53 protein-coding genes (2 of these 53 only partly in view) are annotated in these 57,036 nt (G+C 66.4%); 11 read left to right on the top strand and 42 right to left on the bottom strand.

Annotated elements, in window-relative coordinates; all coding sequences use genetic code 11:
• The 17 genes from GS424_RS01890 to GS424_RS01810 form a co-directional block, all read right to left on the bottom strand.
• Window positions 1-196 carry the 5' portion of a helix-turn-helix domain-containing protein gene (locus tag GS424_RS01890; protein ID WP_160942004.1) on the bottom strand. 782 nt of this gene lie to the left of the window's left edge, so the window shows 196 of its 978 coding nt (coding positions 1-196); its start codon is at window positions 194-196; its stop codon lies off the left edge, out of view.
• Between the two features lie 3 nt (window positions 197-199).
• A complete protein-coding gene (locus GS424_RS01885) occupies window positions 200-1,681 on the bottom strand; it encodes an ABC transporter ATP-binding protein (RefSeq protein WP_160942005.1) in 1,482 nt (493 codons plus the stop codon).
• Window positions 1,681-2,409 (bottom strand): energy-coupling factor transporter transmembrane component T, encoded by a 729-nt coding sequence (locus GS424_RS01880; RefSeq protein ID WP_160942006.1) that lies wholly within the window; start codon window positions 2,407-2,409, stop codon window positions 1,681-1,683. The genes GS424_RS01885 and GS424_RS01880 overlap by 1 nt, the downstream gene beginning before the upstream one ends.
• Window positions 2,409-3,047 carry an MptD family putative ECF transporter S component gene (locus GS424_RS01875; RefSeq protein ID WP_009608046.1) on the bottom strand — a complete coding sequence of 213 codons (639 nt, stop codon included), beginning with the start codon at window positions 3,045-3,047 and terminating at the stop codon, window positions 2,409-2,411. Before GS424_RS01875 ends, GS424_RS01880 begins: the two co-directional genes overlap by 1 nt.
• Before the next feature lie 71 nt (window positions 3,048-3,118).
• Window positions 3,119-3,739, bottom strand: a complete 621-nt coding sequence (locus GS424_RS01870) for an NAD(P)H-dependent oxidoreductase (protein ID WP_160942007.1) — start codon at window positions 3,737-3,739, stop codon at window positions 3,119-3,121.
• Window positions 3,736-4,161, bottom strand: a complete 426-nt coding sequence (locus tag GS424_RS01865; RefSeq protein ID WP_009305907.1) for a 6-pyruvoyl trahydropterin synthase family protein — start codon at window positions 4,159-4,161, stop codon at window positions 3,736-3,738. Before GS424_RS01865 ends, GS424_RS01870 begins: the two co-directional genes overlap by 4 nt.
• A gap of 193 nt (window positions 4,162-4,354) precedes the next feature.
• Window positions 4,355-4,921 carry a DUF1062 domain-containing protein gene (locus GS424_RS01860; RefSeq protein ID WP_160942008.1) on the bottom strand — a complete coding sequence of 189 codons (567 nt, stop codon included), beginning with the start codon at window positions 4,919-4,921 and terminating at the stop codon, window positions 4,355-4,357.
• A gap of 301 nt (window positions 4,922-5,222) precedes the next feature.
• Complete coding sequence (locus GS424_RS01855) at window positions 5,223-5,594, bottom strand: metal-dependent transcriptional regulator (protein WP_009305903.1); 372 nt, start codon at window positions 5,592-5,594, stop codon at window positions 5,223-5,225.
• A 151-nt stretch (window positions 5,595-5,745) separates the two neighbouring features.
• Window positions 5,746-7,491 (bottom strand): ABC transporter ATP-binding protein, encoded by a 1,746-nt coding sequence (locus GS424_RS01850; RefSeq protein ID WP_160942009.1) that lies wholly within the window; start codon window positions 7,489-7,491, stop codon window positions 5,746-5,748.
• A gap of 1 nt (window position 7,492) precedes the next feature.
• On the bottom strand, window positions 7,493-9,352 hold the full coding sequence (locus GS424_RS01845; RefSeq protein WP_160942010.1) for an ABC transporter ATP-binding protein: 1,860 nt from the start codon (window positions 9,350-9,352) through the stop codon (window positions 7,493-7,495).
• Window positions 9,353-9,460: 108 nt separating this feature from the next.
• Window positions 9,461-10,936 carry an ABC transporter ATP-binding protein gene (locus GS424_RS01840; protein WP_160942011.1) on the bottom strand — a complete coding sequence of 492 codons (1,476 nt, stop codon included), beginning with the start codon at window positions 10,934-10,936 and terminating at the stop codon, window positions 9,461-9,463.
• Window positions 10,933-11,685: an energy-coupling factor transporter transmembrane component T gene (locus GS424_RS01835; protein ID WP_244977639.1), complete on the bottom strand. Its 753-nt coding sequence runs from the start codon at window positions 11,683-11,685 to the stop codon at window positions 10,933-10,935. The genes GS424_RS01840 and GS424_RS01835 overlap by 4 nt, the downstream gene beginning before the upstream one ends.
• Window positions 11,686-11,701: 16 nt before the next feature.
• A complete protein-coding gene (locus tag GS424_RS01830) occupies window positions 11,702-12,352 on the bottom strand; it encodes an MptD family putative ECF transporter S component (RefSeq protein ID WP_160942013.1) in 651 nt (216 codons plus the stop codon).
• 91 nt (window positions 12,353-12,443) lie between these two features.
• Entirely contained in the window at window positions 12,444-13,055 is a 612-nt protein-coding gene (locus GS424_RS01825) for a TetR/AcrR family transcriptional regulator (RefSeq protein WP_160942014.1), read from the bottom strand.
• A 161-nt stretch (window positions 13,056-13,216) separates the two neighbouring features.
• Window positions 13,217-14,689 (bottom strand): ABC transporter ATP-binding protein, encoded by a 1,473-nt coding sequence (locus GS424_RS01820; protein WP_160942015.1) that lies wholly within the window; start codon window positions 14,687-14,689, stop codon window positions 13,217-13,219.
• A complete protein-coding gene (locus tag GS424_RS01815) occupies window positions 14,689-15,414 on the bottom strand; it encodes an energy-coupling factor transporter transmembrane component T family protein (RefSeq protein WP_009305893.1) in 726 nt (241 codons plus the stop codon). Before GS424_RS01815 ends, GS424_RS01820 begins: the two co-directional genes overlap by 1 nt.
• A 7-nt stretch (window positions 15,415-15,421) precedes the next feature.
• Complete coding sequence (locus GS424_RS01810; protein ID WP_160942016.1) at window positions 15,422-16,069, bottom strand: MptD family putative ECF transporter S component; 648 nt, start codon at window positions 16,067-16,069, stop codon at window positions 15,422-15,424.
• Between the two features lie 203 nt (window positions 16,070-16,272).
• On the opposite strand from GS424_RS01810, the gene GS424_RS01805 reads away from it, so the two are divergent.
• From GS424_RS01805 to GS424_RS01795, 3 genes are all read left to right on the top strand, one after another.
• Window positions 16,273-17,247, top strand: coding sequence for a helix-turn-helix domain-containing protein (locus GS424_RS01805; protein WP_035584274.1), 975 nt, complete (start codon window positions 16,273-16,275; stop codon window positions 17,245-17,247).
• Between the two features lie 288 nt (window positions 17,248-17,535).
• Entirely contained in the window at window positions 17,536-18,240 is a 705-nt protein-coding gene (locus GS424_RS01800; protein ID WP_009305890.1) for a DUF3793 family protein, read from the top strand.
• Between the two features lie 128 nt (window positions 18,241-18,368).
• A complete protein-coding gene (locus tag GS424_RS01795; protein ID WP_009305889.1) occupies window positions 18,369-18,791 on the top strand; it encodes a flavodoxin in 423 nt (140 codons plus the stop codon).
• A 57-nt stretch (window positions 18,792-18,848) separates the two neighbouring features.
• Here the strand turns inward: GS424_RS01795 and GS424_RS01790 are convergent, their stop codons facing one another.
• Window positions 18,849-20,252, bottom strand: a complete 1,404-nt coding sequence (locus tag GS424_RS01790) for an MATE family efflux transporter (protein WP_160942017.1) — start codon at window positions 20,250-20,252, stop codon at window positions 18,849-18,851.
• A gap of 105 nt (window positions 20,253-20,357) precedes the next feature.
• Here GS424_RS01790 and GS424_RS01785 point away from each other — a divergent pair, with 105 nt between their 5' ends.
• The gene (locus tag GS424_RS01785; RefSeq protein ID WP_160942018.1) at window positions 20,358-21,368 is read left to right on the top strand and encodes a helix-turn-helix domain-containing protein; all 1,011 of its coding nucleotides are present in this window, start codon (window positions 20,358-20,360) and stop codon (window positions 21,366-21,368) included.
• 57 nt (window positions 21,369-21,425) lie between these two features.
• Here the strand turns inward: GS424_RS01785 and GS424_RS01780 are convergent, their stop codons facing one another.
• The 10 genes from GS424_RS01780 to GS424_RS01735 all read right to left on the bottom strand — a co-directional run bounded on the left by GS424_RS01780 (window position 21,426) and on the right by GS424_RS01735 (window position 32,300).
• Window positions 21,426-21,704 (bottom strand): molybdopterin-binding protein, encoded by a 279-nt coding sequence (locus GS424_RS01780; RefSeq protein WP_160942019.1) that lies wholly within the window; start codon window positions 21,702-21,704, stop codon window positions 21,426-21,428.
• Between the two features lie 9 nt (window positions 21,705-21,713).
• The gene (locus tag GS424_RS01775) at window positions 21,714-22,526 is read right to left on the bottom strand and encodes a molybdopterin-dependent oxidoreductase (RefSeq protein WP_015759909.1); all 813 of its coding nucleotides are present in this window, start codon (window positions 22,524-22,526) and stop codon (window positions 21,714-21,716) included.
• Window positions 22,527-22,537: 11 nt separating this feature from the next.
• Window positions 22,538-24,205 (bottom strand): molybdopterin-dependent oxidoreductase, encoded by a 1,668-nt coding sequence (locus GS424_RS01770; protein WP_160942020.1) that lies wholly within the window; start codon window positions 24,203-24,205, stop codon window positions 22,538-22,540.
• Between the two features lie 64 nt (window positions 24,206-24,269).
• On the bottom strand, window positions 24,270-25,778 hold the full coding sequence (locus GS424_RS01765) for a Fic family protein (protein WP_160942021.1): 1,509 nt from the start codon (window positions 25,776-25,778) through the stop codon (window positions 24,270-24,272).
• A gap of 326 nt (window positions 25,779-26,104) precedes the next feature.
• Complete coding sequence (locus GS424_RS01760; protein ID WP_114551758.1) at window positions 26,105-26,413, bottom strand: hypothetical protein; 309 nt, start codon at window positions 26,411-26,413, stop codon at window positions 26,105-26,107.
• Between the two features lie 102 nt (window positions 26,414-26,515).
• The gene (locus GS424_RS01755) at window positions 26,516-26,947 is read right to left on the bottom strand and encodes a hypothetical protein (protein ID WP_160942022.1); all 432 of its coding nucleotides are present in this window, start codon (window positions 26,945-26,947) and stop codon (window positions 26,516-26,518) included.
• Window positions 26,948-27,019: 72 nt separating this feature from the next.
• Window positions 27,020-28,300, bottom strand: a complete 1,281-nt coding sequence (locus tag GS424_RS01750) for an O-acetylhomoserine aminocarboxypropyltransferase/cysteine synthase family protein (RefSeq protein ID WP_160942023.1) — start codon at window positions 28,298-28,300, stop codon at window positions 27,020-27,022.
• A gap of 219 nt (window positions 28,301-28,519) precedes the next feature.
• Window positions 28,520-29,527: an ornithine carbamoyltransferase gene (gene argF, locus GS424_RS01745; RefSeq protein WP_160942024.1), complete on the bottom strand. Its 1,008-nt coding sequence runs from the start codon at window positions 29,525-29,527 to the stop codon at window positions 28,520-28,522.
• Window positions 29,528-29,552: 25 nt separating this feature from the next.
• On the bottom strand, window positions 29,553-30,800 hold the full coding sequence (locus GS424_RS01740) for an arginine deiminase (RefSeq protein ID WP_160942025.1): 1,248 nt from the start codon (window positions 30,798-30,800) through the stop codon (window positions 29,553-29,555).
• Between the two features lie 69 nt (window positions 30,801-30,869).
• Window positions 30,870-32,300: a YfcC family protein gene (locus tag GS424_RS01735; RefSeq protein WP_160942026.1), complete on the bottom strand. Its 1,431-nt coding sequence runs from the start codon at window positions 32,298-32,300 to the stop codon at window positions 30,870-30,872.
• A 247-nt stretch (window positions 32,301-32,547) separates the two neighbouring features.
• On the opposite strand from GS424_RS01735, the gene GS424_RS01730 reads away from it, so the two are divergent.
• The 5 genes from GS424_RS01730 to GS424_RS01710 all read left to right on the top strand — a co-directional run bounded on the left by GS424_RS01730 (window position 32,548) and on the right by GS424_RS01710 (window position 39,683).
• Window positions 32,548-33,804, top strand: a complete 1,257-nt coding sequence (locus GS424_RS01730; RefSeq protein ID WP_160942027.1) for an arginine deiminase — start codon at window positions 32,548-32,550, stop codon at window positions 33,802-33,804.
• Between the two features lie 14 nt (window positions 33,805-33,818).
• Complete coding sequence (locus tag GS424_RS01725; protein ID WP_160942028.1) at window positions 33,819-34,475, top strand: helix-turn-helix transcriptional regulator; 657 nt, start codon at window positions 33,819-33,821, stop codon at window positions 34,473-34,475.
• Window positions 34,476-34,651: 176 nt separating this feature from the next.
• The gene (locus GS424_RS01720) at window positions 34,652-38,350 is read left to right on the top strand and encodes a S8 family serine peptidase (protein WP_160942029.1); all 3,699 of its coding nucleotides are present in this window, start codon (window positions 34,652-34,654) and stop codon (window positions 38,348-38,350) included.
• 192 nt (window positions 38,351-38,542) lie between these two features.
• Complete coding sequence (metA, locus tag GS424_RS01715) at window positions 38,543-39,484, top strand: homoserine O-acetyltransferase MetA (RefSeq protein ID WP_114534034.1); 942 nt, start codon at window positions 38,543-38,545, stop codon at window positions 39,482-39,484.
• Window positions 39,477-39,683: a hypothetical protein gene (locus tag GS424_RS01710; protein ID WP_160942030.1), complete on the top strand. Its 207-nt coding sequence runs from the start codon at window positions 39,477-39,479 to the stop codon at window positions 39,681-39,683. Before metA ends, GS424_RS01710 begins: the two co-directional genes overlap by 8 nt.
• A 51-nt stretch (window positions 39,684-39,734) precedes the next feature.
• On the opposite strand, the gene GS424_RS01705 is transcribed toward GS424_RS01710, so the two are convergent.
• Genes GS424_RS01705 through GS424_RS01690 form a run of 4 tightly spaced genes read right to left on the bottom strand, consistent with a single transcriptional unit; the run spans window position 39,735 to window position 44,455 of the window.
• Window positions 39,735-41,144, bottom strand: coding sequence for a DUF4340 domain-containing protein (locus GS424_RS01705; RefSeq protein ID WP_160942031.1), 1,410 nt, complete (start codon window positions 41,142-41,144; stop codon window positions 39,735-39,737).
• A gap of 1 nt (window position 41,145) precedes the next feature.
• Window positions 41,146-42,639, bottom strand: a complete 1,494-nt coding sequence (locus tag GS424_RS01700; RefSeq protein ID WP_160942032.1) for a GldG family protein — start codon at window positions 42,637-42,639, stop codon at window positions 41,146-41,148.
• Window positions 42,639-43,502 carry an ABC-2 transporter permease gene (locus GS424_RS01695; protein WP_160942033.1) on the bottom strand — a complete coding sequence of 288 codons (864 nt, stop codon included), beginning with the start codon at window positions 43,500-43,502 and terminating at the stop codon, window positions 42,639-42,641. Before GS424_RS01695 ends, GS424_RS01700 begins: the two co-directional genes overlap by 1 nt.
• Window positions 43,496-44,455, bottom strand: a complete 960-nt coding sequence (locus tag GS424_RS01690; RefSeq protein ID WP_160942034.1) for an ABC transporter ATP-binding protein — start codon at window positions 44,453-44,455, stop codon at window positions 43,496-43,498. Before GS424_RS01690 ends, GS424_RS01695 begins: the two co-directional genes overlap by 7 nt.
• 256 nt (window positions 44,456-44,711) lie before the next feature.
• On the opposite strand from GS424_RS01690, the gene GS424_RS01685 reads away from it, so the two are divergent.
• Together GS424_RS01685 and GS424_RS01680 are read left to right on the top strand one after the other, a co-directional pair.
• Window positions 44,712-45,383 carry a response regulator transcription factor gene (locus GS424_RS01685; protein WP_160942035.1) on the top strand — a complete coding sequence of 224 codons (672 nt, stop codon included), beginning with the start codon at window positions 44,712-44,714 and terminating at the stop codon, window positions 45,381-45,383.
• Window positions 45,380-46,489 (top strand): HAMP domain-containing sensor histidine kinase, encoded by a 1,110-nt coding sequence (locus GS424_RS01680; protein ID WP_160942036.1) that lies wholly within the window; start codon window positions 45,380-45,382, stop codon window positions 46,487-46,489. The genes GS424_RS01685 and GS424_RS01680 overlap by 4 nt, the downstream gene beginning before the upstream one ends.
• A gap of 114 nt (window positions 46,490-46,603) precedes the next feature.
• On the opposite strand, the gene GS424_RS01675 is transcribed toward GS424_RS01680, so the two are convergent.
• From GS424_RS01675 to lysA, 10 genes are all read right to left on the bottom strand, one after another.
• The gene (locus tag GS424_RS01675) at window positions 46,604-47,272 is read right to left on the bottom strand and encodes an HAD family hydrolase (protein WP_114534006.1); all 669 of its coding nucleotides are present in this window, start codon (window positions 47,270-47,272) and stop codon (window positions 46,604-46,606) included.
• Between the two features lie 141 nt (window positions 47,273-47,413).
• Window positions 47,414-48,094, bottom strand: coding sequence for an orotate phosphoribosyltransferase (gene pyrE, locus GS424_RS01670; RefSeq protein WP_114534008.1), 681 nt, complete (start codon window positions 48,092-48,094; stop codon window positions 47,414-47,416).
• A 282-nt stretch (window positions 48,095-48,376) separates the two neighbouring features.
• Entirely contained in the window at window positions 48,377-50,179 is a 1,803-nt protein-coding gene (gene dnaK, locus GS424_RS01665; protein WP_160942037.1) for a molecular chaperone DnaK, read from the bottom strand.
• A 222-nt stretch (window positions 50,180-50,401) separates the two neighbouring features.
• Window positions 50,402-51,193, bottom strand: coding sequence for a J domain-containing protein (locus GS424_RS01660; RefSeq protein WP_160942038.1), 792 nt, complete (start codon window positions 51,191-51,193; stop codon window positions 50,402-50,404).
• Window positions 51,186-52,043: a DUF5685 family protein gene (locus tag GS424_RS01655; RefSeq protein WP_160942039.1), complete on the bottom strand. Its 858-nt coding sequence runs from the start codon at window positions 52,041-52,043 to the stop codon at window positions 51,186-51,188. Before GS424_RS01655 ends, GS424_RS01660 begins: the two co-directional genes overlap by 8 nt.
• Window positions 52,044-52,045: 2 nt before the next feature.
• Window positions 52,046-52,486, bottom strand: a complete 441-nt coding sequence (locus GS424_RS01650; RefSeq protein ID WP_160942040.1) for a MarR family winged helix-turn-helix transcriptional regulator — start codon at window positions 52,484-52,486, stop codon at window positions 52,046-52,048.
• Between the two features lie 10 nt (window positions 52,487-52,496).
• Window positions 52,497-52,913: a hypothetical protein gene (locus GS424_RS01645; RefSeq protein WP_114534018.1), complete on the bottom strand. Its 417-nt coding sequence runs from the start codon at window positions 52,911-52,913 to the stop codon at window positions 52,497-52,499.
• 255 nt (window positions 52,914-53,168) lie between these two features.
• On the bottom strand, window positions 53,169-55,271 hold the full coding sequence (locus tag GS424_RS01640) for an EAL domain-containing protein (RefSeq protein WP_160942041.1): 2,103 nt from the start codon (window positions 55,269-55,271) through the stop codon (window positions 53,169-53,171).
• A gap of 163 nt (window positions 55,272-55,434) precedes the next feature.
• The gene (locus GS424_RS01635) at window positions 55,435-56,718 is read right to left on the bottom strand and encodes a homoserine dehydrogenase (RefSeq protein ID WP_114534022.1); all 1,284 of its coding nucleotides are present in this window, start codon (window positions 56,716-56,718) and stop codon (window positions 55,435-55,437) included.
• A gap of 27 nt (window positions 56,719-56,745) precedes the next feature.
• Window positions 56,746-57,036, bottom strand: partial view of a diaminopimelate decarboxylase gene (gene lysA / locus GS424_RS01630; protein ID WP_160942042.1) — the 3' end only. The gene runs 1,065 nt beyond the window's last position; only the last 291 of its 1,356 coding nucleotides appear in the window; its start codon lies beyond the right edge, outside the window — the gene reads right to left on this strand; it ends in the stop codon at window positions 56,746-56,748.

Below are 57,036 nucleotides of genomic sequence, written 5' to 3'. Positions count from 1 at the left end.
CCACGAACCCCGAATCGTACGCGTCCAGCCGGAAGTCGTTGAACGAGAGTCCCACGCCGTCGAACACCTGGCAGAAGGCCATGGACCCCTCGCCCGTATCGTTCTTCACGCGGAGCACGGCCCCTCCTGGCCGCTCCTCCACGACGCCTTCGCCACCCGCCATCACGCACGACAGCACATCGCCCGCCTCGCCCATCGATCAGCCCGCCTCCAATTCGTACGCGAAATCGCAGCTGCGGCTGAGGAATTCGCAGTCGTGCGTGACCACGACGATGCAGATGTTCCGTTCAGCCAGCCCTTTCACCAACCGGCTTACCTCAACCATATGCCCGAAGTCAAGCCCGCTCGTCGGCTCGTCCAACAGCAGCACCTCCCGCCCGGCGAGCAAGGCGCAGGCCACGGCCAGCCGCTGCTTCTGGCCGCCGGACAGCGCCATGGGGTGGCACGCCTCCAGATGCTCCAGGTCGAGGGCCGCCAGCACTTCGTCCACGCGAGCCGCGTCGACGCCGCCCGCCGACAGCTCGCACTCCCCGCGCACGCTGTCGCTGAACAGCTGATGGTTCACGTCCTGCATGACGAGCGAGCACCGGCGGCGGCGCGCGCGGGCATCGAGCGGTGCGCCGTCGAAGCGCAGCTCCCCCTCCGTCGCGCGCTCGAGGCCCGCCATCGCGCGCACGAGCGTCGACTTCCCCACGCCGTTCGCGCCCGTCACGCCCACCACCGCGCCGCGCGGGACGTCGAAGCTGACCGGGGCGAACACGCGCCGCTTCTTGCGCAGGCTGGCGAAACCGCGCAGCGACAGCCCGCGCTCGAGCGCACCCGTCGCGCACGCGGGGGCCGCCGGGCACGTCACGGCCATCGCGACGGCGGGGTCGACGGCGCGCAGGCCCAGGCGGGCGCGCTCCTCCTCCGACAGCGCGCGCAAGTCCTCGGGCGAGAACTCGCGCGCGACGCGGCCCCCTTCGATGAGCACCGCGCGATCGATGAGGTCGGCCACGAAGTACAGCCGGTGCTCGGCGACGATCACCGTCTTGCCGCGCGCGAGGATGGCGGCGATCTGGTCGTGCAGCACGCGGATCGCGCGCGCGTCGAGGTTCGCGGTGGGCTCGTCCAGCACGTACACGTCGGGGTCCATCACGTCCACCGAGGCGAACACGAGGCTCTGCTTCTCGCCGCCCGACATCTTCGTCACGCCGCGGTCGAGCAGGTGCTCGACGTGCAGCGCCCCCACCGTCGCCCGGATGCGCTCCTCGATCGCGTCGGCGTCGACCCCCGCCGCCTCCAGGCCGAACGCCAGCTCGTCGTTGGAGGTGAGGTTGAAGAACTGCGATTTCGGGTTCTGGAACACGCTGCCCACGTGCCGCGCGAGCTCGTGCATGGCGCAGCGCGCCGGATCGAAGCCGCACACCTCCACCTCGCCCGTGCGCTCGACCCCGGGCTCGAATTGCGGGATGAGGCCGTTGATCAGCTTCGTCACCGTGGTCTTTCCCATGCCCGAGCGCCCGCACAGCAGCACGCATTCGCCGCGGCGCACGGTGAGGTCCACGCCGTCCAGGATGAGCGCGTCGCCGGCCCCGCGGCAGGACGCATCGCGCAGGCGGACGACGACCGGCGCCTCGCCACCGCGCGCCTCAGCGCGCTCGTCGCCGCGCGCCTCAGCGCACTGCCGAGCCCCCGCCATCAGTACGCCCCTCCCCACAGCGCCACGACCACGACTGCCGCCGCGGACGCCGCGAGCACCGCCCAATCGGCGGCACGCATGCGCAGCCGCTCGGTGTCGGTGGAGCGCACCGGGTTCTCGATGCCCCGGCAGGTCGCGGCGCGCGACAGCTCGTCGGCCGTGGTGGTGGCCGACATGATGAGCGGCACCACAAAGCATTCCAGCCGCTCGGAAGCGGGGATGTCGCGCAGGCGCATGGCGTCGCGGATGTGCGCCATCTCGTCTTTGAGCGCCGGGAAGTAGCGCATGGTCACCGTGAGCGGGATGAGCACCACCTGCGGCACGCGCAGGCGCTCGAGCGCGGCCGTCAGACGGTGCACCGAGCATTCGGCCACCAGCAGCGAGCCCACCATGAGGCACAGGAAGATCTTGCGCGAGAACGTGAAGCTGATGGTGAACATGGTGGCTGCAACGCCTCCGACGTGGGGAAACACGAGGTTGAGCACCGCCCACAGCACCGCGTAGCCGCCCGCGAACGCAAGCGCCATCCTCACGTGCCCCGTCAGCGCCTGCAGCAGCGCCACGCCCAGCACGAGGCCCAGCTCAACCGTGAGGCTCTTCGACATGAAGGCCACCACCGACGCCGCCAGCAGCACGCCCATGATGGTGCGCGGGTCGAGGTCGAGCACGCCGGAGCGCGGCGCCCGGCCCAGCACGCGACGATCCTCGAGCGTGTAGGCGGCCTGCATTAGACGAGCCCCGCCTTCTCGAAGTGCTTCTTGAACAGGCAGCGCGCGATGTACGCACCCGCGAGGCCAGCCACGATGGTGACGGCGAACATGGCGATCAGCATCGGCGTCGTGGACAGCGCGTCGAGCGACGCCAGGTAGTCGGCGCCCATGCCCTGCTCGGCGATCTGGGAGACGAACGAGTCGTGGAACACCCACAGCGGCAGAGGGCTTCCGCACATGCCCAGGCCGAACACCGCGTACGCCACCGCGTTGCCGAGGAAGCTGCGATAGCGCGCAACCGCGCGGATGACCTCGGCGACAACGCAAGATGCCGCCATCATGGCCAGGATGAGCGGCGTGAACATGCCCGTCGCGAAGTAGATGAGCGCCACGATGAGCCCCATGATGACGACGGCGCCGGGCTTTTGCACCTTCGCGCACATGAGCATGAACGGGATGCCCGCGAACAAACCGTCGAGCGCCGGCATGAACACCCACAGCGCCGGATGGATGCCGCCGCACAGCATGAACACGAACTGGATGACGAAGTAGATGGCCGTGAAGATGCCGATGTTGATGAGGTCGCGGCCCTTGAGCACCTTCCCCTCGCTCGGGGAAGGTGCCGGGCTCGCCGTCGATGCGACGCTGCTTGCCATGAAGGTCTCCTTACTTGTTAGCCAAGGGTTACTTATATCGGAGACAGTATGCGGCAACGGGGCAGACGGTTCTAGTCCGATCGGGCAGCGCTGTTCCATTCGGACGGGAAACTTTCGCGCGTCATGGTGCGCACCTGCTCAAGCCACGTGCGGCGGTCGGCCGGCGTGCTGTCGGCGACGACGCGGAACATAACCCGATCGAACGCGGTCACGCCGCAGAAGTCGCAGATGCAGTCGCGCCACAGCCGCTGCAGCGGATCGCCGAAAGCTTCGAGCTCGCGCGCTTCCGGCGTGTTCGACGTGTTGAACACGAGCACCGCGCGGGCTTTCAGCAGGCCGATGGGCAGGCCGCCGCCGGAATCGCCCTCGGCGAACCCGTAGGCCACGCCCTCCCGCAGCACGCGGTCGACCCATCCCTTGAGGATGGCGGGCGGCTGCCCCCACCAGTTGGGATGCACGACGACGATGCCGTCGGCCTCCTTGATCTCGCGTTGGTGCAGGGCCGTCAGATCGTCGGCCGGCACATCGCTGACCAGCTCGGACGGGGGAATCACCGGGTTGAAGCCCTCCGCGTGCAAATCGTGGAACGCCACCGCATGGCCGTCCTCCTCCAGCGTTTGCACCACAGTCTGGGCGATGGCCGCGTTGAAGCTGCCGTCGTAGGGATGCCCCAGGATGACCGAAACGTTCATGCCGTCCTCCGGTAGATGGCGCAGTTGTTGGGGGTTTCGTACAGGTCCACCTGGGACACGGGGAAACCCTGCTCCGTCAGCCGGTCGCAGACGTAGCGCGCCAGGTTCTCGGCGGTGGTGCGGAAGGGCAGGACGGTCAGGCTGAAGCCCTCGGCCTCGAGGGCGGCCAGCGTCGTCGCGGCCAGCGAGCCCTCTTCCACGAGGAAGGTGTGGTCCAGCTCTTCGGCCAGGTCGCGCACCGCGCGCTTGAACACGCCGAAATCAACCACCATGTCCTTCATCGTGCCGTCGGCCTGCAGGTCGGCGACCTCGAGGTACACCACCGCTCTCCACCGGTGGCCGTGCAGGTTCTCGCACTTGCCGTAGTAATCGGTCAGGAAGTGGGCCGAGTCGAAGCTGGCCTCGGTTTTCAATCCGTACATGATGGCTCCTTTGCATGGCCGCTGTGTTTGCCGTCATGATAGCACACTCCCACGGTCGCACCCCACCTGTGCGCATAGAACGAATGTTTCACGTGAAACATCGGGAAGGGGCCGGGCGTCCGCGGTGGCGGGCGCGGTGGGGGGCAGGGGGCCGGGAGCGGCCCGGGAGCGTGGTCCCGGGCCGCCTGCCCGCCTACTGCTCGCGCCGCCCGCGCACGAGGATCGTCTGGTGCGGACGGAGCTTCGCGGCGAGGACGTCGGCTCCGTCGGCGGCGCTCACGTCGCCCGCCTCCACGAGGCGCTCCAAGCCGCTGCGCGAAACGCCCAGCTTGGCCCGCAGCACCTCGGCCAGGCGCAGGCCCGCAAGGTCGCCGCCGTCGATTTCAACCCGACAGTCCTCGCCGCCGGCGGGCCGGTCGCCTTCGACGACGAAGGCGACCTTGCCCCGGCGCGCGCCGTTGCGCCTGAGCAAGCCGACGTCGAGCGCGCACCGCAGCGCCATCGCGGGATCGTTGCCCGTGAACCGCTCGAGCTCTTCGCGGTCGATGCTTCCCGGGCGCCCACGGCTGATCACGGCGCTGTTCCACACGCTTCCGCACGTGGCGCACCGGTAGATGAGCCACACGTCCAGACGTTTCTTCTGGGCGTTCACGCGAAACAGGCCCGTGGACGCGAACTCCGCGTCAGCACCGCAGGTCCCACAAGGGCGCAGCGCGACCGGCGCGGCGGTCGCCTCCACGCGCCATATACTCGTTTTCATGATGGTTGTTGCCTTCCTTCGCAATCCGAATACGTTCGAAATGGAAGGCGGGCACAGGCGGCACCACGCCGTTATTCAGCTTTTTCATACAGGGAGCCTCTCTGATTGTCTGTGCATCTCAACCGGACGAGCCCATCACGAAGCGGCCGCGCGCGGCGCGGCAGCAGATGGGACGGATGTGTCGCGTGGTTTAGCGGTTGGGAGGAACAGTCATGAGAGGAGAGCCTTTCGTTGGGTTGCGGGCCGTCCGGCCCGGGCCGCCATCATACCGGGCGACCCGCCGCGCGTCAACCGAGCGCTCTCAGCCGCGCGCGTCGAGCGCGGTTACCAGCTTCCGGAACGAGTCCTCGCACAGGCAGTGCTCGAGACGGCACGCCTCCTCGTCGGCGACGACGGCCTCCACGCCCGCAGCGCGCAGCAGAGCGCGGAAGAACGCATGGCGTTCGCTGACGCGCTCGGCCACGGCGCGCCCCTCGGCGGTGAGCCGCACGTCGTGGGCCACCACGTGCACGAGCTTCTGGCGCTCCAGCTTGGACAGCGCCTTCGACACGCTCGCCTTCGACACGCCCAGCCGGCCGGCTACGTCCACGGCGCGGACATAGCCGTGCTCGCGCTCCAGCGCCAGCACGGCTTTCAGATAGTCTTCGGCAGACTCATGAACAGGCTGCTTCACCTGCACCTCCTCTCCGCGCGGGCGGCCGCCGCGCGCGCAGTGCGTTTCCCTTCCCTCCGGTATAGCAGAAACGGGCCGCCCGTTCCGCTCCAAACAGCCGCGCGCCTACTCCGATCGGACATTTCGCAGGCGGCGCGCGAAGGCGCGCGCCCTACCCCGCCAGGCGCCAGCCGGCGGCTTCGCGTCGCAGGTTCACGAAGTCGCGGTAGAGCCCCTGCTCGCCCATGAGCTGGTCGTGCGTGCCCCGCTGCACGATGCGGCCCTCGTCCACCACGAGGATCTGATCGGCGCCGGCCACCGTGTTCAGGCGATGCGCGATGGACACGAGGGTCTTGCCGCGCGTGAGCTCGCCGATGGCGGCGATCAGCTCGTGCTCGTTCTCAGGATCGACCGAGCTCGTAGCCTCGTCCAAGATGACGATGGGCGCATCCTTCATGATGGCGCGCGCGATGGAGATGCGCTGGCGCTCGCCGCCCGAGAGGCTGGCGCCGCCCTCCTCGAGCACCGTGTCGTAGCCCTGCGGCAGCTGCATGATGAACTCGTGGCAGCGGGCGCGCCTGGCGGCGGCCTCCACGTCGGCATGGGTGGCGTTCGGCATGCCGAACTTGATGTTGTTCTCCACGGTGTCGTTGAACAGGTACACGTTCTGGAACACCATCGATACGTGCGCGAGCAGGCTCTCGGCCGTGCCCTCGCGCACGTCCTGGCCCCCGAGCAGCACCGCGCCGGCGTCCACGTCCCAGAATCGGGCCATGAGGTTCACGAGCGTCGTCTTGCCCGAGCCGCTGGGCCCCACGATGGCGCAGCTCGTGCCCTGCGGGATGCGCAGCGACACGTCGTCGATGACGCGCCGGTCGGCGTCGTAACCGAACGAGACGCCGTTCATCTCGATGCCGAAATCGGCGGGCGCGAGCGGCACGTCCGTCGCGTTCTGCTTCGGGATGTCGCACACCTCGTCGACGCGGTCGAGCTCGCCTTCGATCTTCTTCGTGAGAAACGCCGCATCGTTCGCGTGGATGAGCTCGCCGTAGATCATGAACGCGGCCACGAGCAGCGTGAGCGCCCACGACAGCGGCAGCGCGCCGTTCAGGTACAGCGCGCACGCGGTGAACAGCACCGCGCAGCTGGCCAGGTTGAACACGAGCGCGTACAGCTTGAGGATGCCCTGCGCGGCGGCCTCCTGATGGTAATCGGCCGCGCGCTTCTGCTGGAACGACGCCTTCGCGGCGGCCAGCGATTCGTCGGGCGTGGCGAACGTGCGCAGCACGGCCATGCCGCGAGCGTACTCGATGACCTTGTCGGTCATGGCCTCCTGCGCGGCGGTCACCTCGCGCGTCACGCTGGTGGCGCGGCGACGCAGCACGTTCAGCACGCACAGGCCCGCGGCGATGCCCGCGAACGTGATGGCCGCGATGGGCCAGGCCACGGCGAGGAAGAACAGGCTCATGATCACCGCCATGGCCACGCCGCCCGTCAGACCCGTCAGGCAGATGGTCATGAACTCCTCCAGCTGGTGCACCGTCGTGGTCAGCGTCGTGGTGACGGCCGACAGGCGCTGCTCGGAGAAGTAACCCATGGGCGCGGCCTTCAGCCGGTCGCCCACGCGCAGGCGCAGGTCGCGGAAGATGTGGAAGCCCTGCGCGTCCATCGTGATGTCCACGAGGTACTGGAACACGTACTGCCCGATCACGCTGACAGCCAAGATGCCCAGGCATTGCAACGCCACGACGGCGTCGAGATGGTCGCGGTTCTCGAGCGCCCAGAACACCGCGCCCAGCATACCGGCCATGAAGAACGCTTTCAGGATGTTGCACACCATGCCCCACGTCAGGCTGCGCCGCGCCGCCGGAGAGAAGCTGCCAGCCAGGTCGAGCACGCGTTTTATGAGCGCGAACATGCTACATCGCCTCCTTGATATCGTTGTCGCCCGTCGCCGAAACGTCAGCGAGGGTTTCCCCGGTGCCACCGGGGGAAGCCGCAGCGTCGGCCGGTTCCGCTGTTCGTAGAACAGCGGAACTTCTGTGCTGCTCCCACATGCGACGGTACAGCGGGCAGCATTCCAGCAGCTCCTCGTGCGTGCCGCGAGCGACGATGCGGCCGGCGTCCATGACGAGGATCTGGTCGGCGCCCGTCACAGTGGACAGGCGGTGCGCGATGGTAACGAGCGTCTTCCCGGCCACGAGCTTGCTGATGGCGCGCTCGACGAGCGCCTCGTTCTCGGGATCGGCGTAGGCCGTCGCCTCGTCGAGGATGACGATGGGCGCGTTCTTCAAAATGGCGCGCGCGATGGCGATGCGCTGCTTCTCGCCGCCGCTCAGCCTCTCGCCCGCCTCGCCGGCGCGCGTGTCGTAGCCCTGCGGCAAGCGGCTGATGAACTCGTGGCAACCCGCCGCGCGGGCGGCGGCCTCCACGTCGGCCTGCGAAGCGGCAGGCCGCCCCATGCGAATGTTGTCGGCAAGCGTGCGGTCGAACAGGAACGTGTCCTGCGCCACGTAGGAGATATGCTCCATGAGCTGCTGGTACGGGATGTTCCGCACATCGACCCCGTCGAACGCGACGCGCCCGTCCGTTGCGTCCCAGAACCCGGCCATGAGCTTCGCCACGGTCGATTTGCCCGAACCGCTGGGCCCCACGATGGCCGTGATCTGCCCGGGATGCGTCTCGAAGCTGACGCCGTGCAGCACCTCGGCCCCCTCGTGGTAGGAGAACGACACGTTCTCGAACGCGAACGACTCGCCGTCCAGCCGCACGCGCTCGGCGGGGCGCACGAGCTCGGGCGCGCCCAGGAAGTCCCAGATGACGTTGAGGCACACGTCCATGCGCGAGATCTGGCCGCCCGCCTGCGCGAACTTCAGCAGCGGCGCGATGAAGCCCAGCGGGATGACGATGCACGTCAGGAATATCGGCAGCGTCAGCTGGCCTGCGGACATGAGCCACACGCCCAGCGGCAGCGACACGAGCAGCGTGCACGGCACCACCGACTTGACGGCCGCCATCCACACCCAGCTCTGCTTGAACCACGCGAGCGTCGAGTCGTGGTACTCGGCGACCGCGGTGGAGAATCCGCCGTACGAGCTGGCCGTACGCCCGAACGCCTTGATCACCTGGATGCCGTTCACGTACTCCACGAGCGACGAGTTCATCCGCTGCTCGCTGCCGATGTAGCGGGCCATCTTCGGCTTGTAATCGCGCATCATGGCCGCATAGAACAGCACGCCCAGCGGGATGGTGGCCAGCCCGGCCAGCCCCATGCGCCAGTCGAGCGCGAACACGATGACCATGGCCAGCAACGGCCCGAACACGTTCGACGGCAGCTCGGGCATGAAGTGGGCGATGGCGTCTTCCAGCTGGTTCACGTTGTCGACGAAGCGGTTCTTGAACGTGCCGGTGGGCGTGTCGATGATCGTGCCCATGGGAACGCGCTCCATCTTCTCCGCCATCTGGTCGCGCATGGTGGCCAGCGCCTTGAACGCGATGCGGTGGCTCATCATGGACGAGCGCCACGTGCAGAAGAAGCGCGCGACGTGCGCGAGCGCGGCGACGGCCGCCAGGAGGGCCGCGCGCTCGAACGTCAGCGTGCCCTCGATGAGCCCCGCCGCCAACAGCGCGATCACCACGTAGGGCACCATGCCCACGGCCTCGCCGATACAGGCCAGCACGAGCGAACACACCATGCGCCCGCGATCCGGCCGCATGAAGTAGTACAGCTTCGCGAACGCGCTTGGCCGCACGTCGCGGTTCGCCGGAGAAACTTCCATTGGTCAACTCCTCAAGTTAGCTTTATCAAACTTCGCTCAGAATGCCTGAAACGCGCGCCCGCCGGCGCAGGATCGAGGGACTCCCGCCGCATCGCGGCACCGAAACGACTATTCGGGGTTGCGGAGCGCGCTCGCATCGCCAGGGCCGTCGAAGCCGACCTCGACCGCCGACCCGCCCTCGCCGATGCGCAGCACCCGGTCGCACGCCGCCAGCAAGAACTCGTAGTCGTGGGTGATCACCACGATGCCGCGCCCTTCTTCGGCCAGATCCCGCAACAGCTGCGCCACGCCCATCATCGACGCCCAGTCCAAGCCGCTCGTAGGCTCGTCGAGGCACACGACCTTCGCATCCTTCATGTAGGCCACCGCGATGGACAGCCGCTGCTTCTGGCCTCCCGACAGCGATGCCGGGTGACGGTCCTCCAGCCCCGCAAGCCCCATGCGCGCAAGCGCTGCGCGCGCTCGCGCCGTGCGCGCCTCGTCGGCACGCTCGCCCAGAAGCAGCTCGGCTTCGACGCTTTCCGCGAACAGCTGGCAATCCGAATCCTGCATGACCAGGTAGCTTGCCCGCACGCGCTCCTTCGGCCGCAACGAGACGCCGCCGATGGACACCGTGCCCGCACACTCCGTCTTGAGGCCGCACACGAGGTCGATCAGCGTGCTTTTGCCCACGCCGTTGCGTCCGACGATGCCCACGACCTCGCCCTCCCGCACCGAGAACGACGTTCCCTTCAGCACGGGCGGCTCGCCCCGATAGCCGAAGCTCACGTCGCGCACTTCAAGGGCCGCAGGTCCCCGGGCCTCCGCGCGCGGCACGGCGCGCACCTCATCGAGGCTCGACGCGCGCAAGCCCAGCTCGTGCGATGCCTCGGGCGTAAGACGCGCCAATTCTCCCGCGGCGAAACGCCGCTCCACGCGCCCTGCGCGCAGCAGCAGCGCCTCGTCGGCAAGGTCGGCCAGATAGTGAACCCGATGCTCGGACACCACCACGGTCACGCCGCGGTGCAGCAGCGTCTCGACGATGGTGCGCAGCCGAGCGGTGGCCACCTCGTCGAGGTTCGCCGACGGCTCGTCCATCACCACCACGCGCGGGCGCATCGCCAGCACCGACGCCACCGCCACCGCTTGCTTCTCGCCGCTCGACAGGTCGAAGATGCTGCGGTCCATCAGGTGCGCGACGCCGCACGCTCCGGCCGCTTCGGCCACGCGTCGGCGCATCTCGAGCGCGGGAACGCCGAGGTTCTCGCACGAGAACGCGATTTCGGACGACACGTCGGTGGCGAAGAACTGGCTGCGCGGATCCTGGAACACCGACCCCACCGCGCCGGCCAGCCGCTGCACGCTGACGGAAGCCGGCTCCATGCCGCACACGTCCACCGAGCCGTCGAGCGCGCCTCCCTCGAAGAAATGGGGGACCAGCCCGTTCAGCAGGCGCGTCGCAGTGGTTTTACCGCACCCGCTCGCGCCCAGCAGCAGCACGAGCTTCCCGCCGCCCGCGCGCAGGTCGAGGCCGCGCAGCGCAGGCTGGCCATCGTGGGCGTAGCGAAACGTCGCACCTGCCACCACCACCTCGTTGGCCGTCATAGCGCGCTCACCGCCCACGCGACGTAACCGGCCGCCGTGCAGACGAGCACCGCCGCCGTCACGAACGCCCCCGACGCTCCGATGCGCACGTCGCGGTACGTCGTGCGCGCACCCACGAGGTCGAGGCCGCGCGTCATGGCGGAAGCGGCCAGATCGTCAGCGATTTTGATGGTGCGGATGATGAGCGGCACCAGCACGTACTCGAGCGAGCGGCCGGGATGCAGCACCAGGTTGCGCGCCGAGAGCTCCACACCGCGCAGCCGCATGGTGGCGCTGATCTTCCGGAACTCGTCGGCAGCCGTGGGAAGGTAGCGAAACACCACGGCGATGGTGATGACGAGGCCGCGCGGCAGGCGCAAGCGCTGCAGCGACGCGATGAGATCATCGATGCGCAACCCCACCGACATCCACATGATCAGCGCAAACGTAGACAGCGAACGCGCGAAAATGAAGAAGAGAAAACCCACCATGCCCGCCACCGTGGCGTTGGGGATGAACCCCGCGCCCCACTCGGCAAGCGCCACCGCCGCGAGCACGGCCACGAATCCCAGCGCGCGACGGGCCTCGCCCGACAGCAGCCACAGCGCCGCGATAATCGCGTAGCACCACAGCAGCAGGGCACGATGCGGGCTGAACAGCGCGGCCGACCCCACCACGAGGACGATGAGCAGCTTCATCCGCGGGTCGAGGTTTCTCACCGCCGGCACGCCCGATCCTCCGTCGCGAGGCACGACGGTCGCGTTCTGCATGCGCGCGGCCTCCATATCAGGCGATCCCCGCGCGTTCGAAGTGCTTCTTCAGCACAGCGCGTCCCAGCAGCGAGCCCAGAACGCCGCCAAGCGCGGTAACGCCCAGGCAGACGAAGAACAGAGGGCCCGCCACGATATCGAACACGCTGCCGTAGAACTCAGCCATCGTGGGCACCGAGTTCAAAAAGAAGTCCTTCATGAGCACGAGCGGGGCGAACGCGCCCAGATACCATCCCACCATGATGGACGTGAAGCTGGCGGCCATGGTGACGAAGCGCTTGCGGTCGGCGACGTTCCAGATAACCTCGCCAACCAGTGCGCCCAATGCGATGACGAGGCCGGTGAGCCAAAAACTCATACCGACGAGCAGCCCCACGAGCACGCCCGAGATGAGCACGACGCCGCGCTTGTTCACCTTCGCGTACATCAGCATGAAGATGATGCCCAACGGGATGGCCTGGATGCCCAGCGTGAAACACCAGCCGATGGGCGTCGAGCCCGCAATCATGCCGACGCTGAAATACACCACCAGTTCCAGCACGGTGAGCACCGCGATGGTCACGAAGTCGCGCACGTTCAGGCGCTCGTTGCGCGTTCCCGGCCGCTTTCCCGCGGGCACGGCCTCGGTTTCGGGCATGGCTTGCGCCTGCCCTGCGTTCTGTTGCATGGCGTTTCCTTTCAAATGTTAGATTAGGGTAACCTTTGGTTCGAGAAAAGGCGGATCCCGTCCGCCTCGTCTTCCGTTTCCTCACCGCATGTTAGAAGCCGAACACCACCTGCCAATTGAAGAACCCGGCGATGCGCTTGCAGTATCCGAGTGCCTTTTCCAGGGGGAACCCGTGGACGAGGGGCTCGAACACGGTGGACCAGTACGCCGTGAGCAGGATGTGCAACTCGTCGGCGTCGATGTCGCTCACCGGCAAATCGCGTCGACGCGCCTCGTTCACGAACTCCATGCACAACGCCGTGTTGCGCGCCACGAAGTCGTGAAGGAAGTTCGCATAGGCCGTGCCCTCCGCACAGCACAACAGGAGCCGCATCCCTTCGTAGCGCTCGTAGAAGTAGATCATCCACTGGCGATGGATATCTTCGGACAGAGCCCACAGCTCGCGAAGGTTCTTATCGTCCATGAGCGCGTAATCGCGGCGCTTCGCCTCTTCCTCAAGCGCGCGGATGTCGGCGAGCGTGGGAGCTATCACGGCTTCGAACAGATCGGCCTTCCCCTTGTAGCGTTTGTAGAGCGCACCCGTCGTCACGCCGGCGTCCGCGCAGATGCTCTGCAAGGACGCCCCCTCGAAGCCGCGGGCGAGGAACTCCCGCCGTGCGCTGTCGAGGATGCGAGGGTCGATGCTCGCGTCGGATTTCGACAAGCTTCCAACCGCCTTTCCCTCTACTGATAATTTCATTATCGATAATGTGATTATCAGTATAGAGGCGGTCCGGGCGGATTGCAAGCCCGAACTTGCGGCGCGCTTCGCGATCGACAGCGCACGGAAGCGCAATCGACTCGCCCGCCTTCCCCGTCGGGCGCCTAGCCTTTCAGCTTCACGACGGCATCGCCGGCGAGGGCGGCCAGCAGGTTGTCGTGGGTGATGATCGCCACGGCCTTGCCGCCGGCGGCCAGGGTGCGGCACCACGCGGACACCTCGCGCACGCCGCGGCCGTCGAGGCCGCTCGTGGGCTCGTCCAGCACGATGAGGTCGGCGTCCGAGCAGTACGCCGCCGCCAGCGTCACGCGCTGCTTCTGACCGCCCGACAGGCTCGCAGGATGCCGATCGGCCAGGTCGACCAGGTCGAACGCCTCGAGCGCCTCCCATGCGCGCGCCTTCAGCGCCTCGTCCACGCGCCGCCCCAGCACCACCTCGTCGGCCACGCTGCCGGCGTACAGCTGGTAGTCGGCGTCCTGCATGACGAAGTAGCTGCGCCGCCGTCGCTCGCGGCGCGGCACGGGGCGGCCGTCGAACGTCACGCGCCCCGCCTGCTCGCGCGTCGCGCCGCACAGCACCTTCGCGAGCGTGGTCTTGCCCGCCCCGTTCGGGCCCTCGATCACCGTCACCGCCCCGCAGGCGAACGCGGCGTCGAAGTCGCGGATGCCCCGCTTCGTGGACGGGTAGCGGTACGTCAGCCCCTCGACCCGCCAACCGCTCGCTGCAGGCGCAACGCCGCCGGCGCCCGGCGCGGGCGCGGCCATGTCCGGATGCCGCAAGCCGTATGCCGCCGCGTCCTCCAGCCCGAGCCGCGCGAACGCGTCGGCGTTCCACCGCTCAACGACGCGGCCGGCGCGCAGGCATACGTAGGCGTCGGCCACCGGCAGCAGCTGGTGGAGCCGATGCTCGGACACCACCACCGCGGTGCCGCGGCGCTTGAGCTCGGCCAGGATGCGCACGAGCGCCTCGGAGCCCTGCGCGTCCAGGTTGGACGTGGGTTCGTCCAGCACGAGCACGGCCGGACCGCACGCGATGGCGGCGGCGAGGGCCACCCGCTGCTTCTGGCCGCTCGACAGCTCGGACAGCTTCTCGCCCAGAAGCCCTTCCACGCCGCACGTCTCGGCGGCGGCATGCACGCGGCGCACGGTTTCGACGGGGTCCACCCCCAGGTTCTCGGCCGAAAACGCGATCTCGTCGCCCACCGTCCCCATGAAGAACTGGCTGCGCGGATCCTGCATCACCACACCGAGGCGCTCGGTGCGCTCCCGCGGCGCGAGCCGGCGCACGTCGGCGCCGCACACCTCCACGACGCCCGTCAGATCGCCGGGAAAGAACGTGCCCGCCAACCCGTCCACCAGGCGCAACACGGTGGACTTGCCGTCGCCCGAGCGCCCGCACAGCACGAGGCAGCGGCCGGGAGCCACCGACAGCGACACGTCGTCCACGCGGCTGCCCGATGCGGGCGCGGCAGAACCCGCTTCCGCTTCCAACCCCCGCTCGGATTCGTCCACGTAGCGGAACGTTACCCGGTCGAGCAGCACGGCCGCCGCACGCTCGCTGTCCTGCGCTTGAGCCATCACGCCACCTTCCCCCACACGCACAGCCCCGCGCACACGGCCAGCACCGCCACGGCGGCAAGGGCGTCGCGCGCCTCGAATCCCACATGATGCACCGACGTGCGCACGCCGTCGGCCTCGATGCCCCGCAGCTCCGCCGACGCGGCCAGCTCGGCCGACAGGCGCAAACAGCGCATGACAAGCGGCGTGTAGCAGCACTCGTAGGCGAGGGCGGGATGCAGCGCCACGTCGATCGCGCGCGGGAACACCCCGCGCAGCCGGATGCCGCGCACGATGGAGCGCGCCTCGAACGAGAGCACCGACGCGAAGCGGAACAGCATGCACACGCCCACGAGCACGCGCTGCGGCACGCGCCACCGCGCGAGCGCGCACATGATGGCCGAAGGAGACAGCGAGAACAACGCGCAGCCCGCCGTGAACGGCGGCACCATGTGCAGCAGGCTCACGAACAGCACCCCGTACAGCCCCGGCAGCGGCAGGAAGCTGAGGCCCGCGACGACGGCGAAGCTCGCGCACGAGCGCAGCGCCAAGCGAGCGCGCCCGTTGCCCGCCAGGTACAACGCGGCGGCCACCTGCAACAACGCCGTCTCCAGCAAGCCGGTGAGCACGATGGACGCAACGCCGAACGCCACGACGGCCAGCAGATGCGTGCGCGGGTCGAGGCCGAACAGGCCCGCGCGCAGGTCGGGGCGCGCGAAGGGGCGCGCTTGCGAGCTCGTCTCCATCGGGCGCTTACGCGATCTTCGCTTTGCGGACGTGCTTCTTCAGGAACTTCGCGCCGATGATCGCGCCAAGCGCCGTGCCGGCGGCGAACATCGCCAGCATGAGCAGGATCCACGGCAGCTCCGTGTACTGCGACACCATGGCGGCCACGTCGCTCGCGCTGTAATACGCGCCCAGCTGCTCCATGTACGCGTCCTTGAACAGGAGATACGGGATGATGCCGTAACAGGCGAACGTCGCCCAGTACACGAAGAAGCCCACGGCCGAACGCACGATACTGCGGTACGACCCCTTCCCCCACATCACCAGCTCGCCGATCACGGCGCCCACCACGGCCACGGGCGCGCAGTACAGGCCGCCCATGAACGTGTACAGGACGCCGAACAGCAGGATGGAGCCACCCAGCACGCCGCGTTTGCCGATGCGATCGGCCATGACCAGGTAGAACGGAGTGGATACCAGCGGGAACAGCCACGATCCCACGAAGAAGGTGTTCTGCGGCGAGAGCACCGCGTCCTCCGCCAGCTTCACGACCATCGTCGCCACGATGATGACGATGTTGAAGATGACGAATGTGAGCACATCCCGCGTCGTCCACCGGTTCGCCGTCGCGGAAGCCGCCCTCTCCCCCTGCGTGTTTGCCACATTCGATGCCATTGCGCGCGCTCCTTTCCCGTCGAACGCCGCCAACCGGCAGCGCGTTGTTAACCCTCGGTAACTTTTTGGTATAATGAGCGAATCAGCCGGACGGCAGCAGCGACGACGGGCGCGCGCGACGATTCACGGCAGCGAAACGACCGTTTCGGGCAGTGCGGAACGCGCGCGATCGGCAGCCCGGGGGCAGACGGAGGAGGAAGCGAATGCGCAGCATCAAAGACGACATGTACGACGAGGCGTTCCGCCTCTGGGACATGGTGCCCGCCGGCACGGTGCCGGGGTACGGCTCGGCGGGCAGCGTCTACCGGTTCGCGAACGGCTGCGGGCACGGCGAATACTGGGCCTACTTCCACGACAACCTCTTCGCCGTCAACGCCTTCGACATGACGTTCGAGCACGCCGGCGTCATGCGCTACCGCCACGCCGAGCACCTGTCCATCGGATACTACGAAGCCGCCGACCTCATCGTGCAGAGCGGCGGCAGCACGCTGCGCGCCGGGGCCATCTCCACCTACCTCGCCGAGGAAGGCGCCGAGTACGTGGCGCTCTACCAGCCGGGTTCGGCGACCCGCGCGACCTCCATCACCATCTCGCCCGATTACTACCGCGACTACCTGCAGGCCCGCTTCGGAAATATCCCCGACGTGCGGCGCGCCTTCGCGCTGGTTGACGGTCGCACCGACTTTCCCGAGCTGGTCGCCCTGTTCAAGCAGGTGCGCGCCTATCAGGGCACGGGCATGGCGGCCACCCTGTTCTACGAGGGCGCCGTGGCCGAGGCGCTCGCGCTGGTCATCGAACGCGCGGCGGCCATCGAGGCGGAGCGCGCCGAAGGGAGCGCGCCGTCGCTGTCGAAGGAGGATCGCGCGGCCCTCGACGACCTGAGCGCCTACATCAACGGCAATCTCGCGGGCGCCTTGTCCTGCGAGGAGCTCGCGCGCCGGGCGTGCATGGGGCAGACGAAGCTGAAGGCCGCGTTCAAGGCGGCGTACGGCACCTCGCCCGCGGCGTTCGTCGCAGACGCGCGCATCGAGCGCGCCATCGAGCTGCTCAACTCCACCGACGAGCCCATCGCCCACATCGCGCGCGCCGTGGGCTACCGCAAGCCCGGCGCGTTCGCCGAAGCCTTCCGCCGCCGCACCGGCGTGCCCCCCAGCGCCTACCGCCGCCGCAGCGCCTGAGGGGAGGCGATCGAGGGATCGTCGAGGGTCGCGCCCCGAATGAAACCAGAACGAATGTTTCACGTGAAACATTCGGACGCCCGGATGCCGACCCCTTGCGCAGCTCGGGGAGAACGACGCAAGGCGAGGAGCGCAACGTCCGCGGGTCCTGCGCTGCCGCATACGTTGCGCGTCTGGCGCTTTTTCGGATCCGTGCTTGACGAACCTCCGACACTCGGGTATATGTTATCCAAAGCTAACTTATAGGCGCATCCGACACCCGCGGAGGCGCTGCCCGAGGGAGGCCGCATGGAAGCAATCGAGCAGGAACTATCGCCCTGCGAAGCGTTCGAACGCAAGCTGGTGCACCACTGCACCCCCACGCTCGCGGCGCTCAAACCCGCGAACCTGTTCACCTGCCGCAGCACCCTCTCCCCCACGGCCGTCCAGCACGGGCGACGCCCGACTGCGGCGGCCCTGCGCGACGACCAGCTGTCCGACGCGCTGCGCGCCTGCCGCGCCAAGCTGGCGCCGCACGGCGTGCGCATCGAGGTGCTGGCCCGCCGCACGAGCGGGGCGCTCGTGTACGTGTACCGGCCCCGGCTGCTCACGCGCGCCATCCAGCAGGAGCAGGTGGCCGCGTTCCTGACCGCCGAGGGCTACGACCCCTCGTCGCTGTCGGCCTGCATCGAGAAGCTGCACAAGCGCATCTGCGGCACCGACCTGCAAAGCCAGATGACGGGACGCTGCTCGTTCCCGCACGAGATCGGCTTCTTCCTGGGCTATCCCTACGAGGACGTCATCGGCTTCATCGACAACGAAGGCGAGAACTTCCTGTGCAGCGGATGCTGGAAGGTGTACGCGAAAGAGCGCGACGCCCAAACGTGCTTCTGCTGCTACAAGAACTGCACCACCATGTACCAGCAGCTGTTCGACGAGGGCGTTTCCATCGAATGCCTCGCCGCGGTGGACGAGGACTTCCCCGCCGCCGAGGCGTTCCGCGCGGCCGGCTAGCGCGCGAGCGGACGGCACGTGAGACGCGGGACGCGGCTCTGTTGAGCGAGGTGCGCGGCGCGGCTTCGTCGCGCACCTCGCTCAACAGAGAGCGCATGCGACATCCCTCGACACGAAGGAGATACCCTATGAGCAAGGTTGCAATCGTCTACTGGAGCGGCACGGGCAACACCGAGGCCATGGCCGACCTCATCGCGCAGGGCGTGCGCGCGGCCGGCGGCACGGCCGACCTCGTGCATGCCGCGGACTTCACCGCCGAGCGCGTGGAGGACTACGACGCCCTCGCCTTCGGCTGCCCCGCCATGGGCGACGAAGAGCTGGAGGATATGGAGTTCCTCCCGATGTACGACCAGGTAGAGCCCCATTTGGCCGGTCACAAGGTGGTGCTGTTCGGCTCGTACGAGTGGAACGACGGCGAGTGGATGGAGCTGTGGGAGAAGCGCGCCGAAGAAGCCGGCGTCGACGTGGCCGATTCCGTGATCGCCTACGACTACCCCGACGACGAGGCCAGCGCCGAATGCCTGCGCGTCGGAAACCTGCTGGCCGGCTAGCAGGCACGCGAACAGCCCGGGACGCGCGCCTGCCGCACGTCTCGGGCCACCTGCGCGTTACGCCCGCGCGGCTTCCCCCTCCTCGATCGCGGCCGCCCGCGCGCGGCCCTTCCCCATCCCGCGGCACGTGCGCACCATGAGGGCGACGGCGATCAGCGCCAGCAAGCCGTCGGTGATCGCGCAGGCCAGCCACACGCCGTGGATGCCGAGGCCGCCCAGGTTCGGCACGATCAGCACGAGCGGCACGAACAGCAGCAACGGCCGCGCAAGCGCGAGCAGCGCCGCCAATCCGCCCTTCCCCAACGACTGGAACAGCGTGATGCCCATCACCATGACGCCCATCGCCAGATAGGCGACGAAGAACACCCGGAAGTCGTCAACGCCTTGCGCCACGAGCGCCGGATCGGTGATGAACAGCGACAACGCGGCCTCGGGAAACAGCATGGCGGGTATCCAGAACAGCAGCGCAAGCCCCGTCGCCCCCAGCGAGAACGCCACGGTGCACCTTCTCACGCGGTCGTACAGCCCGGCGCCGTAGTTCGTGCCCGCCGCGGGCTGGAAGCCGTTGCTCATGCCCCACAGCGGGATGAACGCGAACGACTGGATGCGCAGCGCAGCGCCGAACAGCACCTGCCACTCCGCGCCGCCCCACTCGGCCGCCGCGCGGTAGATGATCGCCTGCTGCACGAGCGTGAGCACCTGCATGAGCATGGCCGTCACGCCCACCTTCGCCACCTCGGCCAGCACCGCGCGCGACGCCGCCACGCGCACGATGCGCGCCGTCTTCTCGCGCTTGACGAACCACCACAGCATAACGCCCGCCAGCACCGCCTGCGACAGCACGGTGGCGCACGCGGCTCCTTCCAGGCCCAGCCCCTGATCGCGCAGCGCGAGGATGAACACCGGCGCGAGGACCATGTTGAGGATGGCGCCGCCGGCCATGATGCCCATGGCGCGGGCCAGCTCCCCCTCGCCGCGCATGATCATGTTCGAGCTTTGGGCGAAGTTCACGAACAGGCTGCCGAGGAATATGATGCGCAGGTAGCGCTCCCCCAGGTCAAGCATGGCGCCTTCCGCGCCCGTGAGCGCGAGCAGCGGGCGGGCGAACGCGACGCCCACCACCGTCACGGCGAGGGACAGCACGAGGTTCATGACGACGAGGTTGCCCATCACCTGGTCGATGCTCTTCTGATCGCGCGCGCCGATGGCCCGCGACAGCACGGAGGCCGAGCCCATGCCGATCATGGCCGCCAGACCCGAGTTGATGAACGTGAACGGGTACGCGATGGACACCGCCCCCATCGCGTCGACGCCGATCAGCTGACCTGCGTAGATCGCGTCGACGAACGTGTACAGGCCAATGACCACCATGCCCACGATAGCCGGCAGGCTCAACGACACCATGAGCCTGCCGGGCGATCGGGTGAGTATGAGCTCGCGTTTGTTCTCTGATGATGCCATATATGCTCCTATCGCTCTATCATGTTATCCTGGTCTAACTTAGAGACGAGCGCGTCCGGGCGCAAGGGCGGGCGCGCAAACGCGTTGGAACGGAAGGAGGGCGCGTTGATTCGCGCAGACGGAAATCGGGACGGGACGACTGCCGCATGCGCCGACTACGACATCATGCGCGAGGTGTTCCTCCCCTGCCTCGCCGACATGCAGATGGAGGAAACGTGCGCGGCGGACGTGGGCGCGCCTGAACGCGAGGGGCGCATGTTCCGCATGCCGCGCGACGTGGCCTCGGGATACTTCTGGCTGTACGCCGAGCGCGATTTCGCCATCTCGGCGACCGACATGCTGTTCCCCCGCGACTTCCGCGAGCAATGCCGGCATCCGCGCTTCGTCTCGGTGCGTTACTACCTGTCGGGAAGCTGCGTCGAGAGCGTCACGAACCGCACGGTGGAGGCACCCTACCTGGAGGGGCACGTTCTGGACACGCCGCATTGGGACTGCCTGTGCCGGGCCGGCACGCCCATCCGCAACGTCGAGATCATGCTCGCCCCGCCGTTTTACGAGCAGTATTTGCGCGAGGTGTACCGGGACGAGGCGTTCAGCGCCGAGGAGGCGTTCGCCAGCATCGACGGGCTTTCCGACTTCCCCGAGATGGTGGTGCTGCTCAAGCAGGTGGAAGCCTACCGCGGACGCGGCGCGTCGGCGCGGCTGTTCTACCGCAGCAAGGTTGAGGAAGCGGTGGCGCTCGTCGTGGATAAGTCGCGCGCGATGGCCGGCGAGCGCACCAGCGAACTGGCCAGCGAGGACATGCACGCCATCGAGCGCGTGCGGCGGCGCCTGGAGCAGCAGCTGGCCGCGCCCGTGGACGCCGACGAGCTGGCCCGCATCGCCTGCATGGGCCAGACCAAGCTGCGGCGCACCTTCAAGCAGGCGTGCGGCTGCACCATCGTGGAGTACCGCCAGCGCTTGCGCTGCGCGAAGGCCGCCGAGCTGCTGGCCGCCGGCGACGCGCCCGTGGCGCAGGTTGCCGCAGCCGTCGGCTACCGCCCCGAGCGCCTGGCCGAGCTGTTCGCCCGCACCCACCACACCACCCCCAGCGCCTACCGCGCCGCCATGCGCTAGGCGGGCGGAAAAGAAGGGGACGCCTCCTCCGAACCCAAGGAAGCGCCCCCTTTTCGCTTAGGCGGCCGTGAACTCGGCCACGTCCGCGAGCGGGCTGGCTGCGCCGGCGTCGTTCACCGAGCGCACGAGCAGCCGGTAGAACCCGGGCCGCTCGGGCGTGTACGAGAACGTCCAGTGCACCCACAGCTCGTCGGTGGAATCCGACACGTCGTACGTGGTCCAGTTCGCGCCGTTGTCGAGTGAGAACTGCACCGACACGATCTGCTTGCCGTAGTCCTCGGCGTACCCGCTGAACGTCACCGGCTTGCCCACGGACACCTGCATCGGAGCGATCATCGTGCGCCCCTAGCCCTGCGTTCCCGCGAGCACGCCCGCGTTGGGGCTGTTGGGATGCTCGTCGGCCGCACCCGGAGTCGCGGGCGCGACGTCCTCGGTGGACACCACGATTTCCACGACGTCGCGCACGAAGTAGTTCGCCGGCGTCTTCGTCATCCACAGCTGGTTGCTGCCGCCCACGGAGGCCGACAGGTCCTCGTCGTTGATCTCGTAGGACAGCACCGCATGGCGCCCCACCACGTAGCCCAGCGGGAACGTCTGCTGCGTGCCGTCAGCCGACACGAACGTCACGGCGTTCGCACCCGGAGCCGCACCGGCCTTCGCCAGCAGATGCTCCACCGGGATGCCCGTCACGTCCGCGGTGACGATGGCGCGCCCGCCGGCAGGGTTGCCGCCGCAGGTGCAAGTCATCACGTTGCTGGTCGATTCCTCGTTGGCGAGGTCGCCCACCGAAGCGGTGAACGCCGTTTCCACGTCGCCCGACACGGACAGCTTCCAACCCAGCGGGTTGTCCGCCACGAGGGGCACCGTCGCGCCGCAGATGGCCTGCGACACGCGCTGGAAGAAGGTCTTGATCACCTCGTTGGACGTGATGGTGGTCTGGTCGAACGAGAACTCGCCCTCCACCTGGGCGGGCGTGACCTGCGCGCTCTCGACAGCCGTGCCGTTCGTCGCGGCCTCGGTGCCGCCGGCGGCCACGGGCTCGTCGGCAGCGGGTTCGCCGGCCAGCGCCACCGCCGGCGCGGCCGCCATGGAGGCGACCATGGTGAACCCCGCGAGGGCAGAGATCGTGGCACGACCGCGTTGCGTCGTTGTTTTCATTATCGTACCCCCTACTCTACCGTGAACATGAACTGGGTGTCGTACTGGCAGACGCGATCGGCGCCGTCAGGCGTGACGCTGGTCGTGCGGATGTCCAGCAGATAGGCGCCGGGCGCGGGCGGCGTGAAGTCCATGCGCCAGTACGTCCAGTTGTCGGCGTTGTTGTCGGGCGTGTCCACCACGGTCCACGTCTCGCCATGATCGAAGGAGAATTCCATCTTCTTGATGGGCTCGTCCCACGCGTCGGCGAAACCCTCCAGGTGCACGGTCTTCGCCTCCTCGCCGGACAGCACGATGCCGGTGGGATAGTTCAGCACGCCGCTGTTGGGCTTGGAGTAGATCTCGCCCGTGCGATCGTCGGTGAACTGGCCCACGTACAGCTCGGCGTCGATCTTGTCGTCGGGCACCGTCATGAACGTGAGGTTGGAGATGCGCTTCGTGAAGTTGCCGCCGGACGTCTTGTTCACCCAGATCATGCAGGGATAGCCCTGCGAGTTGGGCAGCAGCTCGCCGTCCATCTTCGTGACGATGACCGCGTCGTTCTCAAGCAGCCAGTCGATGCCCATCTTCGCGTAGTCGTACCCGTCGCTGCCGATGGGGCTCACCACGTTGGCGCCCGATTTCGGCTTCGCGTAGTCGATGATGGCCTTCAGCGGAATGCCCTCCACCTCGCTCTGCATGATGGTGGCCTGGCCCACGCCGTTGATGGTGCAGTCCATCTTCATGACCTGCTTCACGGTGCCGAACTGCTGCTCCATCTCGGGAAGCGTCATCTCGACGGGGTTCTCGCAATCGCCGTCGATGGAGATGACCCAGTTCTCGTAGATGGACGTGTCCACCTTGGAGTCGTCGGTCAGCCACTCGTTGGGCTCGTCCTTGACGGTTTTGAAGATGCGGTTCTCGGCCGGCGTGATGGTGGTCTGATCGTAGGTGACCGAGGCCTTCAGCTCGTCGGACGCCACGTCGGTGATGCCCTTGTACAGGTCGTACTTCACCTCGTCCCAGCGCTCGAACACGCCGGTGTTGGAGTCGATGTAGTGGCACGACTGGCAGTTCCCGTTGTCGTCATCGACGAACATGGTGCTGTTCATGTGCAGCGTGTGGATGGCGTCGGCCAGCTTGTGCCCCGAGTAGGAATCGGAGTGGCAGGCGATGCAGTTCTGATAGCTCTGCTCGGTGGGGTACCCGAAGAAGATCAGGCGATGGTACGTGGGCAGGCTCATCAGGGCGTTCTCCAACGTGTGGCACGAGGTGCAGCCGCGGTTGTCGGCGTCGAGGTAGGTGTTGTTCCACCCCAGCTCGTCGGTGGGAACCGGCTGCACGAGGTTGCCGTTGCGGTCGGTGTAGCGGCGCGGCGCTTCGGCCTTGGCGTTGGATTCGTTCTTCTCGGTGTTCTTGTAGAAATCGGGCAGCGATGCCACGCCGTCGACGAAGCGGCCCTCGGTGGGGAACCCGCTGAACGCGGACAGCTCGTCGGGGCCGTCGCCGGCCTTCGCGCTCGTCTTGCCGTCGGTGCTTTCCGTGCTCGCGTCGGCAGCCTTCGCGTCGTCGCTCGTCGCCTTCGGGCTGCATCCCCAAACGGCGAACGAAGCGACCAGCGCAACCGCAACCAGCACGACCAGTGCTTTCGCTTTGCTGGGAGCGTGCAGGCGTGCACGCTCTTTCATGGTGTCTTTCATTGACCCTCCTTTGACAATGAAAATGGCCGAACTCCCCCGAATCCTCCTTTCTCCTCGCCGGTTGTCACTCGTCGTCCGACCGGCGGCGCCGCTGCGGCCCGTCGTGGTCGGCAATGGGCGTGCGCCGGAAGTCGTAGTGCTCGATGTACGTTTTATCCAGCAGGGACTTCTCGTAAAAGCCCACGTCCTTGTTGTATTCCGCCGCGATGTCGTCCGCGCTTTTGAACGCGTCGCGCAGCGAGCCGTCTTCGCGGTAGAAGCGCGAGAACGCGTCGGCGCAATGCTCCTTGAGGTAGTTCAGGAACACCTCGCCGAAGTTGTCGGACGCCACGAAGAAGTGGCGGATACCGTCGTCGTGCTGTCGGAGGAACCCCTGGTCCAGCAGCCGCGCGAAGTCGCTGCGCGCGCAGGGATACGACACGTCGTAGCGATGCACGTGGATGCCGTAGGTGAACTCGGCGTTGCTGTGGAGGACGGCCTCGAGCAGCACTTCCTTCTGGCGGAAGTTCATGCTCTCGTCGGCGTCGATGATGGCGCGGAAGCGCTCGCGACGGCGCGCCATGCCGTCGAGCTTGGTCATGGTCCAGCGCTGCTCGTCGATGATCAGCCGCACCGCCTGCTCGAAGAAGCGGGTCCAGTCGAAGTAGCCGTCGCAGGCAACCACGAGGTCCTCGGGCGCGCACGCCAGGCCGTGGCCGCGGCCGCCGTCGTCGTCGCGCGGGTACAGCAGCTTGACCACGGGCACATGCGCCGAGAAGTGGTAGCCGGCGCGGTGCAGGATAAGAAAGTACAGCAGGAACGCCAGCACGTTGTTCCCGGCAGGGAACAGGCGGAACGTCTTGAAGTAATACAGCGCGATGAGGGCGTCGACGAGGGTGTGGTTGCCGTCGGGCACCCACACGTGCGCACAGAACGACTCGAGCGCCTTCGCGCGCAGCTCGTCGACCGCGTTCGCCTCGCGGCTCTCGATCTCGCGCACCTCCTTGATGGAGATGCCCTCGGTGAGTGCCGCGTACAGGCGCTCGACGAACGCGATGTCGAGCGGCTCGTCGCGGTAGTCCTCCACCGTCAGCAGGATCTTGCCCGCGTTCGACACGAGCAGCTCGATGCCGTTGACCGGCTCGCATGCCTGCACGCACACGCGCCTGAGCTGGGCCGCATCGAGGTCGGCGTTCTCCAGCCGCACCGCGCGCACCACCTCGCTGGCCGCAAGGTTCAGTTCGTAGTGGCCGCCTTCGGGATCGGTCAGGATGCGCCCGTAGTGCACCGCCAAGCCCTCGTTGAGCTGGAATTCCTCCAGCAGCTTGTTCAGGCGCCACGTGGGTGCGTACCAGTTGCTCGAGGAGGAGGGTGCGTCGGGCGCGTCGCCGGGCGCCGCCGCGTCGAAGGGCACGGGCAGCACGTGGCCCTGATGGCGACGCAGGTTGTTGAGCGCGAACCAGTACAGGGACAGGTCTTCCTGAGACACGTCGAGCTCGGCCGCGAGCGACTCGAACGTCTGCGCGTTGCGCGCGGCCAGCGACAGAGCGCCGCCCAGCAGCGAAAAATCGTCCGCTATGAGCCTCTTCGCCATGAGCCCCCTCTTCCCATACCCTTCTCACGTGCATGTTCGCAGAAGTGGTGCGCGAACATCAAGATACTGAGCCGTGACTAGAAACTATTTACCACCGAAGGGGAAAAGGGTTGCATTTCAGAAGGAGGGAGCGCGGGAAAGCGGCAGAACCGCGGCCCCATCAGCGTCAAGGCCGAGCGACCGGGCGGCGTCGGGCTCCGACGCCCGTGCGGCCGGCTCGGCGCCGGGGACGCGCCGGCCCTCCTCAACGGCTATTCGAGCGAAGCATCAAAAAGGCCCGCGCGCGTTCGCGAGCGGGCCCGGTGCTTCCGTATGTAGTCAGCGCGCTACTCCTTGTTGCCGAAGATGCTGCCCAGCAGGCCGCTGAACGGCGAGCCTTCGCCGGTGATGTTGGCGATGACGTCGTGCACCGCGCCGTTCTCCATCAGGCCGGAGAGGTGCTCTTTGAGGTCGCCGCCCTTTTCCTGCACCTGAGCGAGCACGCCCTCGGCCACGGCCGCGATGTCGGTGTCGCCCAGCGAGTGGCCGGTGATCTTCTCGATTGCCGCACCCGGGTCGGCGACGATCTCCTGCAGCATCTCGGGAGCCTGCTGAACCTCGCCCACAACCTTGTCGATGATGGCTTGAATGTCCATGGTCGTCCTTTCACGTCGACGCATTCACTGGGATCAGTATAGCGAGCGCGCGCCGCCGTTCGACCCGAAGGATCGTCCTGCAACGAGGAGTTGAAACGCAGGTCAGTCGTACACCTGGTAGATCGGAATCCTGTCCACCTTGTCGATCTCCACCAGGTCGTCCGAACCGTAGCGCACGTACAAGATGCCCTCGCCTTCGTTGTTCGCGTAGGCGAGGTGAACCCAGCCCACCTCTTCGCCGCGCTCGTCTTCGAGCAGGTAGATATTCGGATCCACCGTTTCCTCGATCGTGCCTTTGACGACGGCATCGGGGCCGTCCTGCGCCTCCCACGAACGCTCTGCGTCGAACACCTGGAAGGTGATGGATGCGCCGCTGGGAAGCTGGTACGTCCCTCGCAGCTCGAAGCCCTCCTCGATGCCCTGACGCAGGTGGTTCCGCTCCCCCACCATGCTGACGCCGGCGAACACCGCCACGAGCAACAGCACCCCCGCCGCGCCAATGCCGATGCGAACGAACAGCTTCTTGCGTTCCATAGGGCACCTCCGTGATCGAATCCCGAACCGGTCTTCTCACCCGAGCTAGGAACCCTATCGTACCACAGCCCCCTACACCGCCGCGAGCGCCTGGTCGACGTCGGCGATGAGGTCCTCGGTGGCTTCGATGCCGCACGACAGACGGATGAGGTCCGGCGTGATGCCGGCGGCCGCCAGCTCGTCGTCGTTCATCTGGCGATGCGTCGCGTTGGCCGGGTGCAGCACGCAGGTGCGCGCGTCGGCCACGTGCGTGGCGATCTGCGCCAGCTTGAGGTTCGCCATGAACGTCTCGGCCGCGGCGCGCCCGCCGGCCACGCCGAAGCTCACCACGCCGCTGGCTCCGTTCGGCAGGTACTTCTGCGCCAGGTCGTAGTAGGCGTCGCCCTCGAGGCCGGGGTAGCGCACCCATGCGATCTTCGGATGCGCGGCCAGGTGCTGCGCCAGCGCCAGGCCATTCTTGCTGTGCTGCGCCATGCGCAGGTGCAGGCTCTCCAGCCCCAGGTTGATGAGGTAGGCGTTCTGCGGCGACTGGATAGCGCCGAAGTCGCGCATGAGCTGGGCCGTCGCCTTCGTGATGAACGCGCCTCCCAGCCCGAAACGCTCGGTGTACGTCACGCCGTGGTAGCTCTCGTCGGGCTCGCACAGGCCGGGGAACTTGTCGGCGTGCGCCGTCCAATCGAACGTCCCGGAGTCCACGATGGCCCCGCCCACGCTTGCGCCGTGCCCGTCCATGTACTTCGTGGTGGAGTGCGTCACGATGTCGGCTCCCCACTCGATGGGGCGGCAGTTCACCGGCGTGGGGAACGTGTTGTCCACGATGAGCGGCACGCCGTGCGCGTGCGCCGCGGCGGCGAAGCGCTCGATATCGAGCACCGACAGCGCCGGGTTCGCGATGGTCTCGCCGAACACGGCCTTCGTGTTCGGCTGGAACGCGGCCTCCAGCTCCTCGTCGGTGCAGTCGGGCGCGACGAACGTGCACGCGAGGCCCATGCGCTTCATGGTGACGGCCAGCAGGTTGAACGTGCCGCCGTAGATAGCCGAGCTGGCCACGACGTGGTCGCCCGCCCCGGCGATGTTGAACACGGCGAAGAAGTTGGCCGCCTGGCCCGACGACGTGAGCATGGCCGCCGTGCCGCCCTCGAGCTCGGCGATCTTGGCCGCCACGAAATCGTTCGTGGGGTTGGCGAGGCGCGTGTAGAAGTAGCCGGCCTCCTCGAGGTCGAACAGGCGGCCCATGTGCTCGCTCGTGTCGTACTTCCAGGTGGTGGACTGGTAGATGGGAATCTGACGCGGCTCGCCGTCGCCGGGGCGATAGCCGCCCTGCACGCAGGTGGTGCTGATGGACTCGCTCATAGGTGCTCCTTGTTGCACGTGAAGGTCGAATTTGCTTTGCCCATTATAGCGGGGAGCGCTTTAGACTCGGTAGTGCCGTCTTTTCGATACCTTGCTATCGCAATTCCAGATGGCCAAGCGATCGCACTGAAAGCTAGCCGATATTGAAAACGCAGGGCTCGACCAGTCGATCGGGCCCTGCGCAACACAACCCACACCCAGCACGCCGCACCGTCCGCGCTATCGCAGGGTTGCGTACATCACCGCCTTGATGGTGTGCATGCGATTCTCGGCCTCCTGGAACACGCGCGACTGCTTCGACTCGAAGACCGCGTCCTCAACCTCCATCTCCTGCACGCCGAACTTCTCGGCGACTTCGGCGCCGACGATAGTGTTCGCGTCGTGGAACGACGGCAGGCAGTGCATGAAGATCGCGTCCGGAGCGGCCTGCGCCATGACCGACTCGGTCACGCGATAGGGCTCCAGCAGACCGATGCGCTCCTTCCACAAGCTGTCCGGCTGGCCCATTCCCACCCATACGTCCGTATAGACCGCATCGGCACCTTGAACGCCTTCTTCGATGCTATCCGTAACCGTGATTGTCGCTCCGCTCTCCGCGGCCAGCTCCCGGCACGTAGCCAGCAGCTGAGGATCGTACGTACGGTTGCCGGGGGCGGCGTACTGCGGGCCCACCTGTGCAAAATCGATGCCCAATTTTGCGCAGATGACCAGCAGCGACGCCGCCGTGTTGCCCACTTGGCCGAAGAAGGCCAGCTTGCGGCCCTTCAAGTCGCGGCCGAATTCCTGCCGCATGGTCAGCACGTCGGCCAAAGCTTGGGTGGGATGAAACTGCGCGGTCAAGCCGTTCCACACCGGCACGCCGGCAACCTCTGCCATTTCCTCGACAACGCTCTGTTCGAAGCCTCGGTATTCGATGCCGTCGTACATGCGCCCGAGCACGCGCGCCGTATCCTCCACCGACTCCTTCTTCCCCATCTGCGAGCTGCCCGGATCGAGGTACGTCACGCCCATGCCGAGATCCATGCCACCCACTTCGAAGGCGCAGCGAGTGCGCGTGGACGTCTTCTCGAACAGCAGCACGATGTTCTTACCCTCAAGCCAACGGTGCGGCACACCTGCACGCTTGAGGCCCTTGAAGTCCTCGGCCAGGTCAAGCAGGTAGTCGATCTCCTCGGCGCTGAAGTCCAGCAACGTGAGGAAGCTCTTGCCAGAAAGATTCAATCCCATGATTCATCATCCTTTCTTTTTAGATTTACAGGGCCTCGCGCACGAACGGCATGCTCATGCAGCGCGGGCCACCACGGCCTCGGGAAAGCTCCTCCGACGGGATCACGCACAACTCCACGCCCGCCTTGCGAAGCACCTCGTTCGTCACCACGTTGCGCTCGTACACGCAAACCTTGCCCGGGGCGATGGCCAGCGTGTTCGACCCGTCGTTCCACTGCTCGCGCGACGCCTCCACCGAATCGCCGCCGCCGCATTCGATAAGCGACACGTCGCCCAAACCCGTTGCCACTTCCAGAATCCGCTTCAGCGATCCCGTCAGCTCCTCCACCACGACCTCCTGGGGCTGATCGCCCTTCCTCAAGCGGTAGGCGCGCAGCTCGTCGTACATGCCCGGATACACGGTGAACTTGTCGTAGTCGATCTGCGTGCACACGGTGTCGAGATGCATCGTCTCGTAGCCGAAGGGGATCTTGATGGCGTACACGTTTTCGACGGCGGAGGGATGCGCGCCCCAGAACAGGTTGCGTGCCAGCTCGTCGATGGCCGCAGGCTCCGTGCGCTCCGATATGCCCACCGCAACCGTCTTCTCGTTGATGTTCAGGATGTCGCCGCCCTCGATGTGGGCCGTATGGGCGTTGTCGTACCAAAACGGCGTTCCCGCATAGTCCGCATGGTACGCGAGGAACGTCTTGTAGAACGGAACCTCCCGATTGCGTTGTGGATGGTACATGCGGTTCAACGACACGCCGCCGCCGATGGATGCGATAGGGTCGCGCGAGAAGTAGGAGGCGGGCATCGAGTAGACGATGAAATCGTCGGGTGCCAAACCCTCTCCCGCCAGGTGGGCCAGCGTGCGCGGGCCGTCGGCAAGGTCCAGCTCGCGCAGCCTCATGCCCTCGAGGGCCTTCGCAACGAGGCGCCGGTTGTCGGCGATGTCGTCCAGCACTTCGCGGACCAGCGGAGCCAGCTGCGGGTCGGGAATAGGGGCCTGGGCCAGGTACTCGTCCAGAAATGCCTCGCGCGCCCGAGGATCCTGGTCCATGGATTCCGCAAGCAGGTCTTCCATGTACAGCACCTCGGCACCTTCGTCGCGCAGCATCTGCGCGAACGCGTCGTGCTCCTGCTGGGCGTACTCGAGATAGAACGCATCGTGGATCCAGCACTTCTCGAACTCGTCGGCCTTCATGTTCGCGAGCTCGCGGCCGGGGCGATGGAGCACCACCTTCTTGAGGGCGCCGATCTCGCTCGTCACGCATAGGGGCGTATTCGCCATTGTCTCTCCTTCCTCGGTGCGCATGCGGCAGCTCTGCATGCGCACCTCCTTCGAACCGTCGTCGGCAATCTACGCAACGGGAAGCATCGCGGAAACAGCCGTGAAACCTATACAGACCGCGCTGAGTACCAACCAGAACTTCCAGCAGGTCTTCCACCATTGCTCCAGGCTTATCTTGCACACCGCAAGCCCGGCGATGAGGATGGCGCTTGTGGGGCAGATGATGGTCATCATGGGCTCGCCCAGGCACAGAGCCGTCACGGCGCCCTCGGGGTTGAGAGCCATCAGCTCGGTCAGGGGGCCGAAGATCGGCATCGTCAGGGCCGCCAGGCTCGACGAGCTGGGCACGAGGATGGTCAACAGGTTCACCACGCCGTACAGGATGGTGGTGTAGACGGCCGACGGCACGCCTGCCAAACCGGTTGCCAGCCCGTTGAGGATCGTATCGATGATCATGCCGTTGTCGGCGATGACCAGGACGCCGCGCGCGAGGCCCACCACGATGGCCGAGAAAGCGAAGTCCTTCAAACCGATGACGAACTCTGAGGCGATCCGCTGCTGCGAGAACCGTGCGATGAGGCCCGAGATCAAACCCATGGCCAGAAACACCGCCGAAAGCTCGCCCATGTACCAGCCCTGAGTCACCAGGCCCCATACGATGAGCAGCATGCCTGCGAGGAACACTCCCAAGACCAGCTTCTGCGCCGTCGTGAACGGAGCATCGTCGGCAACCGTACCCAGTTTTTCGCGCTTCGCCTTATCGGCTTCGTACGTCAACGACAGCTTCGGATTCTTACGCACCTTCCTCGCATAGAGCATGACCCAAGCGATGGACAGCCCCACGATGACCACGAACATGATGGCGCGAAGCCACAGCTGCGGGTTGCCGGTGATGCCGACGATGCCCTGCGCGATGAGAACGCTGAACGGGTTGACGGTCGAGGCGATGTAGCCCGCTTTCGCACCGATAAAGACGATCATGAACGCGGTGAGGGAGTTGAATCCCATTGAGATCATGATGGGCACGAATATCGCGAAGAACGGCAGCGTCTCCTCCGCCATGCCGAACGTCGATCCACCCAGCGCGAACAGCAGCATCGCGATGGGTATGACGAGGATGTCCTTGCTCTTGAATCGCTTGACCACGCGCCTCATGCCGGCGTCGATGGCCCCGGTTGCCGTGATGATCTGAAACGCTCCGCCGACGATGAAGATGAACGCGACAACCTCGACCGCTGCCTCAATGCCCTGCAGGGGTGCCTGCAGCACGGCATCGACGCCTTGGCGCAGATCCGTCTGCTCGCCGGTCTCTTCGTCGACAATGACCTTGTCAATCTCCTGATAGGTCCCTGACACGGTGACCTCGCGACCGCCGACCTCCGTCGTGTCGAAAGCACCGGACGGAACGATCCACGTCAGCACGGCAACAAGTATCATCAGCACGAAGATGATGGTATAGGTATGCGGCACCTGCAACGTGCGCTTGATCTTTTCTGCCATTTCACCTCTCTCCTTTCCCATAGCCCTTGGTTCCCCACCTGGCGTCCATGATCTCAGGCGCACCGACAGGATCCGGGAAATGCGGGGGCCGCGAAGGGTACGCGCCCGTTAAGCGGCGAAGGAGGCAACATGTTTCGTCGTGTTTCCGAAATGCGTAGACATTAAACGTCATATTTTGGAAGTTCGCTTGTACAGGGGACGGCGGATTCGCTATGCTTCCCCTAAGAAGACGGAGGAAAGGACGGTCATGGGCGGCGTGCAGGTGAAAAGCGAGATAGGCCCGCTGAAGCAGGTGTTGATGCACCGGCCCGGAGAAGAGACGCAGCAGTATCCCCACGGGGACTTTTTGCAGGTGTTCTACTTGCGCCCGGCCCATACGGAGTTCGACCTGGCAAAAGCGCAGGCCGAGCACGATCGCCTGACCACGCTGCTCTCCGACGAGGGCGTCGAGGTGCTGCACGTGCAAGACCTCCTGGTCGAAGCTATCGACAGCACCGAGCAGGCCAGGACGGAGCTGACCGAAGCCTACGTGAAGGACGGCCGCATCGAGGGAATCGAGCTGACGGAGGGTGTCAAAGAGCACCTCGCCAAAGCGATCACGAGCGAGCAGTTCGTCAAGCGTCTCTTCGAGGGCGTCCGCTACGGCGATATAGATCTGCTCGCCTCCGACCGGCAGTCTTTGGCCACTTTGACCGGAAGCTCCTTCGATGCCGACACGTTCCTGATCAACCCCATCAACGCCGCCTTCTTCACACGCGACCCCATGAGCGTCGTCGGCAAAGGCATCACGCTGAACCACATGTATTGGCAAGACCGCAACCAAGAGGTCAATGTGCTGGAAGCCGTTGCGCGGCACCATCCCTGCTTTGCGTCCGCACCCTCGTGGTTCGACCATCGCTGCTCGTTTCACCTCGAAGGCGGGGACCTCGTCAACCTCGATGCGCATACGCTGGCGGTGGGCCTGTCCAGCCGCACCGAAGCGGCGGCAATCGACGTGCTGGCCCGCCGCCTCCTGTGGGAGGCGGACGAATCCGAGATCACGAGCATCTACGCGTTCGACGTACCCCAGATAGGCAACCGGCTGCATCTGGACACGTGCATTTCGCGAATCGACTACGACACCTTCGTGGTGGATCCCGCCCTGGCCCAGAACCCGACCGTGTTCAAGATGAGCCGCGGGCGCAAAGAGGGCAGCGTGAGCATCAAGGAGCTTTCAGGCGACCTTCGATCCATGCTCAAGCAGGCGCTCGACATCGGCCCCATTCGCCTCATGGACCTGGATAGCGGCGCCAGCAACCGGATCGAGCTCGAGCGCGACAACGGCGCCACGAGCATGCTGTGCTTGGCTCCCGGCAACCTGTGCGTCTGCGAAGAGAACGTCACGGCGAACAACCTACTGGACAAGGCCGGCATGACGCTGCACCCTGTATCGATCCAGGAGATGACCGCCGGCTTCGGCGGCCCCACCAGCCTGTGCCTGCCGCTGTGGCGAGAGAACGTCTAGGAAGCGCCCGGACGATGGGCGTCGGCGACAACATCCGCGCGTTGAGGACCCGCGAGCACCTGTCCCAAGCAGAGCTGGCGAAACGGCTGAGTGTCACGAAGGAAACCGTGTCCCGCTGGGAAACGAGCAAGAGCTTCATACGCAAAGCGCACCTCGATAAGTTCATCGAAGTGTTCGGGGTGACGGCCGACAACGTTCTCAGCGAGGGGCTCGGATTCGCATCGGAGCCTTCCGTCGCGCGCGATCCCTCGTCCGGCGCGGGCCCGAACGACGTCATGCAGCTCCCGTACCCCGTGTACAAGGTGGAGCGCTCCGGCAACGGCACCACGCTGCGGTGCTCAAGCGAGGCGTACGCCCCGCCTGACGTCGCTCAACGGCATCCCGTCGGGATATTCGTGCGCATGGACTGTCGGGAAATGACTCGTCTGTATCCCGTAGGATCGCTGCTTTTGGTGGATCAGAAGCTGAGGCCGTGGAACGGATGCACGGTGGTCGCGTACCTCGACAACGCAACCGTAGTCATTCGCCGTTACCTAGCGGGAAACAACACTATTATGCTGTCCTCGTGGACCTACGACGCACCCGCCCCCGACCTCATGATCGATAGGCGTCGAGTCCGCATCGTCGGCGTCGTCGTATGGTACCAGGCAGATCACGACCTGGGAGCATGACGAACATGCGCCAATGAAGCGAGATCGACGCAGCGCTAGCTCGCGCACGGTCACGAATTTACCGACGAGACCGCTGACCTGCGCGCTGTCGCATTCGATCTTCGCGTACTGCCGTTTTGTTGTATGCTTTTTCTTAGTATGCACCCATTGCCCGTGCGCGATGCGAAGGAGAGCACATGAGGGGATTCGGAAGGTTTGCGCTGGGAGCGTTGTTGGCATGTTCGCTCGTACCGATACCTGCGGGTACGGCGGCGGCGGACGAGACCGCAGGCTCCGCAGACGGTAGCGCGGACGCGGCGCTCGCCCCGGGCACGTACGTCGAGCACGAGGCCATCGCGTACGTGATCGACGGCGGAGCGCAAGCGTTTTCGCTGAACGACGACCTGCTGGGAAGCGCCGAGAACCTGATGAGCATCGACGCGGGAACGGCCGTCGAGGCGTTGAAAGACGATGCGGGGGCGGTCGAAGCCGCCGCTGCGGTTCGATCGCGCTCGTCGAGTAACGGCGACGAAGCCTCGGCCGGACGCCTGGTTCTCGTGAGGGACGAGAGCAAGACCGCCGAGCAGCTCATCGGCGAGCTGGAGTCCGATGCGCGCGTGGCGTTCGCGGAGCCGAACGCCATCGTGGAAACCGTCGACGCGGACGGCGCAACGCCCGAGCCCGACGCACTCGCCAAGCCGACGGCGGAGGTCGCGAACGACAAGGGCGAAACCGAGCCGGAAGGCGACGGCGAAGAAAGCACCCCCTCCTCAGAAATCGTCTTCGGCCAAGACAAAGACGAGCCCGCAACCGACATCAACGAATTCGTATGGGGCTTCCACAACGACGGGCGCATGGGCGGCATGGCGCAGAACGAGGCCGTGGATATGGGCTACGCCGCATGGAACGATGCGGCCGCAGCCGAGAAGCTGGACGAAGTCGTCGTGGCCGTCATCGACTCGGGCGTGGACGCTTCGAACCCCGATCTGGAACCGGTCATGTGGAACGAGGGGCTGACGTCCGGCATCGCGACGACGGGCAAGGAAGACGAGCATGGCTTCGCCGTCGTCGCAGACTCCGCCGCAGGCGTCTCGTCGACGACGGGCCTCACGGAATACCACGGCACGCACGTAGCGGGCACCATCGGAGCCGCATGGGACGGCAAAGGCGTCTCGGGCCTGGCGGGAAACGTGAACCTCATGGCCGTTCGTCATGACGACACCTTATCCGGCGCTCTGAAATGCTTCGATTACGTCAGCCGAGCCTGCGATGCGGGCGTCGAGGTGCGGGTGACGAACAACTCGTGGGGCCTGGGCCAGGGCCAATGGCGCTCGCTCGACATGGCCGTGACGGAAATCGGGCGCCAGGGCGTCGTGAGCGTGTTCGCGTCCGGCAACTCGACGTACGACACCGACGCTGCGGGCAGCACGGTCGGCCTCTTGGCCGACAACCCGTACGCGATAACCGTCAACGCCATCGACCCGACGGGCAACCCGTCCACGTTCACCCAGTACGGGGAAACCACGACCGACGTGATGGCGCCGGGCACGGCCGTCCTGTCCACCTATGCGACCGGCGCCGCAAACGGAGCGGGGGTCACTGAGGGCCCGCAGTACCTTGGCGAAGAAGACGGGGAAGCGGCGCTGTACGAAAGCTTCGACAGCAAAAGCCACGCCGCTGCAGGGGTCGACATGCAAACGTTTTCCTCGTTCTCCGTCGATTCCGACGCCGCCGACACTTGCGAGATCGTGGCCGGCGGCCGGCGCTTCGACGGCGAGAGCGCCTTGGAGCTTCCCTACGGTTCGGACTCCGCCGAAATGGGCGCCCCCGCAAGCGCCGTCAGCGGCACGGTGGATCTCTCGGGGCTTGCCGAGAAGCCCACGCACTTGAGCATCCGCTACACGGCAACCTCCGACGAGAACGCCTCGGTCGTACCGCTGACGAGCGTCGGCGTGAAAACGCTCGACGGCAGCTGGAAAGAGCTGGCCACCAAAGAAGGCTCCTTCGGCTACGGCGGCGATTCGTGGGCGGGCCTCTCGGGGCAGCTGCCGGACAACGTCGACTGGGCGAATTTCCAAGTGGACATACGCTACGCCGTGGCGAAGCTGTCCACAACCGGCGGCACGAGCGACCTGGGGCCCTACCTGGCCGGTACCTTCGTGGTTGACAGCATCGGCCTGGGCAGCGACCTGGTTCCCTACACCTACCTGCAAGGCACGTCCATGGCGAGCCCGGCAGTGGCCGGAGCGGCTGCGGTGATCGCAGGGCAGGGCTTGGACGATGTGGCCGCAGACGATCCGGCGAAAGCGGCCGAAAAGCTGGCTGCGCTGGTGAAGGGCGCAGCCGAACCCGACGCCCGCTACGAGGGGCTTTGCTCGACGGGCGGATACGCAACGGTGGACGGCGCGTCGAACCCCGGCCCGGCCATCACCGAGGTCGTGGACAACGGGGGCACGGTGACGGTGCGCGGCTACTTCATGCCGGAAGGAGCGACGGCGATGCTGGACGGTGCGGCGGCGACGGTGTCCGAGCGGACCGACCTGGGCGACGGAAAGACCGAGTTGACCGTGCAGAAGCCCGAGGGCTTTGCGGGCGGCCAAGCGGTCGTGCGGGTGGAGGCGAACGGCAAGCAGGCCAATCACCGCGTCGATCTGGGAAAACGCGTTGAAACGACGTACTACGACCAGACGGATCTGCCCGTTCCCGACGAGCTCAACACATGGGGCGCATGGCAGCTGGTGGGCTTTAATGGAGACGTGTACTGCCTGCCGCGCACATCTGTTTTCGATTCGAGCAACAGCTACGACCATCTGCTGCGCTACGATCCCGATACGAAAACATGGGAAGAGGTGCCGTTTCCCGTCGACCTTCTCGGCACGAAAGGTTTTGCTGGCAGCATCGTCGACGCAACGGGGGCCACGCTCGGCGGCGCGCTTGTGTTGCAGCTGGTCAACAGGGAGGACAAGGTATCTTTCGTCCGCTATACCGCCGACGGAACATGGGAGATGCTCGACTTCGACTTCCCCGCGGAGAACGGTGTGCCGTACGCCTCCACGCTGGGGAGCGACGGCAAGCATCTGTACCTGTTCGGTGGCATAACCGGGGAAGAAAAAGACAGTACGGTCGTGTATCGCGCCGACCTCGAAACGTTTGTTTTCGAGGAGACAGGGGAGCTTTCCACGGGTCGCATCCGTCCTCAGGTAGCGTATGGCAACGGAGCGTTCGCGGTGACGAGCGGCGTTTCTATAAGCACCCAGCTTGGCGGCATCGGAGGCGTCGAACTGGCGATGCCGCGCGAAGGCGACTCGGACGACGCGTCGGGCGAAGGGATTCCCAAGGGATGGCTTGAGGGCACTCCGGTCGACCTCTCGTCGCTCGTAACCGAAACGGGGCAACTGGCGTACGCGGCAGGCGGCGTCGAAGACGGGTTCGCGCTCGTCGGGCCGACGAGCGACGACGGCACGACCGACACGTATCTGCTTTCCGGCGACGAGGCGTCCTCGGTGGCGGCGTATGGGAAGAGGGCTTCGCAGCAAGCGTTGGTCGCTCCGGCCGCTACGGCGTACCGCGGGCGGTTCTACGTGCTGGCGGGGTCGCAGAACGAACCGTACCACGTATTCAGCTCGACGGCCATGGAGACGGGTGCGCAGCCCGGCGATGCCGAGATCGTGCCGACGCCCGACCCGGAGCCGGAGCCAACCCCCGATCCCGATCCGAAGCCGACGCCCGACCCAGCGCCGACCCCTAACGCCCCGAGCGGAAGCACGCCCAAAGCGCTCGCGCGTACGGGAGACCCACTTGCGCCCTCTTCGCTCGTCCTTGCCGTGCTCGCATCCGCCGGCGCAGCGGCACTCGCCGTCTCGACGGTTCGCCGTCGTCGCGCTCGCAAAGCGTAGCGAAGAGGTGGATGGCCCGGTACGAAGCGCTCGCCCCTCGGCGCCTTGCAATCCGAGAGCGCTTCGTACCGGCCTTCATGCGGCGTGTATCTGCGCCGATAACTCGTTACCTGTTATACGGATAACCAGGCATTCTGATTAGAAGGTATCATGGTCAAGACGCCGCAACGATCTATGGAATGCGAGGTTCCCATGCCCATCAGAATCCCCGATTCCCTGCCCGCAACCGAGGTGCTCGAGGGCGAGAACATCTTCGTGATGACCGAATACCGCGCCTTGCATCAGGACATTCGCCCGCTGAAGGTGCTGCTGCTCAACCTCATGCCCACGAAAATCGTCACCGAGACGCAGATCATGCGCAAGCTGTCGAACACCCCGCTGCAAATCGACGTCAACCTGCTGCAAACGGCCAGCCATGCGGCGAAAAACGTGTCCGAGCAGCATCTCGACACGTTCTACACCACGTTCGACGACATCAAGGACCAGCGCTTCGACGGCATGATCATCACCGGCGCGCCGGTGGAGCTGCTCGACTTCGAGGACGTGGACTACTGGGACGAGCTCGCCCGCATCATGGATTGGTCCGCCACGAACGTGCACTCCACGTTCCACATCTGCTGGGGCGCGCAGGCCGGCATCTACCACCACTACGGCATCCCCAAGTACGAGTTGGAGAACAAGCTGTTCGGCGTGTTCGATCACGACGTGGTGAAGCCGTCGTCGCCGCTCGTGCGCGGGTTCAACGACTCGTTCCGCGCACCGCACTCGCGCTACACCGAGGTGCATGCGGCCGACATCGAGGCGCATCCCGACCTCGAGCTGATCGCCGTCTCCGACGAGGCCGGCGTCTACATCGCGAAGAGCACCGACAGCCGCCACTTCTTCGTGTTCGGGCACCCCGAGTACGACGCCGGCACGCTCATGGTGGAGTACGAACGCGACGTGGCGAAGGGCCTCGACATGCCGCTCCCCCGCCACTACTTCCCGAACGACGACCCGACGCAAACGCCGAAAGCCACGTGGCGCGCGCATGCGCAGCTGTTGTACACGAACTGGTTGAACTATTATGTGTACCAGACCACGCCATACGATTTGGCGAAAGTAGGCACCGAAGAGGATAGCGTCCATGAGTGATTCAGAGCACAAGCCGCACTACATCCTGCGACCGGTCACCACGCCGGTCGCAGGCTCGAAGCCGTCGGAGGAGGGGCCGCAGCCGCGTTCGGCCGACCCGTTCCTGCGCCCCGCCCAGGAAGACGACGACGGCTACGACCCGTTCAGCGACCGCCCCGCCGACCCCGACCCCGCGTTCCAGGAAGACCCCTGGCGCTAGCAGGCAGCGCGCCGGGCGAGGGCTCGCCGCGCGCCCTGCGCGCCCGGCGGGTCACAGCGCTTGCACCGCCTCCTTGAGGGCCGCCACGTCGTTGCGGTTGACGAGGAGACGCTCCTCGCCGTTGAACGACACCAGGTAGAAGCTGTTGTCGTAGCGAATGAAGCTCAGGGTCATCGTCTCGTACGTCGACGCGGTGCGGTGGAAGGTGATCGCCAGCTCGGCATCCGCGCCGCCTTGGGCGGCGTCGATCGTGCCCTCCCCCTCCGACTCCATCCCGTCGATGGTATCCGTCAGGGACGACACCGCGCTCGCATCCGCCGACGCGCCGTCCACCTCGTACGACGTGCTGACCACGGTCTCGCCGTCGTCGTCCTGTTCCTCCGTCCTCACGAACGACACCGTCGTCGCCTCGCCGTCGCACACGATGTCGAGCGCGTCCACCGTATCCCAATCCATGAGGCACACGTCGTCGGGACGCAGCGTCTCGTACGTGGCCTCCAGCAGGTCTTCCACCTTCTCCGCAGCCACCGTGTACACGTACGTCGAGCCGGCCGGGTGGGCGTAATAGGTGCTCGAACTCGCTTTCGAACCCACGACCAGCACGTATTCGCTCGGCTCATCGTCGTTCGTGTACGAGAGGGTCGCCGTGAGCACCGGGTCGTCGAACCCGTACGTTGCGGCCGCATCGTCGGCGTACGCCGTATCGACGCACGACTTCCACGTGATGCGATTCACCACGTTGGCCAGGGTCCGCGCCTTGCTCGTGTCGAGGGCGCGCAGGGCGTCGCCGTCCTGCAAGAACCATTGGTAGAACGACGAGTAGGCCGCATCGGACCCCTCTTCGAGGTACGTCATCGACAGGACGTCGCCGCCGCGATCGACCTCGAACGCCGTGACGCTCGAAGATCCCGGCGCGCTCTCGGTGACGTAGAGGTCCGCCATAGAGCAGGAGAACGCGTTGAGCAGGACGATGTCCACCACCTGCACGTCCTCCGACCCCTCGCGCCACGCGTAGCACGAAGCGCCGTCGGCCGTGGCCGCGCCCACCTCGAACGACACCGAGCTGCCGTCCGTCAGGACGAGCGTGGCCCGGACCGTCGGGCTTTCCAGCCCCATCGCCGCGTCCTCCTGCGAGCGCGCGACGGATCGGCTCGAGCTTGCATCGGCCGCCGCCGACGCAAGCTCCGCAGCCGCCGACTGGTCGAGGGACACGCCTGCGGCTTCCGCGTCCGCCCACGTGCCGTCCTCCTTGACCATGGTGGCCGTCGCGTCGCCGTACGTCCAGGTCACCTCTGCGATTTCCTCCGACGAGACGGACAGGAACGGCTCGCCGGCCGCCAGGGAGCCTTCGCCTTCGGCGTCGGCCATCCCCGACGCGAGCGCATACGCGCCGCCCAGCGCCGCCAGCGCCAGCACCAGCACGAGCACCGTGCGGGCGCGCTTCGATGCCAACCCGGCCATGCTACAGCCTCCTTCGCGAGCGCCAGACCACGAATCCGCAGATCAGGAAGAACAGCGGCACCACGCCGACCACGAATGCGCTCACCACGCTGGCCGAGGACGAATCGATGGTGATCATCGTCGTGCCCAGCCCCTTGCTCGCAACCGCGATCGTGGCGGCGTCCTCGGCGTCGGCGAGCCACGCCAGCGCGTTCACCACCAGCTTCGAGTTGTTGCCGCCCACCTGCTTGTCCAGCGACGTGTCGAGGAACTGGCTCGAGCTGAACCACACGACCCGCGTCTCCTCCTCGTCGCCGACCGCCTCGGTCACCGCCGCCCCCACCATGGTGGAGCCCGATACGTCGCCGTCCTCCTTCGCCAGCGTTTCGGCGTTGTAGGCGTCGGCTTTCACGTACGCCGACGTCGACGTGCTCAAAAGCGGCGTGATGGTGAGCGAGCTGCGGTACGAGTCGATCTCCGCGATGCCGTGCGCAAGCGGCACGAGCACGTACGCGTTCGCGTCGGCAAGGCCCTCGGTGATGACGTGGTCGCCGATGTCGGGCAGCAGGTAGTAGGGGTAGCCGCTCAGCGCGTGCGAGCCGTCGCCCTCCACGATGATCCCGTCGACCGCCTCCAGGCCGTACGCGTTCATCACGTCGTCGAAGTTCGGCAGGTCTTCCGCCGAGTAATCGGTGAACAGCAGCAGGCTGCCGCCCTGCTCAAGATAGGCGAGCAGCTTGTCCTTCTCGTCCGTGGACAGATCGCTCGTGGGCGCGTACGCCAACACCGCGTCGGCATCCTCGGGCACGGCATCGCTCGCCAGCAGGTTGAGCTCGGTCGTCTCGATGTTGGCGCTTTCGATGCTGGACGCGACGCCCGTGGGGAGGTCGCTTTCGCCATGGCCTGTCAGCGTGTACACCACGGGAAGCTCGTCGGTCGTCAGCGCCACGAGCGCGCTGGTCACCGCCGATTCGCCGCCGAACTCGTAGCTGTACGACGACGAGCTCATCGTGTATATGTCGTAGTAGTCCACGAGGCGGTACTCGTCGCCGCACGTGACGATCAGGCTGTTGCCCGTCACTTCGTCCGACGTGTACTGGCTGGTGAACGCCGGGTAGAGCACCGGGTCCTTCTGCACCACCGACACGCGGTCGCTCGCGTCGGCGTACTGCTGGAGCAGGCGCACGATGCGTTCGTCCTCCTCACCTTCCTCGGCGATGAGGTATATCGTCACGTCGTCCTCGAGGCCCGCCACGTAGTCGGCGGTTTCCTGGGATATCGACGTGGTCTGCTCTTGCGAGATGTCCCATTCGGTGAGCGACGCGGGAAGCGCCTCCACCACGAGCACCGCCGCGATGCAGATGCCGATCACCGCCACGCATACGGCGGCCGTGTAGCCTCCCGTTTTGAACGAGCGGCCGGTGAACAGTTCTTTCATGTGCTGCTTGGAGAACGTTCGAACCGCCGCGTCGCGCACGCGGCCGAGGCGCTCGCGCAGCGAAGACAAGGCGCCCATCAGCTCCACCTCCTCTTCTCGAAGCAGTGCACCGTCAGCACCGCGAAGGCCGCCGTCACCGCGAGGAAGAACGCGATAGAGGCAAGATCGAACACGCCCTCGACGAACGGCGAGAACCGCTCGAACAGCGAGATGCCCGACAGCACGTCCGGCACCGCGCCCTCCAGCACCGAGCCGTTGAACGCGGCCACCGCCAGCAGCGCGACCTCGGCGACCACGCCCACCGCCACGGCGAACACGCCGTTTTTCGTGAGCACGATGAGCGCCACCACGCCCAGCGCGATCAGCACCGACACGACGAAGCACGCCGAGCCCACGCCACTGGGAACCAACGACGAGAGACCGCTGATGAAGTAGTCGACCAGCAGCACGATGAAGCACACGACCGCAGCCGTCACCTGGCTCTCGCACAGCGACGAGCAGAACATGCCGACGGCCGTCAGCGCCGCGCCCAGCAGGAAGAACGCGAGGATGCTCGCGTAGGCCGTGGGAAGGTACACGTCGCCGAACAGCGAGATGATGATGGGATACGTGCACGACACCACCGTCGGCACGGCCAGCACCACGAGCATGGCGAGGTACTTCCCCATCACGATCTTGCCCGACGAGAGCGGCAGCGCGTACAGCAGCTGGTCGGTGTGCTGCCGGCGCTCGTCCGCGAAGCAGCGCATGGTGAGCAGCGGCACCGCCATGAGGTACACGAACGTCAGCCCCGAAAGCACGTACTCGAAGTTGCCGTACCCGTAGTTCAAGTTGTAGATCATCATGTAGATGCCGATGAACACCAGCATGAATGCGACGAACACCCATCCGGTCATCGTGATGAAGAACGATTTCACCTCGCGCGAGAAGATGGCTAGCATGGCGCCTCCACCTCCTCCGGGGTTTCCGTCGTCAACTCGACGAACACGTCCTCGAGCGAGGCGCGGCTCGTCACCATCTGCAGCAGCGCCACGTCGCGCTCGGCGAACGCGCGGGACACCGCGGCACGGATGTCGGCATCGTCCGCAGCCTCGATGCGCACGTCAACGGCGCCCTCCTCGGCGGCGGGATCGCAGGTCACCGCGCCCGCATGGGGCACGCCGGAGGCGATGGAGAGGGCGGTGCCCTCGCTCGTCCGCACCGTCGCCACCGTGGTGCTGGAGCCGGCGAACAGCTTCTCCAGGTTTTCCGGCGTGTCGTCGGCCACCACGCGCCCCTTCGAGATGATGACGATGTGATCGCACAGCGCCCTGATCTCCGACAGGATATGGCTGCTCACGATCACAGTATGGCGCTCGCCCAAGCGCTTCACCAGATCGCGGATCTCGATGATCTGGATGGGGTCGAGGCCCACGGTGGGCTCGTCGAGGATGACGACGTCGGGGTCGCCGATGAGCGCCTGCGCGATGCCCACGCGCTGCTTGTAGCCCTTCGAGAGGTTCTTGATGGGGCGGCCGATCACCTCTTCCAGCCCGCAGGCGAACCCCGTGCGCTTCACCTCTTCCATCACCTGCAGGCGCGGCAAGCCCTTCGCGCGGGCGACGAAGTCGAGGTACTCCCACACGGTCATGTCGCCGTAGAGGGGCGGCTGCTCGGGCAAGTACCCGATCCTGCGTTTCACCTGGTCTTTATCGGCGTATATCTCCAGGCCGTCGTAGCGTACCTCGCCGTCGGTGGCGGCCAGGCAGCCGGTCATGATGTTCATCGTCGTGGATTTCCCCGCACCGTTGGGACCCAGCAGCCCGCAGATCGCGCCACGCTCCACGGAAAAGGAGACGTCGTCGACGGCGAGGGTGCTTCCGTATCTTCTCGTCAGATGCTTGACCTCAATCATGTGCGTGCTCCCATCGATTCGCGTTCCTTTCCGGAGGGGACGGCGCCGGCAACGCGCCGCAACCGTTGCACGTCCGAGCCGACGCGCGCCCCCATCAACGTACGGAACCAACCTCAACCCAACCTCACGCCCCCGCGGGCCTCCATGCGTCGTCCGACGTTTTTCCATAGTTCGTTCACAGCTGGCCGACGCGATTCGGATATGCTCGAGGAGGCGCGGACAAGGGAGCGCGCATCGCGATGACGAGGAGAAGCGCATGTTCACGATGCTGGTGGTGGAAGACGATCACGATCTGTGCGAGCTGTACGGCACGGTGCTCGAGGAGCGCGGATGGCGCGCCGTCACGGCCGAGAACGGGCGCGCGGCGCTCGAGGCCATGCAGCGCGAGCCGATCGACCTCGTGATCACCGACCTCATGCTGCCGGAGGTGGACGGGTTCCAGCTGACCGCCCGGTTGCGCGCCGAGCACCCCGAGCTTCCCATCCTCATGATCACCGCGCGCGGCGCGGCGGCCGACAAGCGGCGCGGGTTCGCGCACGGCACCGACGACTACATGGTGAAGCCCATCGACGTCAACGAGATGGTGTGGCGCATCGATGCGCTGCTGCGCCGGGCGCGCATCGCGCGCGAGCGGGTGGTGCGCCTCGGCGCGACGACGCTCGACATCGACGCGATGGAGCTCGTGCGCGACGGCGCGCGCGAGACGCTGCCTTGCAAGGAGTTCCTGCTGCTGTGCAAGCTGGCCTCGTCGCCGAACCGGGTGTTCACGCGCCGCCAGATCATGGACGAAGTGTGGGGCGTCGACTCCCAGGTGGGAGCGCACACGCTGGACGTGCACGTGAACCGGCTGCGCGAGCGGCTCAAGGACAATCCCGACATCAGCATCGCCACGGTGCGCGGGCTGGGGTACAAGGCGGTGAGCTCGTGAAGCGCGAGGAACGGGAGCGGGCCGAGGCGACGGAAGCGAAGCCCGCGGTGAACCGGACGTTCAAGATGGCCACCGCGCTCTCGCTCGTGCTGTTCGTGACGCTCGCGCTGGTCACGTTCGCGGTGGTGACGGCGTCGATGATGGTGGACGGCTCCCGCTCGGCCGGCGACGGCGCGGACGAAGGCGCGCTGCACAACCCCCTGATCGGCACCGCCATCGCCAGCGTGGTGCTGGGCGGCGCCCTCGGCACGTGGCAGAGCAGGCGCATCATCGCGCCCGTCACGGAAATCGGCGAAGCCGCCAAGCGCGTGGCGCGAGGCGACTTCGACGTCGAGCTGCACCGTTCGTCCAGCGTGCGCGAAGTGCGGGACATGGCCGACAACTTCACCGCCATGACCCGCGAGCTGGCGCAGACCGAGCTTCTGCGCACCGACTTCGTGAGCAACGTCTCGCACGAGTTCAAGACGCCGCTCGCCGCCATCGAGGGCTACGCGACGCTGCTGGAAAGCCCCACGCTCAGCGACGAGCGCCGGGCGCAGTGCGTCGCGAAAATCGCCTCGAACGCCCGGCGGCTCTCGTCGCTCACCGACAACGTGCTGCGCCTGTCGAAGCTGGAGCGCGAAGCCGCCCTGGGCGACACGCAGGCGTTTTCGCTCGACGAGCAGATCCGCGCATGCGTGCTGCTGCTCGAGGACGCCTGGAGCGCGCGCGGCATCGCCGTGGACGTGGAGCTCGAGGACGTGCGGCTGCGCGGCGACGAGGACCTGCTCGCCCACGTGTGGACGAACCTGCTGGGCAACGCGGCGAAGTTCGCTCCGGACGGCGGGCGGGTGAGCGTGCGGCTGCGGCGCGACGGCGCGTTCGCCGAGGTGACGGTCGCCGACAACGGCCCGGGCATGGACGAGCAGACGCAGCGCCGCGCCTTCGAGAAGTTCTACCAGGGCGACGCCTCCCACGCCAGCGAGGGCAACGGCCTCGGCCTCCCCCTCGCCAAGCGCATCGTCGAGCTGCACAACGGCACCCTCACCGCAACAAGCGCCCCCGCCAAAGGAGCCACCTTCATCGCGCGGGTACCCGGCGCCGTCGGCGAACGAGCGGTTTTTTGATGAGGGCCCTACTTGGGACCCGACAAAACCGGATTCAAACCCCGACGCACCCTCGCTCGCCGACGGCTCCCGCGGCTACGACGAGCTTGCCTCGCGCGACGCCCCTTGCGTTCGCTAGTTCCACTCGATGAATGTGGCGGCGTCCAGGTCTTCGAAGGTGGCGATGAAGCGTTCGGCGGCCTCGCGCAGCGATTCGACGGTGCCGGAGATGTCGCAATCGTAGATGCCGAGCGTGCGGTAGTCCGCGGCGTTCAGCGTGTGCACGGCGTACACCGAGTCCTCGACGCCCCAGGTGGTGGCTAGCGGCGTGCCCATCGCTTCGCGGGCACGATCGTACACGGCGGGCTCGCGCTTCGACGCACCCACGTCATCCACCGACACGATGGCGTCGAAGTACGGCGCGAAGCCGCAACGCTCGAGGCCCGCCTGCAGGTACGGCTGCGGGCTCGACGAAGCCACGCTCATGCGCACGCCGCGCTCGGCAAGCCCCTGCACGAACGCGAGCGCGCCCGGCCGCGCCAGCACGCGCTCGCGGTAGAACGCCAGCATGAGCTCGTCCATCATGGCGATCACCTCGTCGCCCGACGCGCCCAGCCCGAAGCGCTCGTGGAAGAACGCGCCGCACTCGGGAATGGTCATCGCGGTGAGCGCGTCGGTGTCGGCCGCCGACAGCGTCACGTTCGCGCGCCGCGCCAGCTCGGTTTCCGCCTCGCGCCACACGCGCATCGAGTCGAGCAGCGTCCCATCGCAATCGAAGATCACGCCGATCCGAGATGCCTCCATGCAAACCCCTTCGCCCACGCCGAGGCGCTGCGCCTCGGCCGAATCCTCATGTCGTGACCCAGCTTATCAGACGTCAAACCGTCAGCGCATCCGACCCGTGCCGAATTTACAGGATACTTACCGGCCTCGCGCGGCGGCGGGTTACTTCACACCGTACTGGTCGTAGTAGGCGTCGAGGGCGGCTTTCACCTGGTCGTCGATGACGACGCGGCCCTGCACCTCGCGGTTGTGCAGGCATTCCGTCACCTCGGCCATGCTTACGATGGACGCCACGGGGAAGCCGTACTTCTCTTGAACCTCCTGCTGCGCGGTCACCACGCCGCCCTTGCCCACTTCCATGCGGTTGAGCGACACGATGAGGCCCTTGACGTCCACGTCAGCCGCGCCCTTGAGCACGGGATACGTCTCGTCGATGGACTTGCCCGACGTGGTGACGTCCTCCACCATGACCACGCGATCGCCGTCGTGCAGCTCGCTGCCCAGCAGGTTGCCCGCGTCGGCGCCGTGGTCCTTGACCTCTTTGCGGTTGGAGCAGTAACGCGCCTCCTTGCCGTACAGCTCCTGCAGCCCGATGACCGTGATCACCGACAGCGGGATGCCCTTGTACGCGGGCCCGAACACCACGTCGAAATCGAGCCCGAAGTTATCGTGGATGGCGCGCGCGTAGTACAGGCCCAGGCGGTGCAGCTGCTCGCCCGTCACATAGGCGCCCGCGTTCATGAAGAAGGGGGACTTCCTGCCGCTTTTCAGCGTGAACTCGCCGAACTTGAGCACTTCGCTTTCGACCATGAACTCGATGAACTCTTGCTTGTACTGCTCCATAGGGGTCCCTTCTCCGTGTCTTCCAAGCGCGCCGCGCCCGCTGCGAACCATGATACTAGAAAGTGCGATTCGCTGTGCCTTGGGCGCAAATCGGCACCCATGACAATTTCGAAAGGGCCATTACGTGAAAAGCGGGCGGGGAGATTTTCGCCACCAGGCGTTTTGCGAAAAGTCGCAGTCGGCCAATGGCCGTAACGCACCGAAAATTGTCATGGGTGTCATTTCGCGCCCAAGGCGGCGGACGCGACCCGCCGTCCGCCGCCTGTTGCGCCCTCGGCGGCCTTATCCTTGCTGGCCCAACAGCTCGCGCACGTGGGCGCTCGATGCCCTCAAGCGCTCAGCGGCGGCCTTGATGTCGGACACGTCGTCGACCGACGCCGCCTCGGCCTCGCGCGCCTTCTTGCCGAAACCGGCGGGGCGCTTCGACAACGCCTTGCGCAGCGTCTCGGCATCGGCCTTGACCTGCTTCTTCTCGTCCTTCTCCAGCTGCTTGCCCACCTGACCGAGCGCCCGGTCCACCTCGTTCAGCAGGCTCTGAGCCTCCTCGCGGGCCGCCATGGCCTCGCGACGCTCGTTATCCTGGGAGGCGTACTGCTCGGCGTCGCGGATGGCGCGCTCGATGTCGTCGTCGGACATGCGGCCCGAGTCGTCGATGGTGATGGACTGCTGCTTGCCCGTATCCAGGTCCTTCGCCGACACGGTGAGGATGCCGTTCGCGTCGATGTCGAACGTCACCTCGATCTGCGGCACGCCGGCCGGCGCGCGCTTGATGCCCTTCAGCTTGAACGTGCCGATGGACTTGTTATCCTTCGCCATGGGACGCTCGCCCTGCAGCACGTGGATCTCCACGCTGGTCTGGAAGGCGGCGGCGGTGCTGAACACCTGCGAGTAGTTCACCGGTAGCGTGGTGTTGCGCTCCACGAGGCGCGTGGCCACGCCTCCCACCGTCTCGATGGACAGGCTGAGCGGCGTCACGTCGAGCAGCAGGATGCTGTTGTCGGCTTTCACCAGGCCCGTCGACGTGCCCGACAGCGTCGCGCCCTGGATGGCGGCGCCCATGGCCACGCATTCGTCGGGGTTGATGGACGCGGACGGTTCCTTGCCCGTGAGCTTGCGCACGTGATCCTGCACGGCCGGAATGCGCGTGGAGCCGCCCACCAGCAGCACGCATCCCAGCTCGGAGGCGGCGATGCCCGCGTCGTTGAGGGCGGTCTGCACGGGGTTCGACGTGCGTTCGACCAGGTCGCGCGTCATGTCGTTGAACGCGGCGCGCGTGAGCGTGGTCTCGAGGTGCAGCGGACCCGACGAACCCTGCGCCAGGAACGGAAGGTTGACGTGCGCGGTGTCGAGCGACGAAAGCTCCTTCTTCGCCTCGCGCGCCGCCTCGGTGACGCGCTGCAAGGCCGTTTGGTCGCGGCGCAGGTCGATTCCGTGCTCGCGCTGGAACGCGTCGAGCAGGTAGGCCGCCACGCGCTCGTCGAAGTCGTCGCCGCCGAGGTGGTTGTCGCCCGACGTGGCCAGCACCTCGATGACGTTGTCGCCGATCTCGATGACCGACACGTCGAACGTGCCGCCGCCCAGGTCGTACACCATCACCTTCTGCGGCGTGCCGTTGTCCAGCCCGTAGGCCAGCGCGGCGGCCGTGGGCTCGTTGATGATGCGCAGCACGTCGAGACCGGCGATGCGCCCGGCGTCCTTCGTGGCCTGGCGCTGCGCGTCGTCGAAGTACGCGGGCACCGTGATAACCGCCTGCGGCACATCCTGACCGAGGAACGCCTCCGCGTCGCGGCGCAGCTTGCGCAGTATCATGGCGGACAGCTCCTGCGGCGAATAGGCTTTGCCGTCCACGGTGGCGCGCCAGTCGCTGCCCATATGGCGCTTGACCGACTCGATGGTGCGGTCGGGGTTCACCGCCGCCTGGCGGCACGCGATGGTTCCCACCAGGCGCTCGCCCTCCTTCGAGAACGCGATCACGCTCGGCGTGGTGCGCTCCCCTTCCGCGTTCGGCACGATGACGGGCCGGCCGCCCTCCACCGTCGCCGCGCAGCTGTTCGTCGTTCCTAAGTCGATGCCGATCGTTGCCATAGATGCGTCCTTTCAGGTTGAGATTGCGTAGGTGCAAGTGCGAAAACTCGAATCACTGGTAGTTCGTAACGTCAGCGAGGGTTTCCGTGGTGCCCGAGATCGTGGGGAGGGCGAGGGCGAAGCGTACTTCGGTACGCGAGTCCTCGGCCTCGCTGCGAGGTCGGGCACCACGGGAAGCCGCAGCGTCGAGCAGTTCCGACGGCCGGTAGGCCGCCGAAACCATCAGAACGGCATGCCGCAGAAGCGGCACAGCGTGGGGCCGAGGCACCAAACGCCGCAACAGATGAGGCCGGGGTCGACGCCCATGCTGAAACCTTGCGACTGGCTCTCCTGCTGATAGGTTTGCCCGGTCTGCTGGAACTGCCGCTGCGCGCGCTGGTAGTCCGGGTTGTTCGGATCCATGCGCACCGCGCGCCTGATCTGCTCGAGCGCCATGAGCGTGTTGCCCGCAGCGTCGTTCGCGAGCGCGCTCAGGTAGTACCAGCGCGCCGTGCGGCCGTCGCTCGTCACGGTGTTCAGGATGTCGACCGCCTGCTGCCCGCGCCCGGCATTGATGGCGTCGACGGCGTTGCGCATCTGCACGCTGTCGCCCGCCGCCGCCTCGGGATGGATGGGCTCGCGGCTGCCGTAGCCCGCGCCGCCGAAGCCGAACAGGTCGTCGAAGTCGAAGCCGAAGCCGCCCGACCAGCCGTAGGGGCCCTCCGTGCCGTAACCGGAGCCGCCGCCCGCGCCCTGGCCCTGCCCTTGGCCCGATCCGCCTCCCGATCCGCCGTAGCCCGCGCCGCCCTGCGGGCCCGACGCCGCGCTCGCACGACGATCGCGCGCCGCGTACTTCTCGGGATTGATGATGCGGTCGTACGCCTCGTTGATCTTGTTCATGCGATCCGCCGCAGCGGGATCGTTCGGGTTCAAGTCGGGATGGTTCTCGCGCGCCTTCTTGCGGTACGCCTTCTTCACCTCGTCGGCGGACGCATCACGGCTCACGCCCAGCACGTCGTAGGGGTTCTCAACCACGGCGCTTCTCCTTGTCGTTTTCCTTCGCATGGTACTTCTGCCACACGCCCGCGTACACCACGCTGCGCAGCAAGCGCAGGTCGCGTTCGAGCGGCAGTCGCTCGAATGCCTCGGCCACGCCGGCCATGAGCAGGTTCAAATCCTCGTGCACGTCCTCCGCACCGGCTTCGATATCCACCAGCGGGTTGTAACTGCCCGAGGCCTTATCGTCCTCGTAATCCATCGCCGCGTCCATCACGTACACGAACTTTCCCAACCGTGCACCTAATCTCCGCAGGTCGTCGGCCCAGAAGTCGTCCGGTCGGTAGACGAACAGCTCGCCCATCAGCACGCCGAAGCGGTTAGCGGCCGCATCGGGCGCGGGCGGCTCGCTGCCCGGTGTCGCAGCCGCCGCACGAGCGGCCGCCTCGATGGCGCCGATGTCGGCAATGCCCGTCTCAACGGCCTCGCAGATGCGCGGGTTCCGCGCGTGAATGCCGCGATACGGCCCGGCCAGCGCGCCGGCGAACGCGCGCGCCCGCACGCTGCGGTCGTCGTTCCAGTCGTCGAGAGCCTTGTAGTACGCCAGCGCCACGGTCACGTCGGCCGCATAGTCGATGCACGCGGTGCTGACGAACCCGTGCGGCTTCACCGGATGGGGCACGCAGCGACCTTCGCCCGCGCGTTCTTCCGGCTCGTACAACGAGCCCAGCAACAGCGCAAAAAACACCAGGTCGTAGGTGAGCGCCACGCGACAACGCTGCCCGCATCGTTGCCCGATCGCACGGCACAGCCCGCAATACGCGGCATGGTAGCGCTCGCGCTCGGCGTCGTCCAAGCCCTCCCAACTGGGCACCACGTAACCGAACATGCTCAGCGCCCCAGCTTCTTCGAGAAGTCCGCAAGCGCCTGGAACCCCTCGATGATGGTGTCGAACGTCTCGGGCGGCTCGGCGGCGAACGCCTTGCCGTAACGGCGCTGCACTTCGCCGTCGATGCCGGCGAGCAACGCGCGGCCCTCGTCGGTCACCCGCAGCCGCAGCGAGCGTTTGTCCGTCTGGCTGCGCTGGCGCTCGATGAGCCCGCGGTCTTCCAGCTTGCGGCACACCGACGAGAAGTTCGTGCGCAGGATGCCCGCCTGGTCGCTCAGCTGGCCCGCGGTCAATCCCGGCGTGCGCATTAGCTCCATCAGCACGTGCATCTGCTGCAACGTCAGGCCGTGCTGCTGGCAGATGGGCGCCATCGTCTCGTGCAAGATCTTCTGCACGTCGTAGGTGACCACGAAAAGCTCGTGCTTGAACGTCGAGATGTCCACAGCGCGGCCCTTACGACTTCTGTTTCGTCTCGGTCTTGCACTTCGGGCACACCACGCGCAGCGTGCCCTTGCCGCGCGGCACCGAAAGCACCTGGCCGCAGCCCTTGCACTTGAAGTAGCGCGTGGTCTTGCGGTTCGTCCACTGCTTGCGCATGAGCGACAGCTGCTTGCGCGGCTTCTCCACGATGCGCTCGAATGCGGCGTTCTCGCGATCGCGCGCGGCGATGTTCTTCGAATAGCTGCGGAACAGCGAGTACGCCAACACGATCAGCGCCACCCACGACAGCAGGTCGAGCCCCGGGACGATCGACGCCAGCAGCAAGACGATGCCCACGACCACGAGGAAGTTCGACAGGGTGTCGGCACCCCGACGCCCCTGCATCATGCCCGACAGCTTCCACTGCAAACGCTCGAGAAAACCCTTCACGCGAACCTCTTTCCGTTGCATGCGGCCCACCGGGCCGCTGCGCTCATGCCGGCTTTGTCGCCCGGCACTCTTCGATCTCTCAGGAAATATAGTATTAATGTAAGAGTACTTATCAGCCGCGACACGCCGATGTCATCGAACTGACATGATGCGGCCATAAAGCGCCCACAGGGCGTGACCCATCATGGGCGCGGAGCGGGCGCGTCGCAAGGTGCGCGCATCCCGAAGAGCGCGCCGCGCCACAAAAAGGGGAGCCTACGCCAGGAAGCGCTTCTCGAACTCCGCAATGGGTGCGGGGCGGCCGACGTAGTAGCCTTGCGCGCGCGTGCAGCCCGTGGCGCCCAGCGCCTTGAACTGCTGCTCCGTCTCGATGCCCTCGGCCACCGACTCGACGTGCAGGTCGTCGCACAGGGTGGCCATGCCGCTGACCACGCGCATCGTGCGATCGGTTGCATCGATACCCCAGATCAGCGACTTATCCATCTTCAGCACGTCGAATTCCAGCTGCACGAACAACGACACGTTCGCGTTGTCCACGCCGAAGTCGTCGATGGCCACGCGGAAGCCGCACCCGCGCAGCTCGTCGGCTACGTTGCGCAGCAGGTTGCCGCCCTGCCCGCGCGCCGACTCCGTCACTTCGATCTCGATGAGCGCAGGGTCGACGCCGTACCGCGCCACGGTTTGCACCACGCGGGAGACGAACCCCTCCTCGCCCACCGTCAGGCGCGAGAAGTTCACCGCGAGCGGCACCACGCGGCCGCCTTCGCGCTGCCAGCGCGCCACCGTTTCGCACGCGCGCGACAGGGCGAAGAAATCCACGTCCGCGATTTCCCCCATGTCCTCCAGCGCGGGAATGAACGAGGCGGGCTGCGCCGCGACGCCGCGTTCGGGGTCGAGGTAGCGGATGAGCGCCTCCGCCCCCACGAGCGCACCGGTTTGCGTCGCCACCTGCGGCATGAGGAAGATGTCGAGCAGCCCTGCCGCCACCGCCTCCTGCGCGCCGCCGGGGCGGACGAGGTTGCTGACGGCGGCGTCCTGGGCAAGATCGACGCCCAGGTCGACCGCGCGATGCCGCCCGCGCTTCGCGCGGCGCATGCGGTCGCCCGCCGTGTCCAGCAGCCGGTTCGTGTCGTCGCAGCGCTCGCTCCACGCCGGCCCGGCCGATGCCGGCAACCCCATCTGGGCGAAGCGCACCGTCAGCGTGCGCACGAGACGGTTGAAATCCTCGTACGCCATCGGCGTTGCCACGGCGCAGAACTCGTCGTCGCCGATCCGGTAGACGCCGTCGCCGAACACGTCGCGCATGCACACGGCGATGCGCTGCAGCATCTCGTCGCCTTCGGCGCGGCTGCGCTCGCGGTTGATGACCGCGAGGCGGTCGGCGTCCACCAGCACGAACCCGATGCGATCGAACGTGCCGCGATCGTAGTCGCGGTGGAACGCGCCGCGCGAATGCGCGCACGTCAGCCCGTCATTCCAGGTCAAATCGTTAACCTGGCGCTCCGCCACCGCGCGCTTCATGCTTGCGGAAATGAACGACGCCAAGCCCACGAGCGGCTGCTCGATGATCTCGAGGCGACCCTTCTTGGGATCGTCCGCGCCCAGATAACCCACGAGCTTGCCGTCGATCTCGAGCGGGACCGCCACGAGCGACCCGATGCCCTGCGCCGCCAGCGCCTCGCGCTCGTCGGAGCGCCCGCCGTCTTCCAAGTCGGCCACCGAGTTGATGATGACGGCGCCTCCCCGGTCGAAGCGCTCGATCCAATGGTCGATCAGCGACAGCGGCAAATCCGTCAGGTTCTGGATTTCCGGTGCTACGCCCTCCGCGCACCATTCGTAGATGTTCGTCATGCGATGGTTCTCGATGCCGAAAATGTACGTGCGATCGGCCTCCAGAAACGTGCCGACCATGCCCAGCACCGCGTTGAGCGCCGCGCCGAGGGGCTCGTTCTCCAGCACGCGGATGCATTCGACGTTGAGGCCGTTCGCCCCGGCCAGGAACTTGAACGATTCCTTCTCGCGCTCGTGGTCGGTGATGTCGAACGCGATCTCGAGGCGCGCCTCGCGCCCCTCCCAATCGATGAGTTTGTCGCGCAGCAGGTAGTGATGCGTCGTGATGGGGCTCGTGTACTCCCACTCGAGGAACGTGTGCGCGTTCAGCTGCTTGTTCGTGCAGAACGGGCAAGGGGAGGTGCGATTTTGCAGCACGCTGTAGCACAAATGCGTGCCGTCGTCGGCATCGCGACCGTAAATCTCCTTGCCGGCTTTGTTCACGAACAACAGCTGGTAGGTGTCGGGGTCGCTGACGTACACGAGTTCGGACAATCCGTCGAGAAGCGAATCCATCGCGTTTTGCATGCAGCGCTTCCCCCTTCGTCCCGAAGTTCTCGTACGGCCCGGTGACCAGCAGAACCAGTATAGATGAACATCGGAAGAGTTGCTAAGGGGGTGGGGTAAAAACGAACGGCCCCACACGTAGGTGCGAGGCCGTTCAAATAAAAAGCGGAAACGCGCGGGAGCCTTACTCCTCCACGCGGATGACGCTGGGCTCGTCGCGCAGCACGTCATCGAGCTCGGCGATCTCGGCCAGCACGTCGCGCACGCTCTTCTCGCGCGCGGTGTGGGTGACGTACACGAGATCCACCTGGCCGCCCTCCTTCTTGCCGCGCTGCACCACGGAGTACACGCTCACGTTGTGCTTCGCGAACACGCCGGCCATCGCGGCCAGCACGCCGGAACGGTCGGCCACCTTGAAGCGGATGTAGTACTTCGTCTTGAGGTCGTCCATCGGCACGATGGGAAGCTCATCGGTGCAGGTGCAGCCCACCAGCGGCCCGATGCCCAGCGTGACATGGCGCGCCACCTCGAGCACGTCGCCCATCACGGCGCTCGCAGCCGGGCCCGCGCCCGCGCCCTCGCCGAAGAACATCGTCTCGCCCACGGCGTCGCCCGTCACGTAGATGGCGTTGTACACGCCGTCGACGGTGGCCAGCTGGTGGGTGAGCGGCAGCATCGTGGGATGCACGCGCACGTCCACGCCCTCGTTCGTGCGATGAGCCAACGCCAGCAGCTTCACGCAGTAGCCCATGTCGCGCGCCGCGTCGAGATCCATCGTGGTGACGTTGCGGATGCCCTCGGTGTGCACATCCTCGATGGTGACGCGCGAATTGAACGCGATGGACGCGAGGATGGCGATTTTCGCGGCGGCGTCGAATCCATCCACGTCAGCGGTGGGATCGGCCTCGGCGAATCCCTTCTCCTGCGCCTCTTTGAGCGCGGCATCGTAGCTGAGACCGTCTTCCACCATGCGCGTGAGCATGTAGTTCGTCGTGCCGTTCACGATGCCCATGACCGAGCTGATCTCGTTGGCGATGAGCGAGTGCTTCATCGGGTCGATGATGGGGATGCCGCCGCCCACGCTGGCCTCGAACGCGATCTCCTTGCCGGCTTCGTCGGCCGTGCGCATGACCTCTTCGCCGTACGTGGCCATGAGCGCCTTGTTGGCCGTGACCACGTTCTTGCCCGCCTTGAGCGCGCCCACCACGATCTCGCGCGCCACGGTGGTGCCGCCGATGAGCTCGACCACGATGTCGATGTCAGGGTCGTTCAGGATGTCCTGGAAGTCCTGCGTGAAGATGTCCTCCACGCCGTGGGCGATCGCCTGCTCGGGGTTGCGCGAGCACACGCGCACGAGCTCCACGTCGATGCCGTAGTGGCGCTTGAAGTCTTCGCGGTGGTTCTTGAGGATGTCGATGCACCCGCCGCCGACCGTGCCCGTGCCGACCAATCCCAGTTTTACCGTCATGCTGCGCTCCCTTTCCCGAGTACGTTCCTACAGATCCCGCGCCATCAGGTCGTCGTACGTTTCGCGCCGCGTGGTCACGCGCGCCTCGCCGTCCTTCACGAACACGATGGCCGGCCGCGGCTGGCCGTTGTAGTTGCTCGCCATAGTGTAGCAGTACGCGCCCGTGCCGAAGACGGCGACGATGTCGCCCAGGTCGGCGTGCTGCATCGGCATATCGATGACCACGGCGTCGCCGCTTTCGCAGTGCTTGCCCGCGATGGTGACGATCTCAGTGCGCGGTTGACCGGCCTTGTTCGCGATGACCGGCTCGTAATCGGC

The sequence above is a fragment of the Eggerthella guodeyinii genome (assembly GCF_009834925.2).
Classification (GTDB): Bacteria; Actinomycetota; Coriobacteriia; order Coriobacteriales; family Eggerthellaceae; genus Eggerthella; species Eggerthella guodeyinii.
This window is presented reverse-complemented; position numbering and strand designations above follow the sequence as displayed.

What these genes read in the sequence shown, in the direction of transcription:
- GS424_RS01885 (WP_160942005.1), bottom strand. Translation starts at nt 1,681, where the DNA reads ATGGCGGGGGCTCGGCAGTGCGCTGAGGCGCGCGGCGACGAGCGCGCT.
- GS424_RS01880 (WP_160942006.1), bottom strand. Translation starts at nt 2,409, where the DNA reads ATGCAGGCCGCCTACACGCTCGAGGATCGTCGCGTGCTGGGCCGGGCG.
- GS424_RS01875 (WP_009608046.1), bottom strand. Translation starts at nt 3,047, where the DNA reads ATGGCAAGCAGCGTCGCATCGACGGCGAGCCCGGCACCTTCCCCGAGC.
- GS424_RS01870 (WP_160942007.1), bottom strand. Translation starts at nt 3,739, where the DNA reads ATGAACGTTTCGGTCATCCTGGGGCATCCCTACGACGGCAGCTTCAAC.
- GS424_RS01865 (WP_009305907.1), bottom strand. Translation starts at nt 4,161, where the DNA reads ATGTACGGATTGAAAACCGAGGCCAGCTTCGACTCGGCCCACTTCCTG.
- GS424_RS01860 (WP_160942008.1), bottom strand. Translation starts at nt 4,921, where the DNA reads ATGAAAACGAGTATATGGCGCGTGGAGGCGACCGCCGCGCCGGTCGCG.
- GS424_RS01850 (WP_160942009.1), bottom strand. Translation starts at nt 7,491, where the DNA reads ATGTTCGCGCTCATAAAACGCGTGCTCGACCTGGCTGGCAGCTTCTCT.
- GS424_RS01845 (WP_160942010.1), bottom strand. Translation starts at nt 9,352, where the DNA reads ATGGAAGTTTCTCCGGCGAACCGCGACGTGCGGCCAAGCGCGTTCGCG.
- GS424_RS01840 (WP_160942011.1), bottom strand. Translation starts at nt 10,936, where the DNA reads ATGACGGCCAACGAGGTGGTGGTGGCAGGTGCGACGTTTCGCTACGCC.
- GS424_RS01835 (WP_244977639.1), bottom strand. Translation starts at nt 11,685, where the DNA reads ATGCAGAACGCGACCGTCGTGCCTCGCGACGGAGGATCGGGCGTGCCG.
- GS424_RS01830 (WP_160942013.1), bottom strand. Translation starts at nt 12,352, where the DNA reads ATGCAACAGAACGCAGGGCAGGCGCAAGCCATGCCCGAAACCGAGGCC.
- GS424_RS01820 (WP_160942015.1), bottom strand. Translation starts at nt 14,689, where the DNA reads ATGGCTCAAGCGCAGGACAGCGAGCGTGCGGCGGCCGTGCTGCTCGAC.
- GS424_RS01815 (WP_009305893.1), bottom strand. Translation starts at nt 15,414, where the DNA reads ATGGAGACGAGCTCGCAAGCGCGCCCCTTCGCGCGCCCCGACCTGCGC.
- GS424_RS01810 (WP_160942016.1), bottom strand. Translation starts at nt 16,069, where the DNA reads ATGGCATCGAATGTGGCAAACACGCAGGGGGAGAGGGCGGCTTCCGCG.
- GS424_RS01805 (WP_035584274.1), top strand. Translation starts at nt 16,273, where the DNA reads ATGCGCAGCATCAAAGACGACATGTACGACGAGGCGTTCCGCCTCTGG.
- GS424_RS01800 (WP_009305890.1), top strand. Translation starts at nt 17,536, where the DNA reads ATGGAAGCAATCGAGCAGGAACTATCGCCCTGCGAAGCGTTCGAACGC.
- GS424_RS01795 (WP_009305889.1), top strand. Translation starts at nt 18,369, where the DNA reads ATGAGCAAGGTTGCAATCGTCTACTGGAGCGGCACGGGCAACACCGAG.
- GS424_RS01790 (WP_160942017.1), bottom strand. Translation starts at nt 20,252, where the DNA reads ATGGCATCATCAGAGAACAAACGCGAGCTCATACTCACCCGATCGCCC.
- GS424_RS01780 (WP_160942019.1), bottom strand. Translation starts at nt 21,704, where the DNA reads ATGATCGCTCCGATGCAGGTGTCCGTGGGCAAGCCGGTGACGTTCAGC.
- GS424_RS01775 (WP_015759909.1), bottom strand. Translation starts at nt 22,526, where the DNA reads ATGAAAACAACGACGCAACGCGGTCGTGCCACGATCTCTGCCCTCGCG.
- GS424_RS01770 (WP_160942020.1), bottom strand. Translation starts at nt 24,205, where the DNA reads ATGAAAGACACCATGAAAGAGCGTGCACGCCTGCACGCTCCCAGCAAA.
- GS424_RS01765 (WP_160942021.1), bottom strand. Translation starts at nt 25,778, where the DNA reads ATGGCGAAGAGGCTCATAGCGGACGATTTTTCGCTGCTGGGCGGCGCT.
- GS424_RS01760 (WP_114551758.1), bottom strand. Translation starts at nt 26,413, where the DNA reads ATGGACATTCAAGCCATCATCGACAAGGTTGTGGGCGAGGTTCAGCAG.
- GS424_RS01755 (WP_160942022.1), bottom strand. Translation starts at nt 26,947, where the DNA reads ATGGAACGCAAGAAGCTGTTCGTTCGCATCGGCATTGGCGCGGCGGGG.
- GS424_RS01750 (WP_160942023.1), bottom strand. Translation starts at nt 28,300, where the DNA reads ATGAGCGAGTCCATCAGCACCACCTGCGTGCAGGGCGGCTATCGCCCC.
- argF (WP_160942024.1), bottom strand. Translation starts at nt 29,527, where the DNA reads ATGGGATTGAATCTTTCTGGCAAGAGCTTCCTCACGTTGCTGGACTTC.
- GS424_RS01740 (WP_160942025.1), bottom strand. Translation starts at nt 30,800, where the DNA reads ATGGCGAATACGCCCCTATGCGTGACGAGCGAGATCGGCGCCCTCAAG.
- GS424_RS01735 (WP_160942026.1), bottom strand. Translation starts at nt 32,300, where the DNA reads ATGGCAGAAAAGATCAAGCGCACGTTGCAGGTGCCGCATACCTATACC.
- GS424_RS01730 (WP_160942027.1), top strand. Translation starts at nt 32,548, where the DNA reads ATGGGCGGCGTGCAGGTGAAAAGCGAGATAGGCCCGCTGAAGCAGGTG.
- GS424_RS01725 (WP_160942028.1), top strand. Translation starts at nt 33,819, where the DNA reads ATGGGCGTCGGCGACAACATCCGCGCGTTGAGGACCCGCGAGCACCTG.
- GS424_RS01720 (WP_160942029.1), top strand. Translation starts at nt 34,652, where the DNA reads ATGAGGGGATTCGGAAGGTTTGCGCTGGGAGCGTTGTTGGCATGTTCG.
- metA (WP_114534034.1), top strand. Translation starts at nt 38,543, where the DNA reads ATGCCCATCAGAATCCCCGATTCCCTGCCCGCAACCGAGGTGCTCGAG.
- GS424_RS01710 (WP_160942030.1), top strand. Translation starts at nt 39,477, where the DNA reads ATGAGTGATTCAGAGCACAAGCCGCACTACATCCTGCGACCGGTCACC.
- GS424_RS01705 (WP_160942031.1), bottom strand. Translation starts at nt 41,144, where the DNA reads ATGGCCGGGTTGGCATCGAAGCGCGCCCGCACGGTGCTCGTGCTGGTG.
- GS424_RS01700 (WP_160942032.1), bottom strand. Translation starts at nt 42,639, where the DNA reads ATGGGCGCCTTGTCTTCGCTGCGCGAGCGCCTCGGCCGCGTGCGCGAC.
- GS424_RS01695 (WP_160942033.1), bottom strand. Translation starts at nt 43,502, where the DNA reads ATGCTAGCCATCTTCTCGCGCGAGGTGAAATCGTTCTTCATCACGATG.
- GS424_RS01690 (WP_160942034.1), bottom strand. Translation starts at nt 44,455, where the DNA reads ATGATTGAGGTCAAGCATCTGACGAGAAGATACGGAAGCACCCTCGCC.
- GS424_RS01685 (WP_160942035.1), top strand. Translation starts at nt 44,712, where the DNA reads ATGTTCACGATGCTGGTGGTGGAAGACGATCACGATCTGTGCGAGCTG.
- GS424_RS01675 (WP_114534006.1), bottom strand. Translation starts at nt 47,272, where the DNA reads ATGGAGGCATCTCGGATCGGCGTGATCTTCGATTGCGATGGGACGCTG.
- pyrE (WP_114534008.1), bottom strand. Translation starts at nt 48,094, where the DNA reads ATGGAGCAGTACAAGCAAGAGTTCATCGAGTTCATGGTCGAAAGCGAA.
- dnaK (WP_160942037.1), bottom strand. Translation starts at nt 50,179, where the DNA reads ATGGCAACGATCGGCATCGACTTAGGAACGACGAACAGCTGCGCGGCG.
- GS424_RS01655 (WP_160942039.1), bottom strand. Translation starts at nt 52,043, where the DNA reads ATGTTCGGTTACGTGGTGCCCAGTTGGGAGGGCTTGGACGACGCCGAG.
- GS424_RS01640 (WP_160942041.1), bottom strand. Translation starts at nt 55,271, where the DNA reads ATGCAAAACGCGATGGATTCGCTTCTCGACGGATTGTCCGAACTCGTG.
- GS424_RS01635 (WP_114534022.1), bottom strand. Translation starts at nt 56,718, where the DNA reads ATGACGGTAAAACTGGGATTGGTCGGCACGGGCACGGTCGGCGGCGGG.